The sequence below is a fragment of the Aureispira sp. CCB-E genome (assembly GCF_031326345.1).
Taxonomy (GTDB): domain Bacteria; phylum Bacteroidota; class Bacteroidia; order Chitinophagales; family Saprospiraceae; genus Aureispira.
The window spans coordinates 6,722,844-6,780,514 of record NZ_CP133671.1 but is presented as its reverse complement, the minus strand read 5'-3'; the positions used below and the strand labels follow the sequence as shown (position 1 = coordinate 6,780,514).

Genomic DNA, 57,671 nt, shown 5'->3' with positions numbered 1-57,671 from the left:
TTAGTCCAACCTCTTGCTGCCAATGTTTGTGGAGCAGCACGTTCTGCTTCTACATCAATTATTTTTTGGAGATAGGTGCTTACTTGGTCGCCTGTGCTAGCAGAGAGTCGCCCTACAGCAATAGCAGGCTCGTCACTGTTAATAGAAGCCATTAAAATATGATCGGAAGGGGGATAGCCAAAGGTAGGAATAAGTGCATTGAGTCTATTGGCTCTAATGTCTTTATAAACTCGACCTTTTCCAATTAAATAGACATATTCTGGATTGATCCAGTTTTGTTTGATAAAATGCGCAAAATGACGAACGGCTAAAGGATGCAACGTAATGCCATAAGCAAATTGATCGTAAAGCTCTTGAATTGTAATTTCTGTTGTGACATAACCTCCTCCTACTGTTGATTGGCGGTAGGCTTGGTAATCAAATATAGGATTGCTGCCCGAAGAATTACGGCGTAAGCTAGGATGGGTAATGATAACATAATTGGTTGGTGTAAAAATAGGAGAGGCAAAGTTTCTAAATGTAATTGGTGTGACAGCCAATACGTCGGTATAACTATTGGTGTTGCCTTCGTTAACCAAGACCAATTCTCGTGCTTGAGCAGATGGTGTTAAGTCTGTTAGTAAACGCCCATTGGCGGCATCATAAAAGCATTGTATGCGGAGATTGTTGGTTAAGTCGTATAGGTAGAACTTATTTTGATTGGCATTGGTAGCATCTATATTATTCATCTCAATGTATTTCCTTGTGCTATGCGCAGGCATTGTAAATGGAAAAATATAGTTGCCATCAAAATTAAACTCTCTAGCATAAGTAATTTCAGCATAAGCTACATAATAACGATCGGAAGCATTCGCTGTACCTTCTAAGGCTAAATTAGTACCTCCTGCTTGTATAATTGAACTAGGAAGAGACGCCGAATACTTACCTGTTTTCCATGCATTAAAATTATAGCTTGCATAGGTGCTACTTCCTGATTTGATTTCCAATGTATGGGCATAATCTCCTGGAGTAAATATTTTAAAAGCACCAGTTGCAGTAGGTCCACTCGAAAAAGGATGGTTGGTGGGTATGGTTAAGCTAAATGATTTTTGTAGTGGAGATCCAAAACCTTCTCCTTCTTCAAACGTAGATTTGCTCAATCGTTCTGTTGAAATTTGCCAAGTCAATCCTTCGTTCCACGTACTTGTATAAACTACCTTACTTGTATACATAAAATAAGGCTCCTTGGCTGGAATATTGGATAAATTAGCTCCAAGCGTTGTATAGTGCTTGGTAGAAGGTGTGTTTCCCCATGTTAAAAAATAGGCTGCGGTATCAGAATAAAGGCTATATTCTTCATTAAAATGATGCCCTATTTCATTGTAACAATTGACATCAAATTCACCTCTATTCTTTTTACCATAAAACTGAATATAGTTCAATGTCCCACCAGAGGTTTCTACTTGAATAGGAACTTCTTTTCCTCGATTAAAAACCTGAATACCATTTGTATTGATGCTGCTAATATTTACACCAGCTTGTTGAAGGGTAGCCGCACTAATACGGTACATGCCATCTCTGGCAACTTTTATTTTATAATATTCTTTACCATTGCTATAGTCGATCCATTCATTGCCAAAAAGACCGTCGTGTCCTTGCGCTGTTGCATCGGAGACATAGCCCATTAATACTAAAACTAAGGCAATAGGAAACATTTTTTTGAAATGTTGTGTATTGGTTGGAGAGGTTGCTACTTTGTAAAAAGAAGATTTCATAATAATAACTATTTGACATAGAATAGAAGCCAAAGCTATCTACTGCTATTAAAAATTTAATACCTCATGATTTTTTTAGTTAAAAAAAACTAAAAAACATCTTTACATTAGTATGATTACCAGTTCTTTGGATAATAAAGTGGCAGAATTGTACCTTGTTGGCAATCAGATTAATATAACTTTTCAAGAAGTAATGAAAAATTAGAACTAGGGGAATATATAGTTTTTATAGAACCGTATGAAGCCTTGTGTATAGTACCCATTTTTTAGTAATCAGAATAGTCTGAATGATACAAAGTCTAACACAAGACAAAATTAAGTATTCATAGAAATCGTAGGGTCAAAAACAAAGTTCTCAAGGCATTACTGGGTTTTGAGTAATAATACCTTGAGAACTGTTACGATTTAAACGATATGGATATAAGGTTTATTCTTCATCTTTTAACGCATTTTTGATATACTTAAAGCTAATGTCAATCTTGATGGACACAATATGAGAAAGAATAGCTCCTTGAGTATTATCCAAAATAGCACCACCAGCATTTAAGCCCAAAGCATAATCAACATAAAATTTATAAATTCTAAATCCAACCCCAAAGTTGGGTTGTACAGCCCATTTTTGGTTGTCAGAAATATCTTTAAACTGTTGTATATTATTGATACCACCACGCAAGAAAATCAAGTTGTTGTAATGCAACTCCAAACCCAGCGCAGGATCAAAACTAATGGGATCCGCACTAATTAACACATTGCGACGTCCATCGGTTGTCATATTGAAATCTAATTCTGTTGTTAGTCCAATGTATTTTTGTTTTTTTCCTTCTTTGGGAGTACCAATTTTAAAATCTTTGTGATATGCTACTCCCAAGCCAACTGTTGGGCGAGTGATTTCCATAGACTTGACTGGAATATCATTTCCTGTAATATCAAGTACTTGCTTTTCTTCTTCTGTAAAGTTGAATGACCAAGCATTAAAAGTAGTTGAAATATCTTTTAACATCAAACCAAATTGCCAATCTCCACGGCGATATTGAGCACCAATATCAATTCCAAATCCCCAAGAGGTAGCAAAAGGACCAATTTTTCGATGGACTACTTTAGGAGTGACTCCTACTGACAGACCCAAGGATTCAAAACGCTTGGCATAATGCAACATGAACGCATAATCAGCTGCATTAAAAGTAGTTACATTATTATAGTTAATGGTACCATCTTTTTCATAAAGCGTCAAGGTATTGGGAATATTATCTACACCAAAACGGATGAAGGTAAATCCCAAATAGTGTGCTTTGTTCATAATAGGAGCAGCTAGCCCTACATAATCGTATCGACCAATACTAGCAAACCATTCGTTGTGCATGGCGGCTAATTGTAAGTCGGTATCAACTCCTGTTAAGCCTGCGGGGTTCCAAAAACCAGCAGTAGCATCATTGACCTGAGCAATTTGAGCACCTGCCATAGCTTGTGCCCGAGCACCAACACCTATTGATAAAAATTCATTACTATACTTTTGGGCATTCACAGAAGACACGAGCGCAAAAATGGCACTGGCTATAAAGAGTAATCGTAGCATTAATTAGCTGTTTTGTTTTTTAGTATAATTGTTCCACATTTGTGTTTATTATCCTTTTGGGAATCTATTCTAATAAGACACTATTTTATTGGTAGAATATAGATGACAGAATCAAGACAAAACTACAAAGTTTTGTTTGATTCACCTACTGTAATAAATTATAAAAAGATAATAATCATGTAAAATTACACCATAAACTAATAATTGCTTGTTGTGTTAATTGTGAAGTTGTTTAAGATAAAGGAAGTTGACTTTTGTCTATCTCTTATATCGTTATAGACAAGCAAGATGCTGCTTTGGTTGGAAAGTTTCAAGACTTTAATGACGGTAGAAATAGAATTATGAGAATTAGATGACAAAAAAAAGTCCCGCCCCTTAAAAAAGGAGCGAGACCCACACTATAAGAACACCCAATTAAAACCTTTATATTTTTGTATTTATAAATTTCCAATTTTTATGCCAAACTAAGCTTTTCTCAACTTTAAAAACCCAATTTGAGCAAAAAATAAAGCTTTGCTCTATTCTAAGCGATTTTTTGTATCTTTGAATAAAAATTGCAAATGCTATTATATGATAACACAAAAAACAATCCAAACTATATTTGAGACGGTAAAAGTTGAAGATGTAGTGGGCGATTTTGTTAAATTAACACGCCGAGGAGTCAATTATATTGGACTTTGCCCTTTTCATAATGAGAAGACACCCTCGTTTACGGTTTCGCCAGCAAAGAATATTTACAAATGTTTTGGTTGTGGAGAAGGAGGGAATGCTGTTAATTTTATAATGGATTTAGAGCAATTGTCTTATCCTGAGGCGTTAAAAAGCCTTGCTAAAAAGTACAACATTCCTATAGAAGAAGATGAATTGACAGAGGAACAGGCGGCACAATTGCAGTTGTCGGATAGTTTGTATGTTGTCAATCAGTTTGCCAAAGAACACTTTCAGCAGCAACTATTTGAAACAGACTATGGGAAAAGTGTGGGGTTGAGCTACTTTAAGCAGAGAGGTTTTAGAGAAGAGATTATCAAAAAATTTGGCCTTGGTTTTGCCAATGGAGGCGCCAACGATTTGATGCAAAAAGGACTCAGCAAAGGCTACGAAGAGGAGGTTTTGGAGAAGGCGGGCTTGATTAAAAATAAACGGGATTTCTTTAAAAATAGAGTACAATTTCCCATTCATAATGTATCTGGAAAAGTAATTGGCTTTGGGGGAAGAATTTTGACTGCTAATAAAAAAGCTCCCAAATATCTCAATACCCCTGAAACAGATATTTATAACAAACGAAAAACACTTTACGGAATTTACTTTGCTCGTAAAGCGATTGTTAAGATGAATGAGTGTTATATGGTGGAGGGGTATACCGATGTTATTTCTCTACACCAAGCGGGTATTGAAAATATTGTCGCTTCTTCAGGAACTTCCCTCACCGCAGATCAAGTGCGTTTGGTCAAACGTTATGCTCCTAATATGACGATTTTGTACGATGGAGACAAAGCGGGAATCAAAGCTGCTTTGAGGGGCTTGGATATTGTAATTGAACAAGATATGAATGTGAAGGTAGTCTTGCTTCCAGAAGGAGAGGACCCCGATTCGTATCTCAAAAAAGTTGGGGCGACTGCCTTTAAAGAGTTTATAGATCGAGAAGCCAATGACTTTATTCTTTTTAAGAGTAATTTATTGCTCAAAGATGCCGAACACGACCCTATTAAGAAATCAGAAGTCATCAAAGATATTGTTGGTTCTATTGCCAAAATTCCAGATGCTTTGAAACGGTCGGTTTATGTCAAAGAGTGCGCTCAATTAATGGAAATGAGTGAACAATTGTTGCATACTGAGATTAATAAACGCATTCAAGCCAATGCCAAAAAACAATACCAGCAAGAACAACGTCAAAAATCACGGGAAACTAAATCGACCAAACCTTCTTCAGAACCTGATTATTATGATCCTTATGAAGGAATGCCCTCTGAGGAAGAAATGTTGTATGCTGGCGGGGAGTTTCCTATGGAAACAGGGGGACAACCTCAAAAACGGAATACCAATGTTAAAAAGAAAACGGCAGAAGAATATCAAGAAATGGATATTGCCCGTATTTTAATCAACTTTGGTGACCGACAACTGGATAAAGAAACGACCGTGGCGGAGTTTATTTTGTTGGATATGTTGGATATGATTGAAGAATTTGATCATCCAATTTGTAGTAAAATTGTACAAGAGTATTTGACTAAGTTACAAGCCAACGAAAAAATAACAACCAACTATTTTACTTATCATAGTGATCCTGCTGTTGCTAAGTTGGCTGTCGATTTGGTCGCAAGAATGGAGGAACATGATTTTTCGGAAGGATGGGAACGTTTAAATGTATTTTTGAACACACAAGAATTACCTGAAATTAATCATGTTGCCGATGCCAAAAGTAGTATTTTAAGATTCAAACTAAAAAAAATAGAGCGTCTAATTCGCAAAAATCAATTGCTGTTGAAAGCATCTCAAGAGGCTAAAAATGATACGGACGTATTGATTTATATGAAAGTTAGTTTAAAATTAATGGAAATAAAAAAGGACTTGGCAACACAAATGAATACCGTTGTATTGCGTTGATTGTTATACTAAATTAAGTTCTTGTCAAATCAAAAAATCATGCATTATTATAATTTCTTGTTGGTTCTTATTTGGGGGCTTCTTCCTGCATTTTTAATAGCACAGCACAATAATTCTTTCCAAAAAGTTTATCAAGATAATTGTTTGGTTGGTTTGGTTGATGCTAATTCAAAAGAAATTTTACCTACTCAATTTGATGCTGTAGGAACTCAACCAATTGGTGATGGCTGGTTGGTAACGGCTAAAGATCGGAGACAAGTCCATTATTATTGGTATCAAAATGAACAGGTTACAGCGTTGCCTTATGCTCAAGTAGAACGTTTGAATGATCGCTTGTTTAAGGTAAGCAAAGATGGTGTATATGGTGCTGTAAACACAGATGGTAATGGCGTTTTATTAATTGCTTATCAAGAATTAGTTGCCGCAGGTACAGAGGCTGTCATAACAGTATATGAAGATGCTTATGGGGCAGTAGATGTAGATGGTCAAACTATATTGCCCAATAAATACGACGCATTAAAGTATTGGTCTATGGGCGGTTTTTGGGGGCTAAAAGATGGGGATTATCAATTGTATGATCGCAAAGGTCAAAAAAAAGGAACAACTGTTTGTGATATTGTTCGAGTACCTACGGCTGATTTGCCTGTTTGTGGTGTCCGAAAGAATAAGCAGTGGGGCGTTGTTAATTCAAAAAATGAGTTGATACTGGATTTTGAGTATAAAAATCTGTTGTTACTAGAGGTAGGAATGATTGCTGTATTACAGAAAGACAAAAAGTGGGCGTTGTTGGATTTAGAAGGTCAGCAAGTAGTTGAAAAGACGTATGATTTGGTTTTACCTTCTGTACATGCTCAATATATCAAAGTTGTAGAGGAGAGCCAATTAGGGTTAATGAATGCAGCAGGAAAATTGGTTTTGCCTATTGAGTACCAAAAAATCGATTATATCGGACACAATTGGTTTGCAGTAGAAAAGAAGAGTGGCGAAATCCAGTTATTTAACCTCAAAACTCAAGCGTTTTATAAAAATTCTTTTCAAAAATTCTTAAATGCAGTAGACAACAATAGTTGGAAAGGTTGTTTGGTTCAAGAACAAGATGTGTGGAAATGGTTTGATTTTGAAAGAGGCTTGCAATCTACATTTGCTTTTCAAAATGTTAGCCGAACATCTTCGGGAGTAGTCTTAGTAGAAAATGAAAAACACCAATTGGGCGTTTTTAGCGGAGAAGGAATGCTGCTTTTGCCCATGGAATACCAAGCGATTACTCCTCAGGATGATTTTTTTAAAGTCAAGAAAATTGGTCTAGATTGGTTTTTTGTGAATCGCAATAACAAACGTGTCAATTGCATTCAAGAATAAATTTTAAAGAGCTGTCAATTGGTTATACTAATGTATAAGCAGCAATAAACTAATATAACCAATTGACAAACTAATGTAGAAGCCCTTGTCAACTTATCGTTTGATGACAATCTCTATAATCTTAGCCTCTTTGGATACGGCATTAATATCTAAATCATAAGTAGCATGTGGTTCATCAATTCTAAAGGCTAAGTTTCCATAATTGGCAAAGGTTTGCGATTCGATTTCTGATCCGTGTACTTCTAGGTTAGGATATTTATCAAGCAATTCACCAAAAGTATGTCCTAGACCTATGCCATCTTCTGTTTGTGCGAGGGGAGAGGTAATGTAGATCTCTCCAACCAACTCTTGGTCTATAGGATCGGCTAAGAAATAAGCAACAACGCCATTTTCATTATGCTTGATGTTATAGATTTCAAAATCTCCCTCTCCGGTTTGGAGTAAATCCTCTTCTATAATTGCCTTATGTTCTTCAATTGGGCTTCCTGGAAAAACTTGAAGAAAAGCGTTTTCATAAATGATTAAAGGCTGTTCTTTTTTGGGAACCTCTGTTGAAGTAGAAGTTGTGTAAGGAGCTGTTTGTTCTTCTATTGTTTCTAAACTGGTAGTTTTTGTCGTATTATCACAACCAATTAATAAAGCACAAAAGCCGCTAAGAAGTAGAAAAAGTCTTGTTTTATTCATGATTATGATTGTTTTATGGACTAGTTAAGTTCAGGATTAATGTCAGGTATTTTTCCATCATAGGGAATGCGGATGTCTTCGGTAGAGCCATCTTCTTTGGTGCCAACAAAAAGCAATTCTGTATCACCAACTTTCATTTCCTGTAAATTAATTTTGATAAAAGGATTGGTACTAATAGGTTGTTCTTTTAGAATCATAGAACCATTTTTATGAATAGAAAAAGACCATTTATTGACGATATGTCCATTACCATGATCTAGAACAACGTTGTGTAAATAAAGCTCTTGATCTTTGAAGGGAAGATGTTTAACAGCATAGAGTGTGTCCCTACGAATAATATTTCCCTTTTCTTTCATTTTGAGCCGTTTTTGTTCTACACTAACCATACTAAGAAAGTTTTTTTGGTACTGTTCGCCAACTTTAGTAGCGTAAGTGGATGAATTAAGCATTGTATACTTAGTATCAGAAGCTTCCGAATCGTTTGGCTGAGCAGGGTCTGGAATTGCTGTCGATGGAATTGTCGGAGCAGGAGGTGTCGTTTGTGTATTATCGTTAGTACAAGAACAAATAAAAAAAACTCCAAAAGCAATAACGTAAAATAAGTATTTCATAGTCGTATAGGTGTTGTTGATTATTCTTACAATCTTCTTGCAACAATAACCTTGTACTTGGCGGTTAAGATTAGAAACTGAATTTTGATTATGGGTAGCATAAAAAAAGCCCCGAAGGGCTTCTCTATAAAATGTTGTCTAAAATGGTAAATCATCAGCAAAAGAATCTGCTGGAGGTTCTGCATCTGCAGAAGGAAATGGTACATCAGTAGCAGCAGGAGCCTCTGCACTTTTTTCCAAACGCCAAGCGTTCAAAGAAACAAAATAAACATCTTCTCCTTGCTTATTGGTCCATTTGCGACCACGAACATTGAAATGAACAGAAATTTCTTCGCCAATTTTGTGACTTTCAATATCATCACATTTAGCTTGAGTTAGTTCAAATTTTACCATTTGTGGGTATTGTTCATCTGTTTCAATTACAAATTCACGTTTAGCAAAAGTATCTGTTACTTGTTGCTTGTCCATTATGGCAATGATTTTACCAGTTAGTTTTAATTCTGACATGATTAATATAGGTTATTAAATTATTGAGTATTTTATTTCTAGTAATTTGTTGGCTACAGGTACTCTAAATGTTCGTATAGAGTCATTTATACGTAAAAAGACACAAAATGTGTCAAAAAAGCTCACAAAAATACAAAAAAAATAAAATTTCCTGTGTTTTTTGTATTTAAAATACAAAACAATTTGTTTTAGGTAATAACATCTTCTCCACTACTCTCTTCCTGTCCACGCTGCGAATTGATTTTTTCTACTTCTTGATCAATAAAGTATAAACTTTGACCACCCGTTCCAATCAATTTAATTTTGTCAAGGATAGTACGGATTTGGGCTTCTTCCTCTCTTTGTTCAGCAACATACCACTGCAAAAATAAAGTAGTAGAGTGATCGTTTTCTTCGTCAGAGATAGACAAAAGCTCATAAATAGCACTTGTAACCGATTTTTCTTGTTGGTAGACCGCTTGAAAAAGTTCTTGCACAGACTCGTATTCGCCTCTAGGTTTTTCTTGAGCAGAAATAACAGCATGACCATCCATTTCATTAACATAATGAATAATCTTCATCATGTGCATTCTTTCTTCGGCTGATTGGTCATAAAAAAAAGTAGCACAACCATTCAAGCCTTGTCTTTCACACCAAGAAGCCATGGCGAGATAAGATGCAGAAGCATTTCCTTCTAATGCAATTTGTTTATTTAAAGCTTGCAATGTTTTTTCACTAAGCATAGTTGTTTGAATTTTTTGTCTTTAGTTGGCTATCAAATATCCTGATAACAAACCAATAATGTAAAGTAATGCTAATCTCCAAAAGGATTAGTTTACTATTGTAACAGCTAGATTAAATTATTTGTTGCAATAAATCATTTGAATTATAGAGACACAAAAGTACAATAATAATTTAATGATTATGCGTTAATAGGTTCATAATTCGTTGCGCCTTATTATCCAATTCAGGCTGACGAGGGGTAGGCGATATACGTTCTTCTAACCAATCAAAATAAACCGATTCAAATTCTGCCATTTCTTCTGTATTCATCCATTTGAAATCAATGTGAATGTAAACAGGAGCATTCAAAACAATAATATTTCGCAATAGATCACGGAAATCTGAATTTTGGAATCTACTAGGCCAAGTAGGCAATACAATACTAACGGTTAAGGAATAAAAATCACTTTCAGAATGTTGATTTTTGCCTTCTTGTTGTTTGGTTGTAAATTTGATTTTATCATAGATAGGAACATCACTTTTCTTAAAGCTTCGGATGTAATCAATGATATCAAGGAGTTTGTCTTGTGCTTCTAACTCTGTTTTTAGTGCCACGGGGTATTTGGCAATAAAGACGTCATAATTATCCGCCAAAATAATAACATAGTTGTTGTCATCATCTTGTCGAATGGTATAGTTCTCTCGGTAAGTACCAACATTAATAAGTTCATCGCTATAGGCGCGTTGTTGGTCAATTTCACCAAACTCATAACTTTCTAAGATGATACCATCTTGATCATCTGTTAATACAAAACCGTGCTGATCTTGTGCTTGTGGACGAAGCAGGATATGTTCAACAATATGCATTCCCTCAGAGTAGTGATTGAGTTTGTGCAGATACTTGATTAACTTTTCAATTTCTGTACGAGCTGCCAAGCGAGTAGAGACTTCTCGAATTTTAAAGACACCAAGTTTGCGTTTTCCCTTGTAGTAGATGCTAAAAGACTGCTTTCCTTTGGTTGGTAGCACAATATAATTATGACTTAAAATACCTTGTGCCATCAAATTCTTGATCAGTTCGTTTCTAGAATTGGCACGGAAGACAAAACGTCTACTATAATCAATGGTATCTTCTTCAGATTTATTTTTTGGTGCGTCACTATCCTTTTCTTCCTTGTCAGAATTAGGTATGTCATCATCTTCTTCGTCTTCACCTAGCCCATCTTCCAAAGAATTTCGCAAGCGATCTAGTTCGTCTTTTAGGTCGTCATCCAACTCTTCCTCATCAATTCCAAACGTATTTTGAATTTCATACAAAGCATCTAAATGGATAAAACCTTCCTTGGTATCTTTCGGAACAAAATCAACTACTTTGTCCAACGCATCAAAGAAGTCATCGTCATCATCTTTGCCATCAAAAGGTTCTAACAATGATTGATTGCCAGCTAACTCGATGTTTAATAATAAACTAGCTCTCTTCTTTAGTCCCGAGATATTTGATTCATCCAAAGTTTGACCTAAATAATCAAAGCCTTTACCTTTGTTTTTACTAATGTCAACATAATTTTGCAAGAACTCAATTTTAGCATTAATTAGCTCAATTTCAGGATTGGTTTCATCGTCATCGTGACCTACCCCAACATAATTAGAAACTTTTAATAAAAAGTCGGTGCTAAATTGCTCGCCAAAACGCCCTAGCAAATGATCTAGGAAACGATTTCTGCGATCAATAAAAGGATCAAATTTCTTCGTTACTTCCGCAACTTTTTCGTTAAAGAGCTCTAGTGTTCTTTCTTGAGCATCTTCCAAGGAGTAATCTTTGTTTGTCGATGCGATGTGCTCGACTGTTGGATTGAAAATTAAATCAAATACACCAGGAATATGCTTAGGAGTGTTGCTATAATAGGTTCTGTCAATTGATTTATCAATAGAAAAAAGTTTTCGAACATTGGCTAATTGTTCTAAGTAATTGGACAATGTTTGTTCGAAGAAAAACAAGTAACCACGTAGCTGTTTAACCATTGCTACCCGTTCACGAGTAGCTTGTGCGTGATCGGGCAAACCGAGTTCGTTGACTCCATATGTAACAGGAAGCTCATTTTGTAAAGAGTCGTAATGGGCAACTTCTTTTAGGCTAATCGTAGATGGAAAATCCTTTTCATGGTAAAGCATTTTCATTTGATACCCTTTTTTGTAGCGAGCATAGAGCGAATACAACAACTGATTGGCTGTATTCAAATCTAGTTCATAATTTAAGGCACCTCTAAAGAATTGCAAAGGATAGTCACCACCATCGGTATAGCGTTCATCAATGGTATCCATATCCAAGACAGGATAGGTGTTTTGACGAATAGGAATGACGTCACTATCGACAGGAATGCCGTTTTTATCAACACGGAAATAGGTAATCCGTCGAACGCCCTCTACACCTTGTACGATTTCAATCAGTTTAGAAACATAAACTTCTTGCGTCATGCCTCTTAAATCAGATTTTAAAATCAAACCATGTACAGGAGGAGGACCATCAAACGCTTGATCAACCGTGTAGCCTCTATCCAATAAATCCTCTAACGTATGAAATTGGATGGATGGATTAAGGTGTTCTTCCAGTCGGAACAAAATTTCAGCTAGTAATTCTTCGGCAACAGCTTCCGAATTAATATCAATGTCTGCAAAAATTTCAATTTTGTCTACATCTAATACTTGAATCGACTCGATGTCTTCACACAAGTTTCTATGATGATTATAGAGTGCAAATACCTCTTCTTTGATCCTTCGAATACCTTCTTCTGTACGTGCTGTTTCATCAATTTGTAGCAAAATGCGATAAAGCCCCTTAATCCCTTGCATATTGTCACGAACGGGTTCTACCCAAGCATTTTTGACATATTGTACTCGGTCAATGATTAAGATGCGATAGTCATCTTGAGTAACAGGGTTGGTTGGTAAAATCTCGACTGCATCATAAAATGCATTGTTGATTTCTTCTCGCTTTTTTCTGGATTGAGAATTGAGTAAATTTTGAATAGGGGTCGTCGCACGTTTATTAATTTTTGACATGGTATCACAGAGTTGTTCCATGATGGTAATACCAGGGTCGTGCGTATTGTAATCCGTCCATACATCACCAGAGAGTTGTTGCATAAAATCCAACCAAACTTCTTTTAGTTGTTCTCTCTCTAATGTCTTGGGGATTTGCGTATTTAGATTAAATTGATCTTGCATAGGTGTTTTGTACAAAAGTTGCCGTATGAGTAATTGTTTAAAATGACATAGGTCAAATCGAACAATTTTTGAGCATTTCTAGATGGTATTATAGTAATTCAATACTCCTTGAATTTATCATTCTTTTAATAAACTAGAAAAGTAAGAAATAATTACCAATTATAAATATGAATGGTCAATTGTTTTTGATTTCCTTTAAATTATTTTCAATGTGTTTTTTTGTGAAAACGGTGATTCTCTAAGCTTCTATATTGGCTAATATATGGTACAAATGTTAGAACACCGTGTTCCATGTATTGTGAAGCGCAAGTTGCTAAATAATAACGAGACCTTTCTACAATGCTACTTTAAAAAAACATCAATTTTGTGCTTATAGGTGACTGGTTCAGCCCTACGGTGCTTGATAAACTGTTGTAGGAAAAACAACAAATTTTTGTAGTGTTGGGTGGTATTGATTGGAGTATTAACGTTGCTGAAGGGACGGAAGTTATAGTTCTTCTCCACAATATTTGCAAAATTGGGCATCTGCATCATGTCCTTCGCTAAGGCAGGACTTGCAGGCTTGTGTCGATTGGTTGTGGGCATTATTAGAATCAGAAGCAACCAATTCTGCGGAGACAATGCCCGTTGGAACGGCTAAAACACCATAGCCCATTACCATGACCACCGCTGCCAAAAATTGACCAATGGCTGTCGTTGGTGCAATATCTCCATAGCCAACGGTTGTTAAGGTAACAATTGCCCAGTAAATACTACGAGGAATACTTGTAAAGCCAGATCCTTGTCCCCCTTCTACAAAATACATAATAGAGCCTATGACAATAGCCATCATCAAAATAAAGGTAAGAAAAACCGTAATTTTCGCTTGGCTAGCCTTTAATGCTGCGACCAAACTTTTGCTCTCATCTAAAAATTTTGCCAGTTTAAAGATTCTAAAAACACGAATCAAGCGCATGGCTCGAACAGAGGCAAAATATTGAGACCCAGCCAACCCAAAAATAATTTCCAAATAACTAGGGAGAATTGACAATAAATCAATGATACCAAAAAAACTAAAGACATATTTACTGGGTTTGTACACGCAGATCAAGCGCAAGATATATTCTATAGTAAAGTAGATGGTAATCACCCACTCTGCCATGTTGAACCAAGTTCCATAGATATCATTTAAGGAGGCAATACTTTCTAACATTACTAATATAATACTGATGATAATCAAAATCAGTAATGTCACATCGAATAGTTTTCCTAACTTAGTATCTGCCTCAAATATAATTTCGTGCAGTCGATTACGCCAAGGTGCAAAGTTCTCTTTCATGCTTACTTTTTTCAACTTATAAGTAGGAAGTTTTTAGCACGGTTCACTGGCAACAATAGTTCATTGCGTGTATTGTAAACATCTGTAGTAACCAATGGTGTACCAGTAGTCCTTATAAAATATTAGCCAATTGCTCTTTAATTTTATCTGCTTGATTTTTCATCTGAATGACCAAACGTTGAATGGTGGCAGAATTAGCTTTGGAGCCAAGGGTATTGATTTCTCTGCCAATTTCTTGCAAAATAAAATTTAACTTTTTCCCTTTGGCTTTTACCTCCTTTTCTAGTTCTTCTACAAAATAAGCACAATGTTGTTGCAGCCGAACCTTTTCTTCGTTGAGATCAAATTTATCTAAATAATAAATCATCTCTTGTTCCAACCGATTCTCGTCTACCTTGCCTTTGACCTGTAATTGCTCTAAACTAGATAGCAACCGAGTTCTAATTTTTTCAATTCTTTCCTCTTCGGCAGGATCAACTTCTTCTAGCAATTGAGCAATATTATCAATGTGAGATTGAATATCTTCTAAGGTCGCATTGCCTTCTTCTGCTCTAAAATCATTTAATGCAGTCAAGGCTTCCTCTACTACTTCTAAAATAAGTTCCCATGCATTCTCATCTATTTCGTCATTATTTTGAACAATAACACCAGGTAAGCGAGTAATCGTGTATAACAAATCACCATTACTAATATTGTGTACATCAGCCAACTCCATCAAGTCGGTGTAATAATTATTAAAAGCCTGTTTATTAATAGCATGGTCATTTTCCAGTGTGTTTTCAACTGTCAAAGTTAAGTCAACTTTGCCACGTATTAGGTTGTTATTGATTAGCTTACGCAATTCGATCTCTTTACTTTGATATTGCGTAGATATCCTAGTACGTAAATCAAAACTCTTGCTGTTGATGCTCTTGATTTCTACAACAATACGCTGAGAGGGAGTTGTTTTTTCTGCACGGCCAAAACCCGTCATGGAGTATAACATAGTCTATTGCTTATACTGAAGTTACCCTTAATAATAGCAATCTATATAGATAACCTCAAAGTGAATTCTCGGATGAAATGGATAAAATCAATGATTTGCTAAAAGCAAAATGGTCATTAGCAAACTACCAACCATTGGTATAACATAAAATATTATAAAACTCATGTCCAAAATCTTGATGAAGGCAATTATTTTTTGTCATCTTCATACAAACCAACGTTTGGTAAAAGGCAATTAGAATGGAAAATAGAAAAAATAATGGAGTACTAGACGAACAACGAATAAAAATATTTTTTTTTTCATCAAAAAGCCATTACATTTAAAAACGATTAAAGAGGTTTATGATCAAATAAACTCCAATTGTTCTTTGGCAAATCTATCTTTTGTAGGTTAAGAGTCTAGAAAAGTGTTAGAGGTTGATATACGAGACAAATGATTGTATCTTTGTATTTATTATTGCGTTGATTATAGAATCAAAAAATTGTTAGAGAACTATTTTATTATTACTTCACAAAATTAAGAAAACATGCGATTAAGAGGCATACAATTTATTTATGACAATCAAGGTAGAAAAATTAGTGCAGTAGTGGATCTTCGCCGTTATGAGAAAGAGTTTGCAGTTTTCTTGCAAGAGTTATCAAAAAAGCGATCTGGAGGTACAACTACCAACACGAATCCTGTAATTGGAGACACGACAGATGTTGTTGGTTCGGGAGGCAATAATTCGGGTAGTACCGTGAATGCAAGAAAGCTTAAAATTGATGCATTGTTAAAAACAGCTCGATCTTATTATGGTGTACCTTATCGAACAGGAGGCATTTCTCGTAGTGGAATGGATTGCTCTGGGTTTACACAGACTAGTTTCAAAGCGATAGGGCTAAACTTGCCACGAGTATCTAGAGATCAAGCATTGATTGGACAGTCGGTTGCTAAATCACAATTGCAGCCTGGGGATTTGGTCTTTTTTGCAACGGGTACTCCAGGACGAATCAATCATGTCGGAATTGTAACGGATACTAGCAATCCTGATGCCATTCGATTTATACATGCTTCTAGTAGTAGAGGGATTATGGAGACATCTATGGGGATTAACTATTGGGTTCGTGCTTACATAAAAGCTAGACGAGTTGTTTAGAGGCAGCTTACAGGGTACGTCTTGAGATTAGAAAACTTTGTGAAATAATATAGATATTGCTAATAATAAAACGAAATAAGATAGTACTGCAAGGAAGGATTAAAAAAATAACTGTGAATCAATTTTTGAATAAAGGAAAAGTTTATCTATTGTTTCTTCTATTGTTTGGCGCTTGTGCTGGTTCGAAAAAGGTAAATTATAAAAATCCTAAAAGTGTTACCCTTGCTTTTTACAAAGCATTGGCAAATAATGACTACGAACGTGCCAAACAGTTGGGAACATCTGAAACCATAAAAGTACTTAGTATGCTTCAAAATCTTCATGATTTATTGCCAGAAGAAGAACAACGAGCAGCAAAGGAAGAAGGAGCATTGCAATTGAAATATCTTAAAAAAGCAACCTGCTTGCTTGGAGAGAAGGGGAGTGCAGAAACAGCAACTTGTCAAGTTTGTTGTGATGAGAATGGTGTTTCCAGTACAGCGCCCTTGACTTTAAGGAAAGAAAACCGTCGGTGGCTAATACACATAACAAAAGAAACGTTAGAGTAGCGTTGATGCTCAATCGCAAAACTGCTTAATGTGGCTTAATGTGTAGAAGTGATTGCCTATCAAAGCAAGTAAATGAATTGACTACAAACTAAAAAATTCGTCTAACTCAAAATAAGTTAGACGAAGCTTTATCTTAATCTCTAATTCTTTTAAAAGGTAGAGAATTATTTTAGACCACGTTTTTCGTCAGAAACAGTCAATTGCTTACGTCCTTTTTTACGACGGTTAGCCAAAGTCTTACGACCATTTTTTGTACTCATACGTTCACGAAAGCCGTGTTTGTTTTTACGTTTGCGATTCGAAGGTTGAAATGTACGTTTCATTATTCTATTGTATTTTAGATTATTGTCTTATTTCAAAAGCGGGTACAAAGATAGAAATAAAAATTTATTCTGCAAATTTTGCTACTAATCTTTAAAAACTTCAATCGTTTTTTCTTTTAGAATAAGATCGGTAAATTTTCCTTTAAAGCGAGTTGCCTTTACCATATGGTTATCAATCCAATGATAGTTTCCTCCGCGAGGCTTGCCCATTAACAAACTATGGTATTTAAATCCTTCTTTTTCAAGCCATTTTTCAGTTACTTCTCGATGTGCTTCTGTTCTAGACGTAAAAAAACAAATGCGATGTCCTTCATCATACCACTTATTAAGGGTTTCTAATGCATCAGGGAATGGTTTACAGGTAGCCATTCGTTCAGGTTCTTCATTAGGCACATCCTCTGTAATGGTTCCGTCGATGTCAATAAGGTAATTTTTTACGTCTTCGGGCAAAGTAGGACTAATTAAGTTCCCTTCTTCATCTACCAACTTTTTGAGTTGCTTGTCGTCCATGATTGATTTTTTTGATTTTTAATTATTTGAAAATCGAAAGCAATAGAATTAATTCCATCCCTTTTTTGTGCTTGATTTAACTGATGAAGGTGTAAAAATACGGTTATAAAATCAAAAAGCAGCTTGTTTTCAATAAAAATTGAAATCTTAGAACGAACAGTTGATCGCTTTTGAGTACCGAAAAAAGCAAGATTTTAGGTTAATTTTTTATGCTATCTGTTCCATTTTGGATAGGTAATGCAATGTGAATAGAGTCAGGAAGTTTCTTTTCTTCTCTGGGGGAAGGAGCAACGACATCATTTTGGACTTCAAATCTCCATCCAGCTTGTTCTACCAAGAGCTTGATAATTTCCAAGCTTTCGATTCCCTCGGCTCTTGCTTGATCCATTAATGGTCCTTGTGCCGCTTCTTTTTGTAATTTTCGTTTGGCGACCGCCCCAATACTTGTTAACTCTTCCTCTGTAAATGAGTTAAACATCCCTTCTTGAATATCATAATACTTAAGGTCGTGATCAATCGATAAAATTTCAGGAGCAGGGAGATTTTTGACACGCAAGACTTTATTTTCTGCGTCCACTTCAAATTGAGCCTTTTTTAAGTCATAACCTACCGAGACACGTGCGTTTACTTTGATAATAGCTTTCTTTCTGAGAATAGAAATATCCGACCAATAAGAATCGTTGTACTGATGAATATTGGAGAATTCACCTTCAACTGTAATTAATTTAGCTACTTTTTTGACACGCTCTAACAAAATATGTTGGTTGATATCAGGCATTGGATCCTTAACCTTTTTGGGGGCGCCAAAATAATTGGCATATAAAAATGCACCAACAAGAGCCCCAAATAGGAAAAAGCCAAAAGAATCGATTAATTTCATGTAAGATGATTGTTTTGTTTACGGCAGATTATAAAGAGGTATTAACGTATTCTAAAAATATTCTCTTTAAATAGTTTATTCGATTGTTTATACCAACCAAATCACTCGTGTTTTTGATTAATCCAATAACCATTATTTTTGAGCGAAAGGTTCCATGAATTTTATCTCATAATATAACTTTTCTTTCGTTGATTGGACAAAATCAGGACATAAAATTATCTTTTTTATAAAAAACTCAATCAAGAACGGTAAGATGTTCTATGAAAAAAAGAATGGACAAGTTGCATTTCTTTTGCTTTTCGATTTGTAAGCAATCGTTCAGAAAAAGTTATACCAACCACGTAGCAGGAATGTAGCTAAAATCTAAGTACTAACTAAAAAATATTTGCATAAGAAAAGGTGGAAGGTTGGTGGTAAACTAACTAGGCATTGTTTTTTTCGAATATTATTCACTTCTTGTAAATTTATTTTTACATTAATGCGAAGCTTATTTTCTCACCACATCAATCAAATAAAATGAATCGATTTACAGGAAAAACAGTTTTTATTACTGGAGCTAGTCGTGGCATAGGTAAAGCTATTGGACTAAAATTGGCTGCTGAAGGAGCTAATATTGTTATTGCAGCAAAAACAGCTGAACCGCACCCTAAATTGCCAGGAACTATCTATACGGCTGCTGAAGAAATGGAGGCAGCAGGGGGCAAAGCACTGCCTATTGTTGTGGATATACGAAGCGAAGAAATTGTACAGAAAGCTGTGGATAAGGCTGTAGAAACGTTTGGAGGAATTGATATCTTAATCAACAATGCAAGTGCTATTAATTTATCTCCAACAGAGCATGTTAGCATGAAACGTTATGATTTGATGCACTCGGTCAACGCTAGAGGTACTTTTTTGGCGACCAAATTGTGCTTACCACACTTAAAGAAAGGAAATAATCCACACGTTTTAAATTTATCGCCACCTTTAAATATGGACCCCAAATGGTTTGGCAATCACGTCGCTTATACGATGGCAAAATACGGAATGAGTATGTGTGTGTTAGGACACGCAGAAGAATTCAAGGACTATGGCATCGGTGTAAATGCGTTGTGGCCCAGAACGACTATTGATACAGCTGCTGTTCGAAATTTATTGGGTGGAGCAGAAATGGCGGAGCAATCTAGAAAACCTTCTATTATAGCAGATGCTGCTGGATTTATCTTAAGTCGTAATTCCAAAACTTGTACTGGAAACTTTTTTATAGACGACGAAGTACTGGCAGAAGAAGGTATTGTGAATCTTGATGAGTATGCAGTAAATCTGGAAAAAGACTTAATGCCTGATTTTTTTATTTAAAATAAAAAAAAAAGTTAAGGTGTTTGTGATGAGGTATTTAAGTTGATTTTTAGGGATTGGTTGTCTTGTTTTTAATATTTTTTTTCTAACAGGCACACCAAAATAAAATAAAGCAGCATCTACCTTTATACCCACCTATGAACAATGAAAACTAAATCTTGGCAATACACTATTTGTTGGAAAAGAAATGCTCCAATAAATAGTGTGGCCTAAAACCTACTTATGGTTACGGTATTATTGCTTCTCCCAACAAAGTAATAAATAGTAGTTTTTGCAACCGCAAGACAAGAACCCACAACCACGCAGTAGCCTGTGATTATTATAACCAACCAACAAAGGCAAATCATCTGAAGTAGAGAGAAGTGTATGACATACACACATCATTCTATTCTGCATTCATACACTGTATTGCCAACGTCTGTATTTTTATACCCAAAAAAGAAGAAGAATTTCTATAGACCTTAATTCGTATAGACTAGAAATAGAAAACAGGAATAACTTTGAAAATAATAGGATATTAGCGTAAGAAAATTTTGTATTGTCCTATTTATTTACAATTTTTGTGCATCGTGTCAATAATAGACCAACTATTTTGACACAGATAAATATTCAGGGAGAGGTGCCAGAGTGGTTGATCGGGCACGCCTGGAAAGCGTGTGTGCCTTTGCGGGTACCGCGGGTTCGAATCCCGCTCTCTCCGCCATAGAAAAAGAAAAACCAACTTATATGTAAAAGAAAACGTTCTTGAGCATAGATTGGTTCCATATTACCTTTATAAATTTACCGTCATATTTCATTACAACTATGAAATGTGATAAGAGTACAAACTAATCTAATTTTTGTTAAAAACTTTCGCAAACCATCGTTACGTTATGAAAAAGGTTTTCGTTTTATTTTTTGCACTTATCTTAAGTGTAGGCACGTACAATAATACTCTTTTAGCTCAAGATGAGCCAGGCGACACTACTACTATGGTAGAGGACACTATGGCTAATGAGCCAGATCTGATTCAAGAGGAGCCAGCTGAAGAGCCAAAAACAATGGCAGAACCAGAAGTGGAAATGTCTTTACACCAAGTTGTTAAAAAGAACTTTATTGATGGTGGTTGGGAATTCATGGCAATCGTATTGATTTGTCTAATTTTAGGTCTTGCTATTGCTATTGAGCGTATCATTACACTAAGTTTGGCAACTGTAAATACGAAAAAATTGATCGCAGAACTAGACAATGCTATTTCTAATGGAAACATTAAAGATGCTCAAGACATCTGTAAAGCTACTCCTGGTCCAACTGCTGAAGTATTGGGACAAGGTTTGAAGCGTGTTGATGATGGCATTGATGCTGTAGAAAAAGCAATTATTTCTAATGGTAGTGTTCAAATGGGACTTTTGGAAAAAGGACTAGTTTGGTTGGCTTTGTTTATCGCATTGGCACCGATGTTAGGATTTATGGGTACAGTACTTGGTATGATTGATGCCTTTGATTCTATCGAGAAAGCAGGTGATATTCAACCTTCTATGGTTGCGGGTGGTATTAAGGTAGCACTTTTGACAACAGTATTTGGTTTGATCACAGCGATTATTCTACAAATTTTCTACAACTATATTACTGCAAAAGTAGATAGTTTGGTTAACTCAATGGAAGATGCTACTATCAGCTTAATCGACATTTTGATTGACAAAGGAAATATATCTACTTCAAAAGTAGGAGAATAATTGTTTTTGATTAACTAATAAAATCTAGAATTATTATGACTGGAGCATATCAGTTTCTCAAAAAATATGGAGTAGCCATCGGATTTGGAACCGGTACTATATTGGCTGTTCTAACGTATGCTATTATATTAGGAGGGTTTCCAGAGTTTACACCTAGTAAAAAGGAGTTGTATAACTTAGGTATCTTCAACTTTGGTTTGTATACTACTTATGCCTTGATTATAGTTGCTTGTGCCTTGGTAGTGTTGTTTTCAATTATCAACGTGGCAAAAAATCCCAAAGGTTCTATCAAAGGGGTAGCTGGATTTGCTGTTTTGGTAGTTATTTTCTTTATCACTTACTCTATGGGAGATGGCTTGTTGACAGAGCAATTGGCTAAAAGTGATCCTATGTTAATACCTATGGAAACAAAGCAAGTTGGAAACACAATGGTAAAAATGCCTGTGGCACTTCAAGAGGGAGTAACAACTTCTCCTGAACTAAAAACAGCAGATGGATTAATTAAATTTAGCTATGTTATGATGTTGCTAGCAATTGTTGCTATGATTTTTGCGGCACTTCGTGATTTAGTAAAACAATCTTAAGCTATGGCTAAAAGAGATATTCCAGAAATCAATGCAGGGTCGATGGCAGATATTGCCTTCTTGTTATTGATCTTCTTTTTGGTAACAACAACTATACAGACGGATTCGGGACTTAGTGTCTTGTTGCCGCCTTATGTAGAGGAGCCGCCACCACCAGAAAAAAAGAACAAGCGAAATGTATTTGCTGTTCAAATCAATGCTAACAATCAATTGTTGGTACGTGGTCGCCCACTTCCTTTATCTGATATCAAAGAAATTAAAGTTCGTCTAAAGGAATTTATCATGAATAATGGTAAAGACCCCAATGCTTCCGATTCGCCTAAATTAGCGGTGGTAAGTTTGTTGAATGATAATGGAACTTCTTATGAAGCTTATGTAGGTGTTTATGATCAACTAAAAGCAGCTTATAACGAGCTATGGGAAGAATCTGCTCAACGCAAATATGGACGTAGTTACGAAGATTTAGACCGTAAGGAACGCAAATCTATACGAGACGAAATTCCGTTGGTAATTTCAGAAGCAGAACCAACAAGTATATCGACTTAGTTGCGTATGAAATTATAGATTCGTTTGTACATCATATCAAACAAGCATCAAGACCATTTAGGATTGATGCTTGTTTTTAGAACTTCTATCTAGCAATCTTTTGGAATAGTATGACCATTAAAAAGAAGTTCTTATGAAAAAAACGAAGAAAAAAATGGTACCTGTTGTTAGTGCAGGATCTTTGGCAGACGTTGCTTTTTTATTGTTGATTTTTTTCTTGGTAACAACTACTATCCAAACCGATACAGGGCTAAATGTCTTGTTGCCAGCTTGGACAGAAGACATTGTTAAACAGAATTATGAAAATAGAAATGTATTGTCTGTACATATAAATTTCAAAAATGAATTGATGATAGAAGGTGAAAGAGCTCAATTGAGCTCTTTGCAATCTAGAACAGAACAGTTAATTTTGAAAGAAGCCGAATCGCCTAAAAAAGCTATCGTGTCATTACAAAATGATCATGGTACCTCTTACGAAACTTATGTGGCGGTTTACAACGAAATTAAAGCTGGATACAATCATATTTGGGATAATGAATCGCTTCGAAGATTTGGACAACATTATGATGATTTGGATAAAAAATCGCAGGCTGCTGTTCGCAAAAATTACCCTTTGGTGATTTCAGAAGTAGAATCTTCAACTATTGCTATCAACCAATAGTGTAGAATTTAATTAGAAAGTTAACCTTATTGATTATAATATTAAGTTATGTCTAAGTTTAAGAAAAAAGGTAAAAAAGACGCACCAGGTATCACAACTGCCTCTTTGCCAGATATCGTTTTCATGCTATTGTTCTTCTTTATGGTAGTAACAAAAATGAGAGATAGTGAAGTAATGGTAAAAATTCAGGTACCGAATGCTTCTGAACTACAAAAATTAGAAAAAAAATCTTTGGTTACGCATATTTATATCGGTTCGCCAGTAGAGAAATATATTTCTCAGATGGGAACAGCACCTCGTATCCAATTGAACGATCAATTTGCCGATGCTTCGCAAATTCCATTGTTTATTGCCAATGAAAAACAAAAGGTAACACCTGCTAAATTACGTGATAAAATGACTTGCGCTATGCGTGTCGACAAAGGCGTTAAAATGGGTATTGTTACCGATGTAAAAACAGAATTGCGTAAAATTGATTTCCGTAAAGTGAGCTATTTAGCAACCGATTTGGGCGATCAATAAAAATATATCCCAGTAATGGGCACTCTAATCTACTAAGCCATTTTCTTTCAAAAGAAAATGGCTTTTCCTTTTGGTATTAGGAAGTTGTTATCCCTATGCTAAAAGACAAAAAACTTCTTTGGTAGATTCTTATAAAACCAAGATAAAGCTTTATATTTATATTAAATAGTTAGCTGCACTACTACTTCGTGGTCGTTGATAAACTAACAGGAATGTATTTTTTATCTTTTTGTTAACTAAACTTACGAGCATAGCGAGCGTACGCAATGTGGCAAGTAACTAAGCGATCTCATAAACTGGTCAACAAACTACTAAGTTGAGCAGTTTTTTGAATGTGCTCAATAGATGATTATTTTAGTACCATAACACCTGTTAATGATTATGCGCTTATAAGTATGATTTCATACTTGACTCCCTAATTTTATTTAGATAGGATAGCGTTGTTTCAACCTAAGTAATATGAAAGTTTTTATTTGTTTTCTTATCCTATTAGGCTTATTAAGCTCTTGCGAAATTCCAAAAGCTTTAAACCCATTTGACGACACAGAAGACCTTGTTTATCCAGATACAACGGTTACAATCAATTCTTTGGCACCCCAGATTTGTGAAGTTAAAGTAGAAGATACCGATAGTACATACATTGTTACGTCTTATTGGACCGATAAACTAACGGGAAGAATTATCTACAAGATGGAAGATGCCCCTTATCGAAGAAGCCGTATGCATGGTACTCAATACAAGTATGATGAAGAAGGTGATACCTTGTTGATCGCTCATTTTGAAAATGGTATTCGTATTGATTCTACTGTTTATTATTGGGGGAATGGCAATCCGAAACACAAATTCTTTTATTCTGCTGCCAAAGATGGAAACATTAATTTTGAAATCCAGTATCACGAAAATGGACAACGCAAAACAGATGTTGTTGTTTATGAAGATGGTGTGTTGACAGGAGCTGTCAACTATTATGACGATACCGAAAAAAATGAACGTACCGAAACGTATTATTATAGAGATAATGAATTGATTGGTATTCAAATTTACAACAAAGCATACGAAGAACTTGATCGCAGGAAAGAGTACCTACTTGCAGAGTATAGACAGGACTCAGCGCGTTTAGCAGAGGCTCTGTTAGCAGAAGCGGGGATAGGGGATACAGAGATCCCTGTTTATTATATCGGATCGGAAAAAGATGCCTTGTACGATGTCGGCGAACCTGATGATTGGGATATTATGAAAATTGATCCTGTTTTTATGTTGAAATATAATAATCGCTAAAAGAGAATCCTTTATTTAACTAAATGTTTAGAAAGTTGTTGTTAGTCGCAAGTATAACTTGCGACTAATGATTTTTTAGGAAGATGTGACGCGTAGTTGCTAGCATTGCTCCTAGACCATTGTTTTAATAAATGACGACTTGAAGCGTCTAATCTAAAAAACTCCAGACGGCTTTGGTCCACCCTGCAACGTCATCTTGCATAATATTATCATGCCCTGATTTTTCTAAAATAGTTAACTTTTTCTCTTCACTAACTAAGGCATTAAATATATCATCTACTTCTTGTTGTTTCACTTTAGGGTCCTTTTTCCCATAAATAATCAATGTTGGTATTGTCACTTTCTGGGCATAGGTCAAACTATTGTGTGCTTTAAAGTCCATGTTATTTTGAATACCTCCCCAAAAAAGAAGCAACTGAGGTAGAATGAAAGTAGGAATTTTCATATTTTCAAATCGATTGTATACTGCATCAGAAAGCGAACGAAAAGGACATTCTAAAATCAATGCTTCGGCATTTAATTGATAGTCATGTACCGCTTTGAGAATGCTTACTGCTCCCATCGATACGCCCAAGAAACTAATTGGCAAATCTTCGTAATATCGTCTAATGTATTGATAAGCAGTATACACATCTTGAGCTTCATGATAGCCAATTGATGTCTGAAATCCTTCAGAGTCACCATGTCCTCTAGCATCTACCAAAAAAGTATGGTAACCTAGTTTTCGAAGTACCTTGGCACGTTCCAATAGAGAAGATTTAGAGACACTGTATCCATGAAAAAGAATCATGACTCCTTTGGGAGTTTGTGTGGTTAAAAGCATCCAAGCATGAAGTTGAGGTTGACTGCCCAAAGTAACGGCTTGATAAGTGCTATCGGGAAGTGTTTTGTTACGGGGTTTAGGAATTTCTACCCCATAAATGCCTAATTTTATTTTATCCATTAGAGATTTATTATCTAGGGTGGCGGTCGTAACTTTGGGTAAATCTTTGTCTACAAAATGTGTAAAATAATAAGCATGATTGTACAATACAAAGTTAGAACTGATGAAAACAAATATAGACAAATACACTAGGCGTTTGAGCCATTTGCTAAAACTGAATTTCATAAATCATTGAGTCTTGTGATTAAGTAATCGTTCAAAAAAAATAACAAGTACCACGCAGTAGCAGTGTAGCTAAAACAGCCTTCTTTTTGCGCTACTCTTCATCAGAAAAACTTGTCTTAGCTCGCTAAGCCTTCCTTTTTCTTCTTTGATTCACAAAAAATAATCCCATTTTTTGTTCTTATTTTTTCTGACCACTTACTTATAAAGAAATACAAAGTAATAATACTCTGTTGATTTTTTAGCTTTTTATAGAAAAACATAAATAAGCATCTTGTATTAGTGCTACTACGTAGTACTTTGTGAGGGAGTTGCCGTTGATTATCAGTTTTTTAGGTTTAAAATAAGTAAGAGTGCATTTTACGGATAATTAAGCTGATATGATTTTGTGATGGAATTATAAAGTAAGAAAAAGAGATTCAAATATTGGGAGATTTTAAAATTTGTGGAATCTCTGACAAATAATTATCACTTTGAAGCGATTTTCTATGAATAACTCACATTATAATTAGTATTTTTAAGGTTGAATGACTTAGCCATAAGTATCCCTAAAAGTGGGGAGCAACAGTTGAGTTATATCGAGTTGATTATTAATAATATAGTTTATAATAAATGATCACTCTAAAAAAAGTAAGTGTTTTCAGCAAACGATTACTTAAATATCCGAAATGAACAATAAAACGAAATTTTAAATTATTATGTCAAATAAAAATCAAGCTTTTATAGTAGAGGGAGGACACAAGTTAAGTGGTGAAATAACACCTCAAGGTGCTAAAAATGAAGCCTTACAGGTGATTTGTGCTACGTTATTAACACGAGAGAAAGTAACATTAACCAACTTGCCGAATATAAAAGATGTGGTGATGTTAATTGATTTATTAAAAGGCTTAGGTGTTGTCGTTAATAAGGTTGATAACAATAGTTACACCTTTGAGGCAAAAGAAATTGATTTAGACTATTTGAAGAGTGTAGAATATGTACAAAAAGCAAGCAAAATAAGAGGTTCTGTGATGCTTTTAGGACCTTTGTTGGCTCGCTATGGAGAGGCTGTTTTACCGCAACCTGGTGGAGATAAAATTGGTCGCCGTCGATTGGATACGCACCTGTTGGGATTACAAAAACTAGGAGCAGCGTTTAATTATAATATTGATAAAAACATGTACTCCATCAAAGCGACCGAACTCAAAGGAAGCTATATCTTGATGGATGAAATTTCTGTAACTGGTACTGCCAATACCTTGATGGCTGCTGTAATGGCAAAAGGGATGACGACTATTTATAATGCTGCTTGCGAGCCTTACCTACAACAGTTGTGCAAAATGTTAAATGGAATGGGCGCAAGAATAACAGGTGTTGGCTCTAATAAATTAACCATAGAAGGTGTTGGTCAAATGTTTGGAACAGGGCATCGCTTGTTGCCTGATATGATTGAAATTGGTAGTTTTTTGGGAATGGCTGCCATGACTCAATCTGAATTGACCATTAAAAATGTCCGAGCCGATGCTTTAGGAAATATTTTGCCTGTTTATCGTCGTATGGGAATACAATTTGAAATTATTGGCGATGATATTTATGTGCCAGCGCAAGAATTATACGAAATTCAAACCTTTATAGATGGCTCTATTATGACAGTGTATGATGCGCCATGGCCTGGTTTTCCGCCTGACTTAATGAGTATTTTACTGGTTGTTGCCACACAAGCAAGGGGAAGTGTTCTGATCCATCAGAAAATGTTTGAAAGCCGATTGTTTTTTGTTGACAAGTTGATAGATATGGGAGCACAGGTTATTTTGTGTGATCCACATCGAGCTAATATTATTGGATTGGGTAGACAATATCCTTTGAGAGGAATAACAATGACCTCACCCGATATTCGTGCAGGGGTGTCTTTATTGATTGCTGCCATGTCGGCGAAGGGAACTAGTAAAATATTGCAAATCAATCAAATTGATAGAGGATACGAGCGTATTGATGAGCGCTTAAATGCATTGGGTGCTAAGATTAAGCGAGTAGACCTTTAACTCAAACTTAATATGAAAAGGACAAAAAGTAGAGGAGTATTTTATACTTTTGTAAAGTTCAATAAGCATTGTTTTCTAGAAATTAATACATTTTTAAAATAAATACATGTTTATTGTTTATTAATTCCTATAGATCATTTTAGAAGTTCATTTTTTTTATTAAATTAGTTGCCTTTTCAAAAGGATAAAGCTTTTTTTCTTTTGATAGAAAAAGCTTTAAAAGAAAGGAATAATAGGCTACCTATCGAGAAAGAAGAAGTATTATAATAACCTAACTCTAACAAAATAGATTCTATATTGTTTCGAATTTTTTCAATTTTTTAGGGATTTTATCAAAAAAAAACGACAAACCTTAAAGGATTAAGGAAAAGGAGTTCTTTATTATTAAATAATTCTTTATCTTACAATGTTATCTTTTAATAGATGTATTTTCATAACCCCGAGACATTCAGTTAATTTAAGACAGCTATGCAAGGAGTAGAAACCCTCAATATACAAGCCCCTTATACTGGGCTTCGCTCGTTTGAGCCATCCGACCGTTCATTCTTTTTTGGTAGAGAACGTCAACTAGATGAATTGTTACGCAAACTTCGCTCTAATCGTTTTTTGGCAGTAGTAGGTAGCAATGGGAATGGAAAATCTTCATTTATTAAGGCAATGTTGATTCCTCGCTTGAAGGAGGGATTTAATGGGCAAGCAGGAGCTGCTTGGCGCATTGCTACGTGTACTCCTGGCAACAATCCATTGGAAAACCTTAGTCGCCAGCTGGCACAGCGAAATGTGTTGCATGGAGACGAAATGATGGACCCTAGTTATCCTGCAAAAATTGAGGGAATGCTCCGAAATGGCAGTTTGGGAATCGTTGAGGCTTTCAAAAAATCTACGATCAGCCGAGGAGAAAACTTAATGATAGTTGTCGATCAATTTGAGGAAATATTCAACTTTAGTAAAAAAAATAAGAGAAACGAAGAGGATGCAGCTACTTTTGTCAATTTGTTACTGAATGCAAGTAGACAAAAAGAGGCTCCTATTTATATCGTTTTGACAATGCGCTCGAATCATATTGGTGATTGTGCCGAATTTAGAGGCTTGGCAGAGGCAATTAACGATGGTCAGTTTTTGATTCCAAGGGTAAAACCAGAAGATCTTAAACGTATTATTGTTAATCCTATTCAACACGATCGTGCGGTTAAAATCACAGGAGTACGAGCAGAAATAGATGATGCTGTTGTCAAGGCAATTATCAACGATTTAGGTAAAAATACAGACGAGTTAGCCACGTTGCAACATACGATGTTGCGTATGTGGAATTACTGGTTAGATAAAGAACAAAATACAGAAGTCGCTATTGCTATGTCGCACTACAAAGGTGTGGGAACCATCAAAGGGGCAATGGCGAGACATGCTGAAGAAGCATATTCTGACTTGGATACAGAAGAAAAACGCATCATTTGTGAACGTATTTTTAGAGCAATGGTAGAAAAAGCTCCTGATGGAAGCGCTTCTAGCCGTGCGGTGACTGTTCGGGAAATGATGGAAATAACCGAACGTTCTATGCGTGAGGTGCGCTTGGTGATTTATACCTTTAGCCAATCTGGACGACGTTTTCTAAATGCACCACCTGTTGCAGAAATAGATGAGGATAGTGTTATTAGCATTGCGCATGATAGTTTAATTAAACGTTGGACTCGTCTAAAAGGGTGGGCAAATGAAGAAGCTGAAGCAGCGGAAATGTATGGTCGCTTGTGTTCTGCGGCTGCTTTGTACCACGATGGGAAAGGGAGTTTGTGGACGAACCCAGAATTAATTATGGGGTTGAAGTGGTTCAATCCAGAAGAATATGATGAAGATTATTCTTGGAGACTGCCCCCCAACAAAGGTTGGTCAAAACGATATGAAAACCCTGAAATTGATTATGATCGAGCAATTGAATTTTTGACACTTAGTCATGAAGATGATGTCGCTGCTACCAATAGAGATCGTGAAGTTGAAGAGCGCAAAGATACTAAACGAAAACGATGGAGTGCCATTGGGGTAGGGGTTGTTTTGTTCTGTATTGGAATGATGTTGTGGGCACTTTATTCTGCTGCTTTGGCGCATCGAAGCCAACGAGTAGCTAATGCCAATGAAAGAGAATCTTTACGTCAAACTTATTTGGCCGAATTAAGTAAGGAGGAAGCAAGTCGCCAAGAATTTTATGCCGATTTGAGTGCTAAAAAAGCACTGCAAGAAAAATCTAGAGCAGAGGCTGCTAACTTAACAGCAATGGAGGCAGCTCGTATTGCAGAAGCTAGAGCCAGACAAGCAAAGGATGCTGAAAGAGATGCTAAGCGAAAAGCGGAAGAGGCTCGTTTGGCTAAAGAAGATGCATTGCGTAGCAAAGATATTGCAATAGCACAAACAGAAGTAGCCAACAAGGAGAAAGCAAATGCTATTCGCCAAAAAGAAATTGCATTGGGAATCAAAGGTCTTTCTATGGCACAAAGTATTGCGGTTAAATCGACAAAAGAAGAAAATGAAGATATCCAAGGGCTTTTGGCTAAAGAGGCATATGACTTAAATTCTGCAAGTGGTGGAGAAGATAAAGATGCTTTTGTGTACGATGCTATTTATAAGGCATTGAACCGCTTGGAAGAAGTCAACAAAAATAACCCTAATTTTAATGGATTGGATCAAGCACCAGACGGTAGAAGCAGAGTTGGTCGTATTCGTAACATCAAAGTTGCAGGAAACGATGGGCATATCTACACGGTTGGTTCTGATGGATTGTTGTTAAAATGGAAATTTGATATTTATGGTAGCAAAGCTGCTCGCAAAGATAAATCAAACAAACCAGAAATACTTTCTAGTAATACAGCAGTGGCTAGAACATTAGATATTAGTCCTGATGGCAAACAACTAGCTAGAGCTGGTGATGGAGATAAAGTACTTATTACAGATGCGAAGTCTGGACAAATTGTAAATGAGTTAGATGCGCACAAAGGACGCCGTATCTGGGCGTTAAAATATACGCCTAATGGCAAAGCTATTATTACGGCAGGCGATGATGGATCTGGCGGAACAGCTGTAAATTATACCAATATGGATGGTGCAACTTCACCTATTATTGGAAAAACGCCTTATCGATTAACATCTTTGGATGTTTCTAGTAATGGAGAGTACTTGGCAGGTGTTGGAAAATCATCTGAAGTATGGATTTGGAATTTAAAAAATCAACGTCGTGAATTTTTGTTGAATGATCCTAGAAGCGAAAAACATGCTACAGCTGTTGCATTCAATCCTATCGGTCGTTTTGTTGCGATTGGATACCAAGATGGAACGCTGATGATTTGGGATATGAACAAAGTGAATGAGGACCCGACTTATTTGCCTGAAAAATTCTTGCAACACGGTTCTTCTATCTCTGATGTTGAGTTTAGTAAAGATGGTACTCTATTGATTGTAGGTAGTTTGGATAAGTCTGCAACACTTTGGACTATCCGTGATGAAAAATATCGTGGTTATGGCGACTCAAAAGAGTTTCCTTATTTAGGAGCACAGTACAACCCTATTAAATTGACAGATCATACGGATTGGGTTACTTCAGTAGCATTTAGCAATGATGGAACAAAAGTTATTACAGGAACCGCCAATGGTCATTTAAAATTATGGGAGGTTGATATGACCCTATATGCTGATCAAATTTGTGATATTGTTCGCCAGAATTTAAGTGATAAAAGTTGGAGAAGATACATTGGAACAGATGACCCTACTGGAAGAACACTTTATATTGAAACTCCAAATGGCGGACGTCGAATTCCATTCTCTACTTGTGGAGAAATGGTTCCCCAAATGAGAGAGGCTCGAAAGTTAGAAGAAGCAGATAACCAATAGAAGAAGAGCGGAGTCAGAGGTTCATAAATCTTTGACTCTGTTTTTTTATGGGATAACTAATGAGAGGGGAGAGGACAACGATAAAAGAAACCCAAATGCCGAACTAGCGATCTCTAAGTTTAGGTACTATACTTCTCATAATAATGGCATTAAGTGAGTGCAGAAACCTTTTAGCATTCGAACCTATTAAAGCCTTTAAAACACAATGGCATTGTAATCATCTAGTTATTGTTAGGTAGAAGTGCAAATGGAATGAACTATAAATAGGGCATCTACTTAATTCCCTCAAAAAATTATCAAATTACTGGCACAATTAATTATATTAGTTGCATATATTAGATGATAAAAGCTCATCAAAGCTCAATCATCACTTAGCCTAAGACTTCTAGAAGTGGCTATTGTAATAAATTGCATGATATTTAGAACCAAAACTATTTAACTATAAAATACCGAAATAATGAAGGTGAGATTGTACTGTCCTGTCATTTCGTTTGCTCTACTATGCTGCGCATTTAGTCTACTCAGCATTAGCACTGCACAGGGGCAAAAGGGAAAACGAGGGACATCCTCAGACAATTGCCAATTGGATGAAGCTAAAAAATGGTATGAAGAAGGAGAACTTGAAAAAATCGAGTCTATCGAAGCTTGTGCGAAAGATCCCAAGTCAATGTCAACGGAAAAGCGTTTAGAAGCATTCCAATTGATAACAGAAAGTTATTTGTATAGGGACAAAATTGGTGCGGCAGACAATTCTTTTAGGGAAATACTCCGAATCAATCCGCTCTATGAACCAGATACGATGGGAGACTCTTATCAGTCGTACGATTTAATTTACCTTTCAAGAACATTCACTAGGAGACCTATTTTTTCTATGTACTTTGGTGGTGGACTTAATTTTTCATTGATAGAACAATTGCAGAATTATGGGGTGGACAATACTTCTGGTACGGCAGATCATGAGGGGTACTTGCGAGAAGTTGTTTTTGGAGCCAATGCTACTGTTGGTTTTGAATTGCCTTTGTTGTATAATTTTGATTTGACATTGGATGCTACTTTTGCTTATCGCACATATGCATTTGGTGATTCGATGTATATTTCTGCTACAACGGCTAATCCTACAGGGTTAAACACCAATGATTTAAATGCCACCAAAGGACAAGGACCATTGTTGTATTCTACATTGAAATTTAAAGAGAATCAATTCTGGATAGATGTTCCATTGATGTTGCGGTACAATGTTACTAAATTTAAAGGTGTATTACCTTATGTTTATGCTGGTGTTGCTGCTAATTTCTTGTTGTATGCGGATATGACAGATGTTAGTCGAAGAACAGAACCAGAAACAATTAGAGCTGAGTTAGGAGGTCAATCTACGATTGCTAATAGTGTGGTTATAACAAAATTGAACGATAGACCGTCTCTTCGTACCAATGTAAATGTTTCTTTTGTTGCTGGCGCAGGAATCAAGTTTCGATTGGGACGCAATTTTCTATATGCTGATTTCAGATATACACGAATGTTCTTAAATAACGTAGATATTAACAATCGTTATTCTAATTTAGAGTTGGTGTATTATCATGGTCATGTGGATAATGATTTTAGAACAGATAATTTTGCATTGACGGTTGGTTTTGTAAAGGCATTTTATGTGCCTCGCAAAAAGCATCAATACAATCCAATTATTATCAATAATAAGTATAATAAATGGTTGGAGAAAGAACGCAACTATGTAAAGAGAGAAACAGACGAGGACATCAAAAGAGAGTTGAACAGTACTCTTAAGGAGATGGAGCGAGAAAAACCAAGTCTTATAGAGGACATTCAAAAAGGTAAAACAAAAGGCTCTAAAATGTTAGATGATAAGAAGAAACAAATCGAAGATATTAAAAATAAGCGAGTCAAAGTTGAAGTAAAATACGAATAAATTATGCTGCATATATCAAGAAAAAATGTACTTCTTATGTTGTTGGTTTTGACAGCATATTTAAGTTCTAGTTGTGAAAAAGAGCAAATTGCTCCTAGTAACCAAGAAGTTGCCTTTGTAAAATATTATGGACACGTTGGAGCTCAAACAGCTACAGATGTTGTTCAAACAGCAGATGGTGGATACATTCTGTTGGGGTCTACCAATTCATATAGTTCTACTGACAAAAGAGATATCTTTGTTGTTAAAACAGATTCTTTAGGGAACGAGTTGTGGAGTTCTGCTTTTGGTCGCCAAGAAGGAAATGTGGATGCCAATTTTGACTATTTGCGATTTGATGAGGAGGGAATTCGAATTATTGAGTTGCCCGATCAATCTGCTTATATCGTTGCTGCTAACAGAACATATTACAATTACCCATCTTCGACTAGTCAAGGAACAGGGGTAGAAGGCCAAACTAAAATTGCTCTATATCAATTGGATTATGCTACGGGAGCTCCAACGACAACAGATGGTGTTGAACTACAAAGCAATACCAATACACAGTTTACAGAGAAGGTTTCGGATATGAAATTGGATACAGCAGGTGGCTATAGTTATGTTGTTACTGGTTATTCAACGAACGTTAATAGAAGCAAACCTTATAACACCGATCAGACAGGAGGAGCATACGATAATACCGATGTCTTTACGGTTTTATTGAATAGTGATTTTACTATTAACTCTGGATGGACCTCTAGTAACTGGTTTTATGGGTTTCCTTGGGATGATTATGGTGCATCTATCCAAATTTTGCCTCAAGGGTACCTGATTTGTGGTATCTCTCATGATGGAGCTACTGCTCCGTCTACACAAACAGGTAACTTTCTACCTAGAATTCATGCTGTATTAGTGGATAAATCAGGGGGAACACCTTTGAGTAGAAAGACAATTTCGGTAGATGGAGATTATTTTTCGGGAGCATATTCTGTGTATGATGCAGACAATAATGTTGTAACGATTGCAGCTCATGTAACTAAAAATGAAGCAAGTACCAATGGAAATGATGGGCAAGCTGTTTTATTGCAATTACAAATACTGGGCTTGCAAATAACAGAAGTAACTGCCGGAGCTACTGTGAGTCCTTTTTTGAGGTATTATGATTTGAAAGATAGAAATGGCAATGGAGGAGTACATTCTGTTGCTTCAATTGCATTACTACCAGGCAATAATGGCTTCATCATGTCGTCTACACACGAGGCTACTTTGTTTGAAAGTGATATTTGTATTACTAAATTTGATACCAATTTGGATATAGATACTGGAACAGGTTGGCCCTACTTTTTTGGTTATGCTGATGGGAATAGCCTTGTTCTGACGAGTGATCAAGCAGGTACAATTCTGCCAATTATGTCTGGTTCAACAGCTCAAAGTTCTCTAACAGGTTATGTGTTTACAGGCAAGTTTGGGTTAGGAACTAACAATATGATGGGATTAGTAAAACTGAACTTAAATGGAACGCTTTCCCCTTAGTAAGTTGTTAGGTGATTAAGAAGGTTGTAAAATAGATTAGGCGTTAAATCTTGCTCTTAATTTAGCTTACAATAACTAGCTTTAGTGCTACCTCGGGTATATAAATTTAATAGAAAAGAACCAATTTAGAATTATCAAAATAAGAACTAAACAATGGAAATTACATACGAATCAATAAAACCGTATATTCTGGAAGAAAAAGTGGATGGAAGTAAGGTGCTTTGCAAGTTTCAAGTAGAGAACCAAGTCTTTGACTCTGTTGCTCATATCAAAACTAGTACAGCAGATGGTACGGCACGTGTAAAAAAAATGGTTACCAACACGGCTTTAGGACGATTGCGTTCTTCTGTTTTGCGTGTCTTGCGTAAAGCTGTTGGAGGAGGGTTTGCAGGAACTGCTGTTTCTATGGCAGGAAATGAGATGTTGCGTCAAGGAACAGATGGTCTGAAAGTTTCTAAGAAAGATAAAGAAGCGGCTGTCGTGAGAGCATTTGAAAAAATTATGGTAGAATTGACACTTGAAAGAGGAAAATGGCGCTTGGCAACAGAATTTTCTGAATTTGAAAAATTGATCAAAAGAAATCCATTAACCAAAGCTTATGACAAGAAAATCTTAGCTCGTATGTTAGTGGAAATGGCTCGTGCAGATGGTACGATAGAAGCAGAAGAAAAAGCATTTTTTGATGACTTTTTGAACAAAGAAACAGGTACATTAGGCGAATTGATGCGTGCTCCTTCGATTTCTATGGTAGAATGTGAAGAGGTTAGCGAAGAGGCTAGGGAAAATGTATTTATGATTGTAGCAGCAGTAGCGTTGACAGATAATGAGTTTGCTGATGAAGAACAATTAAAATTGGACGAATATTCGCAAATGTTTGAGTTTTCGGAGAAAAAACATGAAGAACTATTGCGCTATGCACAAGATTATACTATTGAGGCATATATTCGAGCCAATGGTCAAATGTCAAGAGATGAAATCTATGCCTTTGCGGATAAGATAGGAATGGAAAGAGGAGAGGCTGAACGCACTCAAATTCGTCTTGAAAAACGATTGAATTAAGAAAACCTGAGTTGTTAAATAAATTTAACAGGACTTGGGGAACTCCTAGAAGACGTTAGGTAGTTATAAGTAAGTGGCACAAAAAACTACTTACTCATATTATTCATTATAAAAATCGTAAAACAATGTCTGACAAGAACCAAAAAAATCCAAAGACGCATGATGATCTAAAAGGTTTTGATATTAAAATCAATGAATTTGGAGAAATTATTTCTTCTTATTCAGTAGATAAATTAAATGGGTTTTTGAACGAGAATGTAGAAGATAAAAAATTAAAAGATCGAGAGGATTTAGATCTTAAGTAAGTGGTGAAAAGAAACCGTATCATAAAAATAGTTTTTTGGTGCGAAAACTTTGAGGCTAATAAAAATATAGCATACCACTCATAATAAAATGAGACGATTTGATCAGTCAAATCGTCTCATTCTTATTTTATCATAGAAAATGAACAATCATAACCTTAGATGGTTTCTTTTTTATAGTGGTCATCCCAATTTTTTACTTGAGGATCTTTCAATTTTCCAACAGATTTGCCAACCAAAGTAGCGACAGTAGCATCTCCTGTGACATTGATGACCGTTCGACACATATCTAATGGTCGATCCACAGCAAATATAAGGGCAATCCCGAATGCTAGTTTGTCAGAGGGGATTCCCAACGTATCCAAAACAATAACAAGCATTACCATTCCTGCTCCTGGTACAGCAGCAGACCCAATGGATGCCATCGTGGCGGTTATGACAATGGTTAATTGATCTCCTAGGCTTAAATCAAAGCCAATTACTTGACAAATAAAGACAGCAGCTACTGCTTGATATAAACTAGTACCGTCCATATTAATTGTTGCACCAATTGGGCACACAAAGCTAGTTACCTCTTTTTCGACCCCTACATGTTCTTCTACTCGTTCCATAGTTACTGGCAAGGTAGCGGCACTCGAACTTGTAGAAAAGGCCAATAGTTGAGCTGGACTGATAGCTTTGAGAAAACCAAGCGGAGAACGTCCTGTAAATAGCTTGATAGCTGCCATATAAATGCCAACCATTAACACAAGCCCCAAAACAACACAGAGGGCATATTTGAACAATACTCCAAAAATTTCAGGATCGGTACTTACAGTTAAGTTGCACAACAAAGCAAACACAGCATAGGGCGAAATGAGCATGATGACATCAACCATTTTTAGAATGACCTCGTTGAGACTATCAAAAAAATCGTGCATTGGCTTTGCTTTTTCTTTGGGTATTAAAAGTAAGCAGATGCCAAAAAATAGAACAAATACAATAACTTGAAGCATGTTTCCATTGCTGCTTGCCGCCGCAAAAATATTATCAGGCACCATGTCAATCACAAATTGTAAAGGTCCTACTTGTGACTGTGCTGCTCCTGCTGCTACTTTGCCAGCACTTTTGTCCATATTACTAGCACTAATTGCATCAATGGTACTTTGAGATAAACCCACTCCAGGTTGTAATGTATTGACAACGACTAGACCTAAGGTTACGGCGATTACGGTTGTTACTAAATAGGTGCCAATTGTTCTACCTCCAATTTTGGAAAGTTTGGATATGTCTTGCAGGTCAGCAATTCCTTTGGTTAAGGAGGCAATAATTAATGGGACAGCAATCAATTTGAGTAGATTGACAAATATTTTACCAATTGGATATACCCAGTTGAGGACAAATTTTTCACTTCCATCAACATTTTTTAAGGCAAAACCAATAGCAATACCAGCTGCCATCCCGATTAAAATTTGCCAATGTAAGGCCAACCCTTTTTTATTTTCCGACATCTATTGAGCGATTTAAAGAAGTATTCAACTTACTTCTTGCGTATTTATTGTTTTTTTTCAAAAAAAAATGAAAAAACTGTATCCTTTCTACAAATAGGAGTTATACCAGTAGAGAAGAAAAAGTTCTTTGTCATTTTAGTATGTTGAAACCAAATATAGTCAAAAAAAGAAGCCATTTTATAAGATATATCAGATAAGTTACGTTTTTATTCTTCCTAAAAGCCTAATTATGGTATAATTACTGAAGTATATTTCTATTGAAAATGAATTTGATGACAGTCAATTTGATTTGTGATTTCATCTTGTGAATGAATCGAATAGCGAAAACTCTATTGATATGAAACTAGTGGTTACTGTTATTATGAGTTGGCTTATGATGCCAATTCTAGTAGCACAAGACAGTACAGCAACAACCTGCCTCCCCAAAAAAACATTGGTTATTAGAAAAAAACAAACTCTAGAACCTAGTTTAGCTCCCAAAGACGAAACAATTGTCGTTGCACCTGTAGAAAAAAAAATATCCATTTTGAAAACAAGTACCATAGATTCGCTTCAAGGCTCAACAATTGATCCTCAAGAAAAAATAGTGCAATTGCCAACTTTAGCTGGAGGCGATTTTGGTCTGATGAACATCAAACCCTATCGAGCAGGAATGGATCTAAAAAATTGGAAATTTGTTGTTTTAGAATATTCTGTTAATCAATATGGTTGGGTAAGTCAGGTTGAGGTGCTAAAAAGCAATGATTCACGTTTAAAAAATGTAGTTTTGAGAAAGCTAAAAGCTTCGAAATGGAATCCTGCTAGAAATCAATTGGGTGAACCCATCAAATATAAAATGTATCAACAAGTTGTCATCGTAAAAGATAGAACATATGAAGAGGACTATAGGAGAAATTATTAAATGCTTTTTGATAGGAGGTCTGCTTTTGTGCATTCAACCGATACAAGCTCAAGTAACGATTTATCCAGAAGTATATCCCGATTTACCTTTCGACTTAAAGAAGGTGTCGGAGTTGGGAAACAATAAATGTTCCATCTGGAAAGGAACATACAAGAGGGGTGCAGAGGATCGTTCAGGCGAAATGTGGGCAGAAGCAGTGGAGTATTCTCATCAATATCAACGGTATGAATTTGTAGATGGGAAAATGGGGATGATTTCAACTTATTTGCCATCAGGATTCAAAAAGTGGAGTATAGAATACTTTTATAAGCAAAATTTGATCTCGGCGGTTGAGAAGTTGAATTACGATTCTTTGCAAAACACAAGTTTGGATTATACCTATGTGTATATCTACGAACATAATGGAACGCCCTTTCAGCGAGTAAAAATGCATGGTGCACCCAATAAGAGTGTGCGTTTGTTAGACGAATTTGAATTTGATAGTCTAAATCGAGTGGTACGGCAGAAAACCACTGCTGTAGGAACCTCTCCTTATATGGATAGTTTAGTAGGCTTGTTGGATAAAGAAAAATTGTTGACCGTGACGGAATATACCGACAGCACCAATTCTTGTCGTGTGTACAAAAACTTGTATGAGATTACCAAAGATAGAAAAACATTCTTGGACGAGGAGGGACAGCCAGTAATTACGCAAGTACGAAATTCGTCAGGAAAGATACTCTTTACAATTGATTATAAATATGAGAATAATCGAATAAGCAAGAAAATTCATTGGGTCATGCGCGAACCGACAATGAGTTCTCGTGTATCTGAGGAGCCTGAAACAGTTGTTAAAAAGAAGAAAAAGAAGAAAAAAAAGCAAGGCCAACTGGCAACTTCGCCAAGAGATTTGAATAATTCTCCGACTGATTTGGACAAAACTAAAGAAAGAGTACCATCTTTACCGCCAAGACCAGAAATTTATAAGTTGGAATATTTTACGTATAACAACGATGGCTTACTGGAAATGCACATTACCGAAGAAGATGGAATTCAGACAATTTTAGAGTACACGTATTTTAGCGAATAAGAGGTTTGACGGAGCTTATTTTTTTGTTACCTTAGATGGAGAGATTCAGACAATACAACGTGTGGTAGGAAATAGGGATTTATTCGTAACAATAGACCAATAACGTTCCTAGAAATTTTGATGATAAACAAGAGAAAAGGTAGCGAAAACAAAGGAACGCAAGCTTTTTGAGAAAGTTGATCACAAAACTATTACTTACATCTGTTCTCATTAATTGCGAAGGGTTGTTGAGACACTTAGAAATGGAGTCTGTTACCAATCGTTGACCAATTAGATTAACAAATGTTCTACAGACCTCTGGGCTAGAAGTTTCTTAGATTGAATGATTAATTAGAATACTATATATGTCAACATCCAAGTATACCGTCACACAGCAAGCTATGGAAGATGAATGGCTTGAAGTGCAGGCTGCACAGCAAAATCCTGCTAAGTTTAGGGTTTTGTACAATCGTTATTATGAGCCTATTTTTAGGTTTGTATACAAACGTACTGTTGATGAAGTGCTTGCTGCGGATTTGACGTCGCAGGTATTTCTGAAAGCAATGCAAAAGATAGATAAATATGTTTTTAAGGGAGTTCCTTTTTCTGCTTGGTTATTTAGAATTGCTAGCAATGAAATTGCACAACACTTTAGAAAACAAAATAAGAATCGAGTGGTTGCTTTAGAAGAGCGTACCGCTCAAGACCTTGAAGAAGAATATGAGGACAAAGAAGATTTAGAAATAAATATTACTGTTCTTAAAACTGTTATTCAAGATTTGAAACCTGATGAGGTAGAGTTGTTAGAACTCCGCTTTTTTGAAAAAAGACCTTTTAAAGAGGTAGCAGATATTTTAGACATTACAGAAAATAATGCAAAAGTTAAGATTTACAGATTGTTACAGAAAATGAAGAAACGATTTGTGAAACAAAAACGATCGGATTAAGGGAAGATGGAACACTAAATCACTGATCTAATTCAACCGTTTTAAAGTAAAAAGAAATGAAAGACAATTACAATATTAAAACTAATCCTCCAGAGTTAAGTTCTGAGCAAATTAGCAAGCATCAAGATTTTGACGCTCTGTTTGCGCAGTTTCAAGAAGCAACTGTTCCTCCTAGTAGTGACACCAAGGAGAGTACTCCTGTTCGTTCTATTAAGAAGGGAGGAAAAGTATCACCAAGTTTTATTAAGTATGGAACAGGAGCTTTAATGGCTGTTGCTGCTTCTATTTTATTGGTGTTTATGATTCGTCAATCGATGTCTAATGCAAAAATGGACGTGCCGATTGATCAAATTAACGAAGTTTTTGCATTACAAGCTCCTATGCCAAAAATTCAGAAACCATTTGGTAATTTGGTTGTCAATGCTGCGGAAGAAGGAGAAACATTAAATTATGAGTCGGGCTCTAAAATTATTGTTCCAGCTTCGGCTTTTGTAGATGAAAAAGGTAAGCCTGTAAAAGGAAAAGTAGACATTCAGTATCGAGAGTTTAACGATCATGTGGATATGTTTTTGGCAGGAGTGCCGAAAGAGTTGGACAAGCATCAAAACTTACAATCGGTAGGAATGATGGAAATCAAAGGCTTTCAAGATGGAAAACCTGTCTATTTAAGCATGGACAAGACGCTAGAGGTAGAACTACAAGGCAAGGTGGCTGCCAATATTCCAACGAATGATTTGAAGGTGTATGTTTATGGAAAGCAGCAGGATGCATGGGAATATGTTGCTAATGATAATGTTGAAGTACTAACAGCAACCACCACTAATGGAACGACAACAACACCAACGGTTGATCCTAAGACAAACCAAGAGTTAGTTGAGCAGGCTAGAGCAACCTTAGCCCAAAGCAAGCCTAAAAAGCCGATTAAGCCAGGAGTACGTGAGAATATGCAAGTATTTGACTTTGATATAAACGAAGAAGAATTTCCAGAATTAGCAGCTTACAACCAAAACGTACAACTAATGGCTTCTGCAAGCCAACTGACAGCAGGAACATTTGATACGTCGTGGAACTCTGTTACATTGACAGGGCTTGGCAATGATAAGTATCGTATGGAATTGGTTTATGAGACGAACGAAGGAAATATTGTTAGAACATTTGAAGTTTATCCTGCGATTGAAGATACTGAAGAAGCAATGGCTTTGTACAAAGAAGAATTGAAGGCTTATTTTATTCGCTTGGAGCAATGGGAATCAGATGTTTTAGTAGAAGTCCAAAATTTGAGCGAAGAGGCAGTTGTGGAGCATGATATTGCATGGAAAGAGATTATCAATCGGTTTAGGATTAATAGATTTGGGTTATGGAATTGTGGCAAGGAAGTAGAAATGAAAGATGCATTGAAAGTACAAGCTAACTTTGTTGACGAAAATGGGGTTGCCCTTGCTGTCGATCGATTATTTGTAACCAATAAGGACAAACAACTCTATTACTTTGCGCCCAATGAAGAAAATAAAAGCACTGCTGAATTAAAATACGAGGCTACTGCTGAGAACAAAATATGGGCTTTAACCAAAGAAAATGAACTATTGGTTGTTAATGAAACTTCTACAGAAGAGGAAACCTTGAACTTTAAAATGCGGTCGGTTGGTATTATTGAAACGGAGGACGATATTAGAGAGGCATTAATGTTCTAGGGGTGTGTTTTGTTTTTAGAATGCTTTGTTGAAAACACAATATAGCAGCACGACCAACTGCGAATAGATATGATAAAAAAAACAAGTTGTCAGCTTACTGACAACTTGTTTTTTTTGCGACACAGAACAGGGCAATCTCTTTATCTTAGTTTGTATGGTCTTTGTTGTTATTGCTTTTATTTTCTGATGACGTATCATTATTTTTTTCTTGATTATCATCTGTCAAAGTAGGAATAGGTTCCATTGTTTCAACAATATTATTATCTAAAACAGGAGCTTTTGTTTCTTTAGGTTGCGGTTCATTATCCGAAGCGATTGTTTTTTCTATCGGTTTCACTGAAGGCTTCTCTACTGGTTGCTCAAGGCTTTTTTTAACCACTTTTTGAGATGCTCCTTTTTTGTTTTGTTGTTCCGTTTGCTGCTTTTTTTCTGCGGCTAAAGCCAAACGTTCCTCTACCGTTAAGTTAGTTTTAGCTGTTTTATTATGGTTCGGTTTATTAGAATTTTTGGTAGCTTTTTTGTTATCCGAAGCAGCTTTTTTCTGATTCGTATCTTTAGATTGCTCTCTATTATCTTTCCTTGGTTTTTGTTCCCTATCTTTTCGATTGCGTTTTTTGTTAGGTTTGTTTTGTTCTTCAGGAGCAACACCATCGTTATCAATAATATCGTCAGGAGAAGCATCCATATCGTTAACAGCAACTACTTTTAGTGGATTACCAGTCATCTCAATATATTCTGCACGCTGTTTGGCACTATCTATTGCTAAGTACAAAGATTGTCTAAAAGATCTAAAATCTGCGATGTTTTTTCCTGCAATATCAAAACCAGTTCCATGGTCAGGAGAGGTACGAATAATCGGGAGACCAGCTGTAAAGTTAATACCTTCGCCAAAAGATAGTGCTTTGAAGGGAACTAGACCTTGGTCGTGATACATTGCCAATATTCCATCAAAATTGGCAAAATTGCCCGAACCAAAGAGCCCATCAGCAGCATAGGGACCAATAGCCAAGATACCTTTATTTTTTGCTGCTTCAATAGCAGGTATAATAACATCGATTTCTTCTGTTCCCAAAACACCACCATCGCCTGCATGTGGATTCAAGCCCAATACTGCAATAGCAGGTTTGTCAATGCCAAAATCCATTTTTAGACTTTCATTCATTAGTTCAATTTTTCTAAGAACTAATTCTGTCGTAATCGTAGTAGCAACTTGGCTGATCGGAAGATGATTGGTAACCAATCCAATTCTTAAATCTTCGTTGACCATCAACATTAAGTTTTCTTTGGCTTGAAATCTAGAGGTCAAATATTCGGTATGCCCAGGATATTCAAAACCACTCATTTGCATGGCTTTTTTATTGATAGGCGCAGTAACCAAGGCATCTAAATGCCCTGCCAACAAATCTTCTGTTGCTTGTTCTAGAGAAAACATCGCATATTTGCCCCCATCAACAGTGCATTTTCCCAATGTAATTTTTACATTTTCCATCCAACAGTTGACCACATTAACGACATTGTCATTTGCTGCATGAATGTCATTAATATTATGTAAAGATAAATCCTTGATTTTAATGATGTTCTTGTGATAAGAAGCAACTTTGGTTGATCCATATAAAATAGGAGTACACCAATTTAGAATACGTTTGTCTGCTAGAGTTTTTAAAATAACTTCTAGACCAATCCCATTGATGTCACCTACTGAAATACCTATTTTTAATCTTTTATTTGTCATAAATATATATGCAAGCAATTCGTACTTGCTATTTTGTCCAAAGTTATATCTTTGGAAATGATTTAAGAAAGTATGGGCTGCGAATTTATTGATTTTTTAATCTATCAATTGACAGCCAAGTAACCCTTTGTCTTGTGTATCTGTTAATTAAATCTTTAAGTGAGTTAACCATGATACAACTTAACAAACAGCACATCTGATTTTTAACTAGAATTTAGTTATAGCTACAAAGATACGGAAAAATGTGGAATATCATGACTTTGTATAATTCAAGAAGAAATTATAAAGCAATTGAACCCCGTATCCTGTTCCTCCTTTGGAACGATAAGCATCTTCATGATGCAAGAAGGCAACACCAGCCATATCGATGTGTATCCAGTCATAATCTGTAAAATGTTCTAGAAATTTGCCCGCCGTAATTGCTCCAGCCATCGGACCTCCTAAGTTTTTTAGATCTGCAACATCGGATTTTAGCTGTTCGCCATATTCTTTCCATAAAGGAAACTCGACCAAACGCTCGTGTACTTCTGTTCCTGCTTGTATGAGTGCTTTTTTTGTTGCAGCACTAGCTGTTCCCATCAAAACAGCACCTTGATTACCGATAGCATGAGCTGCAGATCCAGTGAGTGTTGCCATATTAATAACCAATTCAGGGGTATATTGTTTGGCATAGTGCAATCCATCGGCCAACAACATTCTACCTTCAGCATCTGTATTTAATACTTCTACTGTTGTGCCACTGTACATAGTGATTACATCGCCAGGAACATACGCATTAACACCAGGTCTGTTATCAGTAGAGGGCACCAAACAAATGAGATGAATGGGTAATTTTGCTTTGGCAACGGCATACATAGCACCAATAACACCTGCTGCACCAGCCATATCCGACTTCATGAAATCCATTGAATTGGCAGTTGGTTTTAAGCTTAGACCTCCTGTATCATAAACTACTCCTTTGCCAACTAATACAATTGGTTGTTTATTGGTAGGGCATTCTGGTTTCCATTCTAAGATGGAAAATGTAGGTGGGTCATTGCTACCTTTATTAACAGCTAAAAGCCCTCCCATCTTTAGGGCTTCTATAGCTGCTTTATCAAGCACTTTAACGGAAAAGCCAGCTCTCTTACCGAGTTTTTTGATTTCTTCAGATAATTGAACAGCAGTTAAGAAGGAGAGTGGTTCGTTAACCAAATCTCTAGCAGCACAAACACCTTCTAATACATTATTTAAAAGTGTAACTTCTTTTTTAGAAATACATTCCTCTAAAAGATAAAGCGTATGAAAAGGACTAGTTAGTTGTTCTTTCTCTTTAAAATATTTTAAAAACTGGTAATTGGTCAAAACGAGACCTTCCGCATAAGAAGCACTCAAATTATCGTTTGTGTAATCCAACAAAACGACTTCATTAATGTGATGTTTTCGAAGTGTACCAACAGTTTTTGAAGCTATTGACCGAATCTGTTCCTTTAGTTGAGCACGATCATCAATTGTCTCTATTATTTCTATGATGATATACTGATTCAGTCGAGGAATCAAGAGATGCTTCGTATCTTTTTGGACGGCTTGTTGTACAATTGCTTGTTCGGTTTCTGTTAACAACGAAGTAAACCAAGAATTCTGATTTTTGTAACTGAGTATGATTAAATCTTGGTTTTGGGTGTGGCAATTGGTCGAACGTAAAGTTGTCGTCATATTATAATTATAGTATAAATGGGGAAAATAGTGGAAGAATTTGGAGATTTTACTCTTTATGCTAATATAATTAATATTAGGAATATAGCAAACTATTTTATATTCAGCTCTGTGTACAATCAAATTTGAGTATCTATTGTAAACAATTAAAAGAAGGGACACGATAATCAGGATTTTTATTGTATTTTTGTTATCTTATTAGCAGATCATAATTGACAGCATTACCAAAAAAATAGAATGAAGGCAAAAAAATCATACGGACAGCACTTTTTAAATAAAGAATCTATAGCAATGGATATTGCTAAGAGCTTGTTGTTGCGGGACCAATATAAGAGTGTGGTAGAAATTGGACCTGGCAAGGGTATGTTGACCAAGCATTTGATGGAGGAATATGCAACAACACATGATTTGAAAGTAATTGAGGCAGATAGAGATATGGTCATGTATTTGGCAGAACATTACACAAGTTTAGTGCCTAATATCATTGCCGAAGACTTTCTGAAAGTGAAGATGGAAGATCATTTTCACGAACCTTATGCTATCATTGGTAACTTTCCTTACAATATATCGTCTCAAATATTGTTCAAAATGTTAAGTCATAAAGAAAATATTCCAGAGATGGTGGGGATGTTTCAAAAAGAAGTTGCAGAGCGAACTGCTGCCAAGCCTAATTCAAAAGCTTATGGTGTTTTGTCTGTTTTGATACAAGCCTATTATGATGTCGAGTATTTATTTACGGTAGGACCAGAGCATTTTAATCCGCCTCCAAAGGTGCAATCTGCTGTTATTCGACTGCAAAGAAAAAAAGATTTTAAAAATTTGGGATGTGATGAAAGCCGCTTGAGAGCGGTGGTTAAGACAACTTTTGGGATGCGTAGAAAAATGTTACGCAACTCAATGAAACAATTTCTCCCAAAAAACGTTATATTTGAGGATGAGTTCTTTTTGCAGAGACCAGAAAACCTCTCTGTACAAGATTTCATCGATCTTACCAACTTAACATTTAAGTATTAATGGGCTTTATATGTTCCCCAACATTATTTTAATAGCTACATCAATACAACAAATGCCTTTCTATATTTCTTACCAAAGTATACTATTCACATAGTAGTTATTTAATATTTTGTCTGAATTGAACATTTGGGCGAAAATTAGATTCTGTTATCCTAAGTAAAGTAATAATTTGTTAACCTTTCTGGTTTAGAAGTTTTAAAATCTTCTATATTTGTCGCACTATGAGCTTGATCTAAATACTGATTGTAACAAGGGCAATAATGGTACAAACAAATAAGACACAATGAGAGAAAAAATAACAAATGAAGAACCTAAGGTACTGATAACAGATGGTGTTCACAACTTACTAATCGAAGGATTGACAGTTGCAGGCTATCGATGTGATTATATGCCTTCCATTTCTTTGGAAGAGGTGCGTGCTATGATACACCATTATCAGGGAATTATTATCAATAGCAAAATTACAGTAGACCGCTCTTTTTTAGACAAGGCTACACAGTTAAAATTTATTGGTAGATTAGGTTCTGGACTAGAAATTATAGACCTAGATTATGCAAAAATCAAAAATGTTGCTGTTCATCGTGCGCCAGATGGCAATTGTGATGCTGTAGCAGAGCATGCAATGGGTATGCTGCTAAGCTTAGCTATTAACTTGCGTCGGTCAGATCAACAGGTGCGCCAAAAAAAATGGCAACGAGAACAAAATAGAGGCTGGGAGTTGATGGGCAAAACAGTAGGGATCGTTGGATTTGGCTATACTGGAGTTGCATTTGCAAAACGCCTAGCTGGATTTGGAGTTCGGGTCTTAGCATATGATAAGTATAAATCTAATTACACCGAAGGAATGCCCCATGTAACTGAATCAGACATGGAGCAAATACAGAAGGAAGCAGATGTGTTGAGTTTGCATTTGCCTTCTACCCCAGAAACCAAGGGCTTGGTTGATCAAGATTATTGGGATAAGTTTGAAAAACCAGTGGTACTAATTAACACATCTAGAGGGAATATCGTTAACACAAAATCGCTCTTAAATGTATTAGATTCTGGTCAAGTAATTGGTGCTTGTTTGGATGTTTTTGAAAATGAAAAGCCAGCTACTTATACCCAAGACGAAGATTTGTTATTTCAAGATTTATTTGCTCGTGAAAATATTTTAGTAACTCCTCATATAGCAGGATGGACAGTGGAGTCCAAGGAACGTTTGGCAGAATTGTTACTTGACCGAATTATGAAGCAATAGACTTGGAATTGTCGGAATTTGATGATACTTTTGTTAGTCACTAAAAAACGAATTAACAGGTAAAGTTATTATAAAAACGATTTTAAGAACGTTTTTTTTGAGTTTACTTGGTTGGTAATCAGTGGTTTTGGTAATGTGTTATAGTTTTGTTATCAATTTTGTTCTTTTAGTGAAAAATGTTAACCCAACAAGTGGGTAACTAAAAAAAAGACTGGTGTAGAATGCAAAAAATAGGCTTTTGTAGTTAGAATAATGTCTCTGTCTAAAAAATGACACAATTATTTATGGTAAAAATAAGTCATTTTAAAAAGGGAAGTGCACAGATGAGGATTTGTGCGTTCGATAAGCATACAAAAGCTCGTTTAAACTTGGCTGGTTACCAAAGTTTAATACTTGAACATTGGACTTTACTTCAAATGTAAAATAAAGAAATAAGGTAGTGTTGTAGATTGGTTATCTTAACATTGCTTTGAATACCGTACTTAATTGTACAATAGATAAACAACGTTTAATTTTTTAACTTTTTTAAAAGTTCTTATGGTTATGGTTCGTTACATAATTTTGTTGACTCTGTTGTTCTTGGGAAGCAGTACGCTTTTTGCCCAAACAACAGGTAGTTTGCAAGGGAAGGTTATTGATGTTGGCAACGACGAAGGGCTACCTTTTGCAAATGTAGTTTTAGAAAAAGAGGGAGTGCAAATCTCCGGAACACAGACCGACTTTGATGGAAACTATAACTTCTCAAATGTTAATGCTGGTACGTATGATGTATTGGTTTCTTACGTAGGGTATCCTACTGTAAAAACAGAAGGAGTTGTTGTGAAGTTAGGTCAAGTCGTTCGATTTGATATTGAGATGGAAGAAGGTACTAATTTCGAAATCACAGATAGTACAGGACAAAAACAAGAGATTGTTGTACGTGCTTATCGAATTCCATTGATTGAACAAGATGCTACTTCTGGTGGTCAAACATTGGGAGCAGAGGACATCAAAAACTTGGCGACACGTAATGTAACTAGTATAGTTGCTACAACTGCTGGGGTAAGTCAAACGGACGAAGGAGAAGCAATCAACTCTAATGGTAGCCGTAGTACCAGTAACGATACCTATATTGATGGGGTACGTGTAATTGGTAATTTTGGTATCCCTGAGACTGAAATTGATCAGGTTCAAATTATTACTTCTGGTGTACCTGCTGAATTTGGAGATGCAACAGGAGCAATTACAAATATTATCACAAAAGGACCTTCTTCTGAACTGACAGGAGGTGTGCAATTGGAGACTTCTCAATTTTTGGACGCGTTTGCAGCCAATCGTGCAGATGTTTACTTTTCAGGTCCTATTTTGGCAAAGCCGATGCTAAATGCATTAGGTGATACACTTAAGAAAGATGGAAAAATTCGTAAGTCTACTATCTTAGGATATCGTCTTGCGGGTGTTTATTCTACATCTTTAGATAGCCGTCCATCAGCTTTAGGTTCTTTTCAATTAAAAGAAGATAAATTAAATGAAATATTAGCTAACCCATTGGTTGCTAATCCAAGTGGAAGTGGTCGTGTTTACTCGGCAGACTTTATTACGAAAGATGATTTGGAAGTAACACAAGTTCGTCCAAATGCTCGTGAATCGTATGCAGTAGCAAATGGTAAAATTGATTTTAAACCTAACAAAGATTTCTACTTTGTTGCTGGAGGTCAAGCTCAGTTCAACTGGGGAAATTCTGCAGGTGTAGGAAATCGTTTGTTTAACTATCAATACAATCCAACTTATAATACCAACACTTGGCGTGTGTCTGGACGTTTCCGTCACACTGTAAGCTCTACACAACCAGGTGGAGATAGCGAAGATAGTGATTCTACGACCTTACAGTCTGTATTCCAGAACTTTAGTTATGAATTGCAAGGAGATTACTCGCAAACTAATAGTGCTAGTGAAGATCCTCGTTACAAAGATCGTTTGTGGGAATATGGATATGTTGGTAAATTCTACAGAAATCTTGTTCCTAGAATTGGTCCTGTTGATTCTATTTTTATTACCAATACTGCAGGAGATACCATTGCTACTAGAGTAGAAGATGGGCATTTGGCTAACAATATTAGTTTTACTAAATACGAACCAAACTGGGATATTAATCCAGGCTTGGCTGCTTATAACAATTTGATTCCACAACCTCTTAACCCAAGTGATCCTAGTACATTTGTTCCTGGTGCTCCAACAGATATGGGGCAAATGGAAATTGTCAATGGATTAAACACGGGAGCTCGTACCAGTGTATATGGTTTGTTCAATGCACCTCATCAATTGGGAACAGGTTATGGAAAAAGTAACAGCTCTCAAGTTCGTGCAAATGTTAAAGCTAATTTTGATTTAGTGATGGCTCAACGATCTGGAAATCCTATTCGTCACTCTATTCAATTAGGAGGTACATTTGAGCAGCGTATTACTCGTTCTTATAATATTAATCCATTCAGTTTGTGGAATTTGGCAGATCAATCTGTTAACTTTCATATGGATGAAGAAGCAACTGATCCTACTCGTCCAACTGGGGAAGTTTATTATGACCCAGTAAGACAACGTCAATATGACTTGTATGATATCTTGATTCGTAAAGACGAAAATGGAGAAGAGCCAGATATGACTTTGTTTGGTCAGCGTTTAAGAGAAGACTTAGGTTTGACAAAACGTGATTGGGTGAATGTACATGAGTTAACACCAGACCAAATGAAATTAGAATGGTTTGAGCCATCTACGTTGATTACAGGACGTAGCCGTGTTATGAGCTACTATGGATACGATTACTTAGGAAATCCTACTGGTACAGATGTTGACTTTTTCTCTTTCTTTACAGAGAAACAAGTACTAGCAGATGGTCGTGAAATTAAAACACGTCCAATTGCACCAGACAAGCCAATTTATGTTGCTGGTTACATCCAAGATAAGTTTACCTACAAAGATATTATTTGTAATATCGGAGTACGTTTTGATAGTTATGATGCCAATACAAAAGTATTGAATGATCCTTATTCAATCACTGGTTACGAAACGGCGGCAGAATTTACAAGCGATCAATCAATATATGCAGCTGGTCGACGTGCAGATTTCTCACACCCTGAAAATATAGGAGATGATTTTGCAGTTTATGTAAATGATAACAACAAAGACGCTGCTGTTGTTGGATATAGAAATGGAGAACAATGGTATAATGCGAGTGGTGTTCCTGTGAATAATGCTTCAGAATTGGGATCTACAATTGTACCAGCACTTAAAGGTTTTGGTACTGCTGCTGTTGATCCTCAAGGTGAGAATTATAAGCCAACAGAAGCATTCCGTGATTATATACCTACTTTGATTGTAATGCCTCGTATTGCATTCTCTTTCCCAATTTCTAAGGAAGCAAACTTTTATGCGAACTACGATGTATTGGCACAGCGTCCACCTAGTGGTGCTTTTGCTTCTCCTTTTACATACTATAACTTTAGAGAATTAGTTGCTGGTGGTTCGTTTATTGGTAATCCAGACTTGAAGCCACAACGCACCATTAACTATGAAGTTGGTTTCCAACAAAAATTAACAGACTTCTCTAAATTTAAAGTTTCTTTATTGTATAGAGAAGAGAGAGATTTAATTCAGGTAAGAGATTTTATCAATGCATACCCATCTACTTATAGTTCTTTTGGTAACAGTGATTTCTCGACAACCAAAGCCTTTAAGTTGGAGTACGATATGCGTGAAAATAACAACTTGCGTATTTTGGCGAACTATACTTTGGCTTTCTCTGAAGGAACAGGATCTAGTCCTACTTCATCGACAGGTATTGCAGCTGATGAATTAAAGTATGTATTCCCTCTTTCTTTTGATCAAAGACATACATTCTATGTAATGTTTGATTACCGTTTCAAAAGTGGAGATCGTTACAATGGACCAAAAATTGGTAAATTTGACGTCTTAGAAAATACGGGAATTAACTTGGCATTTAACGCAAGCTCAGGTCGTCCATATACTCGTAAAGAAATTCCTGGAGGTATTGGAACTACTTTCCAAGATCGTATTACAGATGGTAGCATCAATGGTGCTCGCATGGATTGGGCATTCCGTGTAGATTTGAAATTTGATAGAGATTTTGTGATTGGTAAAAAATCTAAAAATCCAATCCGTTTAAATGTGTACTTACGTATTCAAAACTTGTTGAATACTCAAAACCCATTAGCTGTATATGCTGTTACAGGCTCACCTACAGATGATGGCTTCTTGACAACAACAGGTAGTTCTGGTCCAGGTTTCGCAGCTTCTCAACCAGCTTCTTATGAGACATTGTATGATTTGCGTATGAACAATCCATTCAATATCTCTAGACCTAGACGAATTTTCTTAGGATTGAGATTTAGTTTCTAATTAAAAAAAAGTATAAAGACAAAGAGTTCCGAACGAAAGTTTGGAACTCCTACTCTGTCGAGCATAAATTAAAAGAAGATGAATAAACTAAGATGTTTGTCAGTCATCCTATCTTGTTTTGTGGCCTTTACCTCTGTAGATGCCCGAGATTTTGTAGGAGCTACTGCACAAAAAAATCAAAATAAAAATAAAAATTCCTTTCGTGCAGAATGTACGGAATCGCGTGCTCAAACTGATTTAGCAATCAACAACGTTCGTGCTATGTTGCGTGCGGGAGGAGATATGTGGTGGGATGGAAATCAAACCGCTCGCTACATCGTTCCTAATGTAGATCCGGCATCAGGTGTGCCTGAAGTTTCAGCATTGTTTTCTGGAGCAATTTGGTTAGGAGCTTATGATGATGGTGGAAACTTGATTTTGGCAGCTCAAACCTATCGAAATAATGGAAATGACTATTGGACAGGACCTTTGAACCCTGACTTGGGAACTATTGAAAAAATAGATTGTGAGCGTTGGGATAGACACTTTACAGTGTTGGGCGATGATATTACTGCTTTGAGAGCGGATAACTTAGATCCTCTAAACCCAGGTGTACAAGGTACTCCTTCAAGAGGACTATTAGGATGGCCTGCAAAGGGGAATCCACATTTCTTGGCTATACATGGATTTGATATCCGTGATTACAATCAAGAATTGGCGCCATTTATAGATTATGATGGTGATGGTACCTATGATCCTTATCAAGGAGACCACCCCATTATTGAGGTGTCAGGTTGTGAAAGTGCTAATTACAACAATCCTGTTTATGCAGATCAAATGACTTGGTGGGTGTATAATGATAATGGTAACTTGCATACACAAACCAATGGACAGGCCATGAAAATGGAAATCCAAGTAACGGCTTTTGGTTATAGAACAACGGATGCAATCAACAACCAAACTTTTTATCGTTATAAGCTATTAAATAGAAATAAATTGGCTTTGAATGATACATACTTCTCTTTATGGTCTGACCCAGATTTGGGTTGTTCAAACGATGATTATATTGGATGTGATACTATAACAGGTATGGGGTATGTTTATAATGAAGATGCCAATGATGATAATCCTTGTGGAACAAGTGGTGCGGCAGGATACGGTACGGATATTCCTGCGTTAGCAGTAGATTACTTTAGAGGACCGCTGGATTCTGCAGGTAAACAAATTGGATTATCTTCTTTCCAATACCATATCAATAGCAACTCTGATCCAAAAGGAGATCCTACAGCAGCATTAGGTTTTTATCGTCTGATTTCAGGCTACTGGCCAAACGGTACTCCAATTACATCAGGAGGTGACGGGTATGATCCAGGTAATCAAACAGCAACCCCGACTCCTTATGTGTTCCCATCATTTCCAAATGAAACTGGCAATGGTGCTTGGTCAATGTGTACGGAAGGAGTAGTTGGTGCAGACAATCGTTTCTTGCATACCTCAGGGCCATTTGTCTTGAAACCAGGAGCTACCAATGAAATGATTTCAGGAGTAGTATGGGTGCCAAGTATCCCAGATTATCCATGTCCATCGTTGCGTCCATTGGTAGAGGCAGATGTATTAGCACAGAACTTATTTGATAACTGTTTTAAAATTACAGATGGTCCTGATGCTCCATATATTGATGTCATCGAAATGAACGAAGAGTTGGTCTTGAATTTATACTACTCAGCAGAGCAAAATAACTACAAATTGGGCTACGAAGAGTCTCCAGCAGAACTTAGACCTTTTGCACCATTGGATACAACGTATACTTTCCAAGGATATAAAGTATATCAAGTAAATGATCCGAACCTTTCTGTAACAGAGTTGGACGATGAGACAAAAGCACGTTTAATTTTCCAAACGGATGTAAATGATAATGTTTCTAAGATTGCAAATTGGGAAAAATTTGCAGATGAGGATTTAGGAATTGATGTTTCTGTTCCAACGATTCAAGTAGAAGGTACGAACAAAGGTATCAAACATACATTTAAAGTAGTAGAAGATCAATTTGCAGAGGGAGAAAAAGATTTGATCAATCACAAGCAGTATTATTTCTGTGTGGTTGCTTATGCTTATAACGAGTATGAAAAATTCAATCCTGTTACCAATACAGGACAGGCAACACCTTACTTACAAGGTCGTAGAAACTTTAAAATATACACAGGAATACCAAGAATCAACGATTCAGAATATTCAGGAATTAGCCTACAGTCAGCTTATGGTGACCGTCCAGGGATTACAAGAATAGATGGTTCCGGAACAGGGTCCAAGCAGTTTTTGGAGATTACGAACCTAAGCAGTATAGAAAATGCGATTGTAAATGGAGAAAATGTAGGAAGAATAGATTATGCATCAGGACGAGCGCCAGTAGATGTAAAAGTAGTGGATCCCTTGCGCGTGCCTCAAGGTACCTACCAGTTGTATGTTTGTGATGAAAACTATACTTGGACACGAGATAGTGCTACTCAAGTATATGTAGCGAACAAAGATACATTCCCTGTGTTGGGTGATTCAATTTATTGGGTGTTAAAAGATGTGAATGATCCTACAGTATTGTGGTCTTCATTCCAAACAATGGATTGGGATTACGAGCAATATGTACCAGATTTGGGAATATCTGTAAGTTTACAACAAGTAGTGGGACCAAGTGGACAAGGGGAGCAGAATATAGCGAACAACACAGGTTGGGTAGGTTCAGAGATTGTTTACTCTGATAGTGTGACCTATGGTAAATGGTATACAGGAGTAGAGGATGATGAAGGCGTCTTTAACATGATCAAGAATGGACCAGGAGAAGACGATGAGTTGTTTGATCCAAACAAAGAATATTCAACTAGTGTAGGAGGATGGTATCCCTTTATGTTGTGTGATGGAGAATTACGAACAACAGATTACTACTTTTCTTTAATGAACATCGGCTCATCAGGAGCACGATTTAGAAACAAGAATTCGAACATAGCGGCGAAAGTACGAGATACGATGTTAGTTGCCTTGAATAATGTAAATGTAGTATTGACTCCCGATCAAAGCAAGTGGAGTAGGTGTATTGTAACCGAGACCTTTAACCGTTATCATGGTAGTGGATATTTGGGACAAACAGCACCCTCAGGACGTCGTCAGATGGAATGGAAGGGAAGTACTCCAAGTGGAACGAAGCCTACTTACTATTCAAGAAACAAGGATATGTCGATTGACTTGACGAGTACAGGGATGTCATGGTTCCCTGGTTATGCTTATGATGTAGAAACAGGAGAGCGCTTGAATGTCTTCTTTGGAGAGAATTCATTGTACAATGGAGTGATCTTAGAGGAGAATATTGCCGAAGGAGTAAGTACAGGAGATGATATGATCTTTAACCCAACAGCAACGGCATTTGCAGGACCGAACTCTATTGATGAGGATGTTCAGTTCTTACGTTCGGTATTGGGAGGTCAGCACATCATTTATGTAACGAGAACGAAGTATGATTCTTGTAAGAGTATTATCGATCAATACAATGGTATCTTGCCTATCTTCACTCCAGATAACAATCTCGTTAGAAACATGGATATAACATGGGCATCAATGGCATTGTTGACACCTGGAGTAGAAATGGGGGGTACGTATGGCGAGATTCCACCAACGGATATGACAGTAAAATTACGAGTCAATCGTCCTCATGAAATAGAGCGAGGTACGTATGAGAACTTGGGTTATCCATTGTATGAATTTAGCTTGGATGGTTTGCAACCAACGAAAGAGGATACAGAAAAAGCCACCAGTGCTTTAGATTTGATGCGAGTAGTACCAAATCCATACTATGCTTATTCAGATTACGAGGTAAAAGAGACGGATAATGTAGTTAAGATAACCAACATTCCTGCAAAATGTGACATCCGTATTTACTCATTGGATGGACGATTTGTAAAAGAGTTTAAAGTAGCTCAAGAGTATAAAAATACATTAGAATCAGGAGGTGCAAGAAATGGAATTGCAAGAGTAGGATTGGGAACCAATGGTCCAGATGCAGATGACCAAATCACAACATCTATCAATTGGGATTTGAAAAATTACTCGGGAGTTCCTGTAGCTGGAGGTGTTTACTTGATTCATGTCAAAGTGGAAGGAGTAGGATCTAAAGTATTAAAAAGCTTTATCATCAATCGAGCATTTGATGCTCAACGTTTGTAATATCTTAACTGGTACAAAATATACGCTGTGAGCTGTAAAAAGTACAGCTCACAGCTAATCTAAAAAAATATAAAACAATGAATAGACTTAAATCTATCATCGCTATATTCTTACTGGGTATTTTAGTAACTCCAGAAGCAACTTTTGCTGGAAACCCTGATAGACAAGGGGAGGCAGG

Annotated in this window: 42 protein-coding genes and 1 tRNA gene (2 of these 43 cut by a window edge); 27 read left to right on the top strand and 16 right to left on the bottom strand. The window is 36.3% G+C overall.

Going from position 1 to position 57,671, the window contains the following annotated elements:
* Together QP953_RS26290 and QP953_RS26285 are read right to left on the bottom strand one after the other, a co-directional pair.
* Positions 1-1,754, bottom strand: partial view of a C25 family cysteine peptidase gene (locus QP953_RS26290; protein WP_309553406.1) — the start only. Its footprint begins 3,304 nt before the window's first position; 1,754 of the gene's 5,058 nt are visible here — the first part of the coding sequence; its start codon is at positions 1,752-1,754; its stop codon lies beyond the left edge, outside the window.
* Between the two features lie 427 nt (positions 1,755-2,181).
* Positions 2,182-3,327, bottom strand: a complete 1,146-nt coding sequence (locus tag QP953_RS26285; RefSeq protein ID WP_309553405.1) for a PorV/PorQ family protein — start codon at positions 3,325-3,327, stop codon at positions 2,182-2,184.
* Positions 3,328-3,897: 570 nt separating this feature from the next.
* Between QP953_RS26285 and dnaG the strand changes: the two genes are divergently transcribed.
* Positions 3,898-5,928: a DNA primase gene (dnaG, locus tag QP953_RS26280; protein WP_052596764.1), complete on the top strand. Its 2,031-nt coding sequence runs from the start codon at positions 3,898-3,900 to the stop codon at positions 5,926-5,928.
* Between the two features lie 39 nt (positions 5,929-5,967).
* Positions 5,968-7,287 (top strand): WG repeat-containing protein, encoded by a 1,320-nt coding sequence (locus QP953_RS26275; protein WP_309553404.1) that lies wholly within the window; start codon positions 5,968-5,970, stop codon positions 7,285-7,287.
* 93 nt (positions 7,288-7,380) lie between these two features.
* Here QP953_RS26275 and QP953_RS26270 read toward each other — a convergent pair whose 3' ends face one another.
* The 7 genes from QP953_RS26270 to QP953_RS26240 all read right to left on the bottom strand — a co-directional run bounded on the left by QP953_RS26270 (position 7,381) and on the right by QP953_RS26240 (position 15,319).
* Positions 7,381-7,971, bottom strand: coding sequence for a hypothetical protein (locus QP953_RS26270; protein ID WP_052596759.1), 591 nt, complete (start codon positions 7,969-7,971; stop codon positions 7,381-7,383).
* Between the two features lie 20 nt (positions 7,972-7,991).
* Positions 7,992-8,582 (bottom strand): hypothetical protein, encoded by a 591-nt coding sequence (locus QP953_RS26265; RefSeq protein WP_309553403.1) that lies wholly within the window; start codon positions 8,580-8,582, stop codon positions 7,992-7,994.
* A 138-nt stretch (positions 8,583-8,720) separates the two neighbouring features.
* A complete protein-coding gene (locus QP953_RS26260) occupies positions 8,721-9,089 on the bottom strand; it encodes a DUF3127 domain-containing protein (RefSeq protein ID WP_063833095.1) in 369 nt (122 codons plus the stop codon).
* A 188-nt stretch (positions 9,090-9,277) separates the two neighbouring features.
* Positions 9,278-9,811: a ferritin gene (locus QP953_RS26255; RefSeq protein WP_309553402.1), complete on the bottom strand. Its 534-nt coding sequence runs from the start codon at positions 9,809-9,811 to the stop codon at positions 9,278-9,280.
* Positions 9,812-9,983: 172 nt separating this feature from the next.
* Complete coding sequence (locus QP953_RS26250) at positions 9,984-13,016, bottom strand: hypothetical protein (protein ID WP_309553401.1); 3,033 nt, start codon at positions 13,014-13,016, stop codon at positions 9,984-9,986.
* A 487-nt stretch (positions 13,017-13,503) separates the two neighbouring features.
* On the bottom strand, positions 13,504-14,334 hold the full coding sequence (locus tag QP953_RS26245; protein ID WP_309553400.1) for an ion transporter: 831 nt from the start codon (positions 14,332-14,334) through the stop codon (positions 13,504-13,506).
* 112 nt (positions 14,335-14,446) lie between these two features.
* Complete coding sequence (locus tag QP953_RS26240) at positions 14,447-15,319, bottom strand: YicC/YloC family endoribonuclease (protein ID WP_231512791.1); 873 nt, start codon at positions 15,317-15,319, stop codon at positions 14,447-14,449.
* 526 nt (positions 15,320-15,845) lie between these two features.
* Between QP953_RS26240 and QP953_RS26235 the strand changes: the two genes are divergently transcribed.
* Entirely contained in the window at positions 15,846-16,454 is a 609-nt protein-coding gene (locus QP953_RS26235; protein WP_309553399.1) for a C40 family peptidase, read from the top strand.
* Positions 16,455-16,567: 113 nt separating this feature from the next.
* A complete protein-coding gene (locus QP953_RS26230) occupies positions 16,568-17,002 on the top strand; it encodes a DUF4878 domain-containing protein (RefSeq protein ID WP_309553398.1) in 435 nt (144 codons plus the stop codon).
* A 164-nt stretch (positions 17,003-17,166) separates the two neighbouring features.
* Here the strand turns inward: QP953_RS26230 and rpmH are convergent, their stop codons facing one another.
* From rpmH to QP953_RS26215, 3 genes are all read right to left on the bottom strand, one after another.
* Positions 17,167-17,325, bottom strand: a complete 159-nt coding sequence (gene rpmH, locus QP953_RS26225) for a 50S ribosomal protein L34 (protein WP_052596739.1) — start codon at positions 17,323-17,325, stop codon at positions 17,167-17,169.
* Positions 17,326-17,409: 84 nt separating this feature from the next.
* A complete protein-coding gene (locus QP953_RS26220; protein WP_052596737.1) occupies positions 17,410-17,835 on the bottom strand; it encodes a phosphoheptose isomerase in 426 nt (141 codons plus the stop codon).
* 199 nt (positions 17,836-18,034) lie between these two features.
* A complete protein-coding gene (locus tag QP953_RS26215; protein ID WP_052596735.1) occupies positions 18,035-18,715 on the bottom strand; it encodes a DUF4230 domain-containing protein in 681 nt (226 codons plus the stop codon).
* Positions 18,716-19,231: 516 nt separating this feature from the next.
* On the opposite strand from QP953_RS26215, the gene QP953_RS26210 reads away from it, so the two are divergent.
* The 8 genes from QP953_RS26210 (at position 19,232) to QP953_RS26175 (ending at position 25,359) form a co-directional block, all read left to right on the top strand.
* On the top strand, positions 19,232-20,053 hold the full coding sequence (locus tag QP953_RS26210) for an NAD(P)-dependent oxidoreductase (RefSeq protein WP_052596733.1): 822 nt from the start codon (positions 19,232-19,234) through the stop codon (positions 20,051-20,053).
* A gap of 613 nt (positions 20,054-20,666) precedes the next feature.
* Positions 20,667-20,756 (top strand) — tRNA-Ser (locus QP953_RS26205).
* A gap of 169 nt (positions 20,757-20,925) precedes the next feature.
* On the top strand, positions 20,926-21,768 hold the full coding sequence (locus QP953_RS26200) for a MotA/TolQ/ExbB proton channel family protein (RefSeq protein WP_052596730.1): 843 nt from the start codon (positions 20,926-20,928) through the stop codon (positions 21,766-21,768).
* A gap of 35 nt (positions 21,769-21,803) precedes the next feature.
* Entirely contained in the window at positions 21,804-22,352 is a 549-nt protein-coding gene (locus QP953_RS26195) for a hypothetical protein (RefSeq protein WP_052596728.1), read from the top strand.
* Positions 22,353-22,355: 3 nt separating this feature from the next.
* A complete protein-coding gene (locus QP953_RS26190) occupies positions 22,356-22,898 on the top strand; it encodes a biopolymer transporter ExbD (RefSeq protein WP_052596726.1) in 543 nt (180 codons plus the stop codon).
* Between the two features lie 133 nt (positions 22,899-23,031).
* Positions 23,032-23,559, top strand: coding sequence for a biopolymer transporter ExbD (locus QP953_RS26185; RefSeq protein ID WP_309553397.1), 528 nt, complete (start codon positions 23,032-23,034; stop codon positions 23,557-23,559).
* A gap of 48 nt (positions 23,560-23,607) precedes the next feature.
* Positions 23,608-24,081, top strand: a complete 474-nt coding sequence (locus tag QP953_RS26180) for a biopolymer transporter ExbD (RefSeq protein ID WP_052596719.1) — start codon at positions 23,608-23,610, stop codon at positions 24,079-24,081.
* Between the two features lie 459 nt (positions 24,082-24,540).
* On the top strand, positions 24,541-25,359 hold the full coding sequence (locus QP953_RS26175) for a toxin-antitoxin system YwqK family antitoxin (RefSeq protein ID WP_052596717.1): 819 nt from the start codon (positions 24,541-24,543) through the stop codon (positions 25,357-25,359).
* Between the two features lie 148 nt (positions 25,360-25,507).
* Here QP953_RS26175 and QP953_RS26170 read toward each other — a convergent pair whose 3' ends face one another.
* Complete coding sequence (locus QP953_RS26170; protein WP_309553396.1) at positions 25,508-26,467, bottom strand: alpha/beta fold hydrolase; 960 nt, start codon at positions 26,465-26,467, stop codon at positions 25,508-25,510.
* A gap of 695 nt (positions 26,468-27,162) precedes the next feature.
* Here QP953_RS26170 and murA point away from each other — a divergent pair.
* The 6 genes from murA (at position 27,163) to QP953_RS26140 (ending at position 37,158) form a co-directional block, all read left to right on the top strand.
* Positions 27,163-28,485, top strand: a complete 1,323-nt coding sequence (gene murA / locus QP953_RS26165; RefSeq protein WP_052596713.1) for a UDP-N-acetylglucosamine 1-carboxyvinyltransferase — start codon at positions 27,163-27,165, stop codon at positions 28,483-28,485.
* A gap of 468 nt (positions 28,486-28,953) precedes the next feature.
* A complete protein-coding gene (locus QP953_RS26160; protein WP_052596711.1) occupies positions 28,954-32,358 on the top strand; it encodes a hypothetical protein in 3,405 nt (1,134 codons plus the stop codon).
* Between the two features lie 457 nt (positions 32,359-32,815).
* Positions 32,816-34,282, top strand: a complete 1,467-nt coding sequence (locus tag QP953_RS26155; RefSeq protein ID WP_052596708.1) for an outer membrane beta-barrel protein — start codon at positions 32,816-32,818, stop codon at positions 34,280-34,282.
* A 3-nt stretch (positions 34,283-34,285) separates the two neighbouring features.
* Positions 34,286-35,794 carry a hypothetical protein gene (locus QP953_RS26150; RefSeq protein ID WP_309553395.1) on the top strand — a complete coding sequence of 503 codons (1,509 nt, stop codon included), beginning with the start codon at positions 34,286-34,288 and terminating at the stop codon, positions 35,792-35,794.
* A gap of 153 nt (positions 35,795-35,947) precedes the next feature.
* Positions 35,948-36,853, top strand: coding sequence for a TerB family tellurite resistance protein (locus QP953_RS26145; RefSeq protein WP_309553394.1), 906 nt, complete (start codon positions 35,948-35,950; stop codon positions 36,851-36,853).
* A gap of 125 nt (positions 36,854-36,978) precedes the next feature.
* Positions 36,979-37,158 (top strand): hypothetical protein, encoded by a 180-nt coding sequence (locus QP953_RS26140; protein WP_052596704.1) that lies wholly within the window; start codon positions 36,979-36,981, stop codon positions 37,156-37,158.
* Positions 37,159-37,313: 155 nt separating this feature from the next.
* On the opposite strand, the gene QP953_RS26135 is transcribed toward QP953_RS26140, so the two are convergent.
* Positions 37,314-38,645 carry a dicarboxylate/amino acid:cation symporter gene (locus QP953_RS26135; RefSeq protein ID WP_052596702.1) on the bottom strand — a complete coding sequence of 444 codons (1,332 nt, stop codon included), beginning with the start codon at positions 38,643-38,645 and terminating at the stop codon, positions 37,314-37,316.
* 337 nt (positions 38,646-38,982) lie between these two features.
* On the opposite strand from QP953_RS26135, the gene QP953_RS26130 reads away from it, so the two are divergent.
* The 4 genes from QP953_RS26130 (at position 38,983) to QP953_RS26115 (ending at position 43,232) form a co-directional block, all read left to right on the top strand.
* On the top strand, positions 38,983-39,546 hold the full coding sequence (locus tag QP953_RS26130; RefSeq protein ID WP_052596699.1) for an energy transducer TonB: 564 nt from the start codon (positions 38,983-38,985) through the stop codon (positions 39,544-39,546).
* Positions 39,518-40,615 carry a hypothetical protein gene (locus QP953_RS26125; RefSeq protein WP_052596698.1) on the top strand — a complete coding sequence of 366 codons (1,098 nt, stop codon included), beginning with the start codon at positions 39,518-39,520 and terminating at the stop codon, positions 40,613-40,615. The genes QP953_RS26130 and QP953_RS26125 overlap by 29 nt, the downstream gene beginning before the upstream one ends.
* A 344-nt stretch (positions 40,616-40,959) precedes the next feature.
* Positions 40,960-41,541, top strand: a complete 582-nt coding sequence (locus QP953_RS26120) for an RNA polymerase sigma factor (RefSeq protein ID WP_052596697.1) — start codon at positions 40,960-40,962, stop codon at positions 41,539-41,541.
* A gap of 56 nt (positions 41,542-41,597) precedes the next feature.
* Entirely contained in the window at positions 41,598-43,232 is a 1,635-nt protein-coding gene (locus QP953_RS26115) for a hypothetical protein (RefSeq protein WP_309553393.1), read from the top strand.
* A gap of 145 nt (positions 43,233-43,377) precedes the next feature.
* Here QP953_RS26115 and pdxA read toward each other — a convergent pair whose 3' ends face one another.
* Together pdxA and QP953_RS26105 are read right to left on the bottom strand one after the other, a co-directional pair.
* A complete protein-coding gene (gene pdxA, locus QP953_RS26110; protein WP_309553392.1) occupies positions 43,378-44,964 on the bottom strand; it encodes a 4-hydroxythreonine-4-phosphate dehydrogenase PdxA in 1,587 nt (528 codons plus the stop codon).
* Between the two features lie 252 nt (positions 44,965-45,216).
* The gene (locus tag QP953_RS26105) at positions 45,217-46,659 is read right to left on the bottom strand and encodes a M17 family metallopeptidase (RefSeq protein WP_052596695.1); all 1,443 of its coding nucleotides are present in this window, start codon (positions 46,657-46,659) and stop codon (positions 45,217-45,219) included.
* 237 nt (positions 46,660-46,896) lie between these two features.
* On the opposite strand from QP953_RS26105, the gene rsmA reads away from it, so the two are divergent.
* From rsmA to QP953_RS26080, 5 genes are all read left to right on the top strand, one after another.
* The gene (gene rsmA / locus QP953_RS26100) at positions 46,897-47,673 is read left to right on the top strand and encodes a 16S rRNA (adenine(1518)-N(6)/adenine(1519)-N(6))-dimethyltransferase RsmA (RefSeq protein ID WP_052596694.1); all 777 of its coding nucleotides are present in this window, start codon (positions 46,897-46,899) and stop codon (positions 47,671-47,673) included.
* A 283-nt stretch (positions 47,674-47,956) separates the two neighbouring features.
* The gene (locus QP953_RS26095) at positions 47,957-48,913 is read left to right on the top strand and encodes an NAD(P)-dependent oxidoreductase (RefSeq protein WP_052596693.1); all 957 of its coding nucleotides are present in this window, start codon (positions 47,957-47,959) and stop codon (positions 48,911-48,913) included.
* Positions 48,914-49,456: 543 nt separating this feature from the next.
* The gene (locus QP953_RS26090; protein WP_309553391.1) at positions 49,457-53,305 is read left to right on the top strand and encodes a carboxypeptidase regulatory-like domain-containing protein; all 3,849 of its coding nucleotides are present in this window, start codon (positions 49,457-49,459) and stop codon (positions 53,303-53,305) included.
* Between the two features lie 78 nt (positions 53,306-53,383).
* On the top strand, positions 53,384-57,493 hold the full coding sequence (locus tag QP953_RS26085; protein WP_309553390.1) for a hypothetical protein: 4,110 nt from the start codon (positions 53,384-53,386) through the stop codon (positions 57,491-57,493).
* Between the two features lie 77 nt (positions 57,494-57,570).
* Positions 57,571-57,671, top strand: the start of a protein-coding gene (locus QP953_RS26080; protein WP_052600366.1) for a PorV/PorQ family protein. 991 nt of this gene lie beyond the right edge of the window; 101 of the gene's 1,092 nt are visible here — the first part of the coding sequence; its start codon is at positions 57,571-57,573; the stop codon falls past the right edge of the window.

What these genes read in the sequence shown, in the direction of transcription:
- QP953_RS26140 (WP_052596704.1), top strand. Translation starts at nt 36,979, where the DNA reads ATGTCTGACAAGAACCAAAAAAATCCAAAGACGCATGATGATCTAAAA.
- QP953_RS26180 (WP_052596719.1), top strand. Translation starts at nt 23,608, where the DNA reads ATGTCTAAGTTTAAGAAAAAAGGTAAAAAAGACGCACCAGGTATCACA.
- QP953_RS26210 (WP_052596733.1), top strand. Translation starts at nt 19,232, where the DNA reads ATGAATCGATTTACAGGAAAAACAGTTTTTATTACTGGAGCTAGTCGT.
- rpmH (WP_052596739.1), bottom strand. Translation starts at nt 17,325, where the DNA reads ATGAAACGTACATTTCAACCTTCGAATCGCAAACGTAAAAACAAACAC.
- QP953_RS26195 (WP_052596728.1), top strand. Translation starts at nt 21,804, where the DNA reads ATGACTGGAGCATATCAGTTTCTCAAAAAATATGGAGTAGCCATCGGA.
- QP953_RS26190 (WP_052596726.1), top strand. Translation starts at nt 22,356, where the DNA reads ATGGCTAAAAGAGATATTCCAGAAATCAATGCAGGGTCGATGGCAGAT.
- QP953_RS26285 (WP_309553405.1), bottom strand. Translation starts at nt 3,327, where the DNA reads ATGCTACGATTACTCTTTATAGCCAGTGCCATTTTTGCGCTCGTGTCT.
- QP953_RS26275 (WP_309553404.1), top strand. Translation starts at nt 5,968, where the DNA reads ATGCATTATTATAATTTCTTGTTGGTTCTTATTTGGGGGCTTCTTCCT.
- QP953_RS26120 (WP_052596697.1), top strand. Translation starts at nt 40,960, where the DNA reads ATGTCAACATCCAAGTATACCGTCACACAGCAAGCTATGGAAGATGAA.
- QP953_RS26245 (WP_309553400.1), bottom strand. Translation starts at nt 14,334, where the DNA reads ATGAAAGAGAACTTTGCACCTTGGCGTAATCGACTGCACGAAATTATA.
- QP953_RS26255 (WP_309553402.1), bottom strand. Translation starts at nt 9,811, where the DNA reads ATGCTTAGTGAAAAAACATTGCAAGCTTTAAATAAACAAATTGCATTA.
- QP953_RS26215 (WP_052596735.1), bottom strand. Translation starts at nt 18,715, where the DNA reads ATGAAATTAATCGATTCTTTTGGCTTTTTCCTATTTGGGGCTCTTGTT.
- QP953_RS26130 (WP_052596699.1), top strand. Translation starts at nt 38,983, where the DNA reads ATGAAACTAGTGGTTACTGTTATTATGAGTTGGCTTATGATGCCAATT.
- QP953_RS26115 (WP_309553393.1), top strand. Translation starts at nt 41,598, where the DNA reads ATGAAAGACAATTACAATATTAAAACTAATCCTCCAGAGTTAAGTTCT.
- QP953_RS26240 (WP_231512791.1), bottom strand. Translation starts at nt 15,319, where the DNA reads ATGTTATACTCCATGACGGGTTTTGGCCGTGCAGAAAAAACAACTCCC.
- QP953_RS26095 (WP_052596693.1), top strand. Translation starts at nt 47,957, where the DNA reads ATGAGAGAAAAAATAACAAATGAAGAACCTAAGGTACTGATAACAGAT.
- QP953_RS26135 (WP_052596702.1), bottom strand. Translation starts at nt 38,645, where the DNA reads ATGTCGGAAAATAAAAAAGGGTTGGCCTTACATTGGCAAATTTTAATC.
- QP953_RS26175 (WP_052596717.1), top strand. Translation starts at nt 24,541, where the DNA reads ATGAAAGTTTTTATTTGTTTTCTTATCCTATTAGGCTTATTAAGCTCT.
- QP953_RS26260 (WP_063833095.1), bottom strand. Translation starts at nt 9,089, where the DNA reads ATGTCAGAATTAAAACTAACTGGTAAAATCATTGCCATAATGGACAAG.
- QP953_RS26155 (WP_052596708.1), top strand. Translation starts at nt 32,816, where the DNA reads ATGAAGGTGAGATTGTACTGTCCTGTCATTTCGTTTGCTCTACTATGC.
- rsmA (WP_052596694.1), top strand. Translation starts at nt 46,897, where the DNA reads ATGAAGGCAAAAAAATCATACGGACAGCACTTTTTAAATAAAGAATCT.
- QP953_RS26085 (WP_309553390.1), top strand. Translation starts at nt 53,384, where the DNA reads ATGAATAAACTAAGATGTTTGTCAGTCATCCTATCTTGTTTTGTGGCC.
- QP953_RS26270 (WP_052596759.1), bottom strand. Translation starts at nt 7,971, where the DNA reads ATGAATAAAACAAGACTTTTTCTACTTCTTAGCGGCTTTTGTGCTTTA.
- QP953_RS26170 (WP_309553396.1), bottom strand. Translation starts at nt 26,467, where the DNA reads ATGAAATTCAGTTTTAGCAAATGGCTCAAACGCCTAGTGTATTTGTCT.
- dnaG (WP_052596764.1), top strand. Translation starts at nt 3,898, where the DNA reads ATGATAACACAAAAAACAATCCAAACTATATTTGAGACGGTAAAAGTT.
- pdxA (WP_309553392.1), bottom strand. Translation starts at nt 44,964, where the DNA reads ATGACAAATAAAAGATTAAAAATAGGTATTTCAGTAGGTGACATCAAT.
- QP953_RS26185 (WP_309553397.1), top strand. Translation starts at nt 23,032, where the DNA reads ATGAAAAAAACGAAGAAAAAAATGGTACCTGTTGTTAGTGCAGGATCT.
- QP953_RS26105 (WP_052596695.1), bottom strand. Translation starts at nt 46,659, where the DNA reads ATGACGACAACTTTACGTTCGACCAATTGCCACACCCAAAACCAAGAT.
- murA (WP_052596713.1), top strand. Translation starts at nt 27,163, where the DNA reads ATGTCAAATAAAAATCAAGCTTTTATAGTAGAGGGAGGACACAAGTTA.
- QP953_RS26090 (WP_309553391.1), top strand. Translation starts at nt 49,457, where the DNA reads ATGGTTCGTTACATAATTTTGTTGACTCTGTTGTTCTTGGGAAGCAGT.
- QP953_RS26200 (WP_052596730.1), top strand. Translation starts at nt 20,926, where the DNA reads ATGAAAAAGGTTTTCGTTTTATTTTTTGCACTTATCTTAAGTGTAGGC.
- QP953_RS26235 (WP_309553399.1), top strand. Translation starts at nt 15,846, where the DNA reads ATGCGATTAAGAGGCATACAATTTATTTATGACAATCAAGGTAGAAAA.
- QP953_RS26265 (WP_309553403.1), bottom strand. Translation starts at nt 8,582, where the DNA reads ATGAAATACTTATTTTACGTTATTGCTTTTGGAGTTTTTTTTATTTGT.
- QP953_RS26150 (WP_309553395.1), top strand. Translation starts at nt 34,286, where the DNA reads ATGCTGCATATATCAAGAAAAAATGTACTTCTTATGTTGTTGGTTTTG.
- QP953_RS26145 (WP_309553394.1), top strand. Translation starts at nt 35,948, where the DNA reads ATGGAAATTACATACGAATCAATAAAACCGTATATTCTGGAAGAAAAA.
- QP953_RS26220 (WP_052596737.1), bottom strand. Translation starts at nt 17,835, where the DNA reads ATGGACGACAAGCAACTCAAAAAGTTGGTAGATGAAGAAGGGAACTTA.
- QP953_RS26160 (WP_052596711.1), top strand. Translation starts at nt 28,954, where the DNA reads ATGCAAGGAGTAGAAACCCTCAATATACAAGCCCCTTATACTGGGCTT.
- QP953_RS26125 (WP_052596698.1), top strand. Translation starts at nt 39,518, where the DNA reads ATGAAGAGGACTATAGGAGAAATTATTAAATGCTTTTTGATAGGAGGT.
- QP953_RS26250 (WP_309553401.1), bottom strand. Translation starts at nt 13,016, where the DNA reads ATGCAAGATCAATTTAATCTAAATACGCAAATCCCCAAGACATTAGAG.